A 57,671-nucleotide genomic window follows, 5' to 3' on the forward strand; every position below is an offset into this window, starting at 1 on the left:
ATAAATAGAGTATTTATTATCACCATAAGAAAGGGACTGAATTGATCAGTCCCTTTTATTTTTTTCAAAACAAAAAACTGGCATCACATTTGATTCAATTATTCTGGAAAGAAATATTCATAGATCCAGGGAAGGATGAAATCAACCAGTAATAAAAATAATCCCCAAAAAAGAAAATTGAAGTGGACCATAGCAAGACCTGATCTTGCATTAATTGCCCGAATACTTTTGCTGGTGGGAATCCTATTTTTACTTTTTATCTAACAAATAGACTATTGCATCATAATTCGATTTCCAATAACATAAACGAACGGGCTTTTACATTGATGGATGCCCCTGTTATATCAACCTTATTGCCTGTTATCACATTAACTCCGGTAGTTGCACCACCAATCACCTCATCTTTATAATTGGTAAGATCTACTTTTTTATCCTCTGCATTTTTATTCATAATAAGCATTACAGCTTTTTCATCAGAATATCTAAAAACCGCATAAATACCAGATCCGGAAGCAGGTGCAAAATGCTTTAAACAACCTTTATGCACTTCATTACTACCTTTACGCCAGTTCAAAAGAGTTTTAACAAAATCCTGAGCATCTTTAGCATCAGCTGTTAATCCTTTACCGGTAAAAGCATTCACCTTATCACCAGCCCAACCTCCAGGAAAATCGGAACGTATCTCACCATGAGAATCCGAGTTTGGGTTGGTCATTAAAATTTCGGTCCCGTAATAAATTTGAGGAATACCCCGTGTAACAGCTATGTATGCCATTCCCATTTTAAACAAATCAAAATCTTCATTGATTTGAGTGTAGAAACGACTCATATCATGATTATCAGGAAATGTTACCAATTGGGTAGGATCGGCATACAGAAAATCATTCGCCAACATACCATACAAACGAATTAGACCCTGCCCCCAGTTTCTGTCATCCTCATTCAAAGCTTTGACCAAAGCTTCCTGTAATGGAAAATCAAAAACTCCGGGTAAGAAAGAAGTATAACCATCAGCATTGTGTTTTCCTTTCTGCCAATAAGAAACAATGGCAGGATTAACCGACCATTCTTCACCCACCATATTAAAATGTGGATATTCGGTCATCACTCTTTTGGTCCATTCAGCCATAAAATCTTTATCCGGATAAGGATAGGTATCCATTCTGATACCGTCCAGATCAGCATATTCGATCCACCAGATAGTATTATAAATAAGATAATCGGCCATTAAAGGATTACTCTGATTTAAATCGGGCATAGATTCCACAAACCAACCATCGGCATGCATCTTTTTATCGTAATCCGAAGCATAAGGATCAACATTAGTTTCACGCAGGTGAGTAGTTGGTTTCCAACCATCCTGAAAATGCAACCAGTCAGATGTTGGTAAATCCTTCATCCACCAATGCTCCGAACCACAATGATTCAGAATCATATCAATAATTACCTTGATTCCTTTTTTCTTAGCTTCCTTAACCAACCTCAGATAATCATCATTGGTTCCATATCGGGCATCAGTGTTATAAAAATCGGTAATGGCGTAACCATGATAAGATGTTCTGGTCATGTTATTTTCCATGACAGGATTTAGCCATAACGCAGTAAAACCCATCTCATCTATATAATCCAGATGAGAGATAATTCCTTCCAGATCACCACCATGACGACCATTCAAATCATTTCGGTTTGATTTTTCTGTCATCCCTTCCACATTATCGTTGTCGGGATTACCGTTAACAAAACGATCGGGGGTAATCAGATAAATCACATCCGAAGTATTGTATCCTTCGCGAAGCGCCGATCCTTCTTGTCTCTGCTTCAACTCATATTTATAAGTTAAAACGTTCTTTCCCTTACGGGTAAAGTTGATATCAAATGAACCGGGTTTAGTATGTTTATCAATATTCAAATAAAGAAATTGATAATTAGGTGATTCAACCAAAACAGAACGTTCTAATTGCACGCCTTCATAATTTATTTCGGCACGAAGTTCAGAGATATTCTCTCCATAAACCATAACCTGAAGTTCGGTATTTTTCATTCCTGCCCACCAAAAGGCAGGTTCTATCCGTTCTATTTTATTTTTTGCAACGATGTTAAATCCAAGAAATAACATCATTAAAAGAAGTAAAGGTGATTTTTGCATAATTGAATATTTAGTTAAGTTATTTACTAACAATCTCACACAGCACAACCTTCCAACAAAATTTTAATTTCGCTGACTTTTACTGCAATGTCAAATAAACTGCCTGAAACAGGCATCTGCAATTAATAAGGACAAAAAACAGAATCCGAATTATAAACAACAGGCTTAGTCAGAATGGTCATCCATACCTATCAAGCAGGTTTTCGTCCTGAAAAGGATGGACGTAAGACATTAAGTTTGTAATTTGCTAACCAAATAAACTGGCACATGCAAATAGTAAAAACTAATAAAGGGTTGATGGCCCGTATTTTAAACAACCGGGTTGTTCAACATCTGACTTACTGGGTAGTTTTTACTATCTTTTTTGCTTTTGCATGGGGAACATATGATAACAACTTTACCAAAACCATCTTGGTTGAATTAATCAATCTTCCTGCTAAAATTCTTTTGGTTTATACTGTATTGTACTTTCTGTTTCCTCGATATTTATATAAGGGAAAGATTTGGAAATTTATTATTTCGTTCCTTATAATCGTTTTTATTGCTTCGTTTATTCAGCGTATTACCGACTATTTCATCATTGTAGAGAATTTCTTCCCGATGTGGGAGAATGTGAGCATCCTCAGTATCTCACAATTGGTAAGAGCGGCAGTTAATTTTGGTGCTGTACTGGCAATTCCTATGACGGTGAAACTAATGGAATATCTTGCAAAAGTAAAGCAGAATGAGCAGTCACTTATCAACGATAAACTGGAAGCTGAACTTATATTTCTGAAGAACCAGGTTCATCCACATTTCCTTTTTAATACTTTAAACAGTCTTTACTCATTAATTCTGAAAAAATCAGATCAGTCGCTCGAAGTAGTTTTAAAACTATCCGGATTGTTACGTTATATGTTATACGAAACCAATGCTCCGGAAGTGAGTCTGGAAAAGGAACTGGAGAGCATTAAAAATTACCTGGAACTGGAGCAGATCAGATATGGAAAGAGGGTAGAACTAAGTTTTAATGCCTGGGGTGATTTCAATTCACATCGGATTGCTCCTATGTTATTACTTCCTTTTATTGAGAACAGTTTTAAACACAGCACCAAAGGCTTCTCGGGCATTGCGATGATTGCCATTGAGATAGGCGCAAAAGAGGATGAACTGATCCTGAAGGTTGAAAACAGCAAACCATCTGGCAATGAAAAAAGTTCGCTAGCCAGTGGTATTGGACTGCAAAATGTAAAGCGACGTTTGGATATTCTTTACCCCAATCAGCATCAGCTGAAGATAGAAGACGAAAAAGAATCGTTTTTGGTAATTCTGAAAATAAAACTGAAAAATTAAGCAGATGGATAAAATCAAGTGTTTAATTGTGGACGATGAGGAACTGGCTATTGATGTACTAAAAGAATACGTGAGCCGGATAGATTACCTTGAACTGACAGGATCGTGTCGAAATGCATTGGAGGCAATGACTTTTCTGAATGAGAATAAGGTTGATCTTATCTTTCTGGATATACAAATGCCAGGACTTACGGGTCTGCAATTGTTAAAGAACATAACCAACAGACCGGAGGTAATCATGACAACCGCCTATTCTGAATATGCATTAGAAGGCTTCGAGCTACAGGTTTTAGATTATCTGATAAAACCCATCCCTTTTGATCGCTTTATAAAAGCTATTAATCGCTTTCTTAAACTTCGCCAGCCCAATATGACTTTGACCGAAAAATCCCAGACTGACTCATATAACGATACATTTATCTTTGTAAAGTCTGACAAGATGATGATCAAAGTTTTGTTGCGTGAAATTACTTATGTAGAAAGTCTGAGAAACTATGTTGCCATTCACCTAACCAATGGCAAAATGGTTAAAACCATGAATACAATCAGTAATATAGAAGATAAACTGCCCGAGACACATTTCTTAAGGGTGCATCGATCTTTTATTATTGCCATTGATAAAATAGATAGTTTCATGTCGGGGAGCTTCAAAATAAACTCCGAAATAATCCCCATTGGCCGGCAGTATAAAGAATTGGTTAAACGTATCTTAGATCAAAACAGTATTGATTAAATCCGTTCCTGACTAAAGTAGTTTATCCTCTTTATAAGAATAAAGAATTGAAGAGACATCTATTCATATAACATAGATGCCTCAAACCAAATAGTTTAGCAATTGATTAAATATCTTTAATATCCTTTTTAAAGCGATCAGTCAATTCATGAATAAACCGATCAATCACCTTTTGCTCGTCAGGATTGATGCCATTACTTGAATGAGCAACCTCCTCCATCACATCAACCAGCATCTGATATTCAGGATCCGGACCATTCTCCTGGCAGATATTTAACACTTTCTGGTACAACTCTTCCACATCTGTCTGATGCAGGCGCTCGTAATCAAAAGACCATTCAATGTCCTTTCCTGAAGGGTGCTTTTTTAAGGCACTGTGTAACACCTCAAGTTCTTCGGGTTGAATAATACCATCAGCCATTGCCACAACATACAACATTTCGCCAAAAGCATCATAAAGGCGGGTTTTTACACTCATATTATTTGTTTATTAGTTTTTAAATATTGCAACTCCTTTTTCACCAAACGAATTAGCCCATCCACGGAACATGCCGGTAGAGTTCATCTCTAACACAAAATTACCGTTTTTATCAACAGCAATTACACCTCCATTTCCTGCTTCACTATTTAGTTTTCCATTTACTACTGTATGGGCAGCTTCAGAAAGACTCATACCTTTATATTCCATCAAGGCTGATATATCATGAGCAACTGTATAACGAATAAAGTACTCACCATGACCGGTTGCCGAAACAGCACAAGTTTTGTTATTGGCATAAGTTCCGGCACCGATGATCGGCACATCTCCCACTCGTCCATACCTTTTATTATTCATTCCGCCAGTTGATGTTGCTGCAGCCAGATTACCCTTTTTATCCATCACCACACAGCCAACAGTACCATTCTTTCCTGATTTCTGTAAAGCCTTTTGCAGGCTTTGCCATCTTTTCTCAGTATAAAAGTAACTACTATCAACCATCTCTATTCCGTTTTCAGCAGCAAACTTTGAAGCTCCTTTGCCAACCATCATCACATGAGGCGATTTATCCATAACCATTCTGGCAGCACTGACCGGATTTTTTATATCGCCAACACCCGCAATGGTTCCGGCATTCAAATCAATACCATCCATAATAGCTGCATCCAGTTCGTTACGTCCATCGTTTGTATATACAGCACCTTTACCTGCGTTAAACAGTGGATTGTCTTCCAGAACATTCACTACTTTCTCTACCACATCAACAGCTGAAGCTCCATTTTCAAGCATGCTAATACCCAACTCCAGTGCCACAGACAATCCTGCTTCATATTTTCTTGTTGTTTCTTCATCAAACAAATTCTTATCCAGATTTCCGGCTCCACCATGAATGGCGATCGTCCATTGAGGTTTCTGAGATTGAGTTTGGCACGAAACCATCAAAATAAGAATAAAAAGAAATACAGATAACTTTGACATATAATAAGAATTGTGTTTTTAAGCTTATCTCAAAAGTAGTAAATTACACCTGTATTGAAAGTAATATTGAAACCTGATTATTCCTTTCAAAACGAATATTAACCCATTCATTCAAAAATAATCCATAAAAATCAACCAACACAATTATTTTTACCACATAAACAAATAACCATGAGTATTATCCAGTTTCTTAATCTTATATTGATTGTTTTAGCTGCCTCATTTGGGTTAAGCTATTTCTGGAGTTTTTACACCCATAAGTTGTTTAAACCCTTTATCTGGTTAGATCATCAGAAGAAAGATTTACTCAGTAAGATTATGCTTAAAGAAGAAAAGGCTGATAAAGATAAAATACGTTTCTATAGTCATTGGCTACAGTTGAAACGTATCAAAGACAAGAATATTAAAGGTGATCTTGCAGAACTTGGAGTTTATAAGGGTGAAACAGCCAAACTGATTCATCATATGTTACCTGACCGCAAACTATATTTATTTGATAGTTTTAGTGGTCTTCCTAAGCAAGTCATTCGTGAAGATTGCGATGGAACTGTTCGCCCCCAAACGGTTAAGTTTGACAATACCACACCTACCGAAGTCATTAAACACATTGGAGGCAACGAAAACATTGAAATAAGAGAAGGCGTATTTCCTGAAACTACAAGTGGTTTGGAAAACAAACAATTTGCTTTTGTACATATTGATGCCGATTTATACCAATCGACTATTGATGCACTTACCTTTTTCTACCCACGTTTAATTCCTGAGGGATGTATTATTATTCATGATTATAACCACAACTGGGAAGGCGTAAAAAAAGCTGTTGATGAATTTGAAGCAACCATCCCTGAGTGTTTTATGCCAATTGCCGACATGTATGGTTCAACCGTACTAATCAAAAACAAATAAGACCACCCTATGACCAAACCAATTCTGTTTATATTACTTCTTGTTTTTCCAATTCTTTCAATAGCTCAAGAAAAAGACAGCTGCGTAACACGGCCCAAAATAGGATTGGTCCTTAGTGGTGGTGGAGCTAAAGGGCTGGCGCATATCGGTGTGATAAAAGTATTGGAAGAAGCAGGAATAAGACCCGATTACATTGCCGGAACCAGTATGGGTAGCATAATAGGAGGTTTGTATGCCAGTGGATACACTCCTGACGAAATGGATTCAATTGTTAGAAATATAGATTGGTCGGTTGTTTTGAGCGATATGGTTCCGCTAACGGATGTGGTACCCATAGAAAAAAACGACTACAATCGATTCCAGCTTGAATTTGACATCACTAAGGATGGATTAACCATGCCATCGGGAATGGTTAGGGGACAGCGTATCTCTGAACTTCTCTCACAACTTACATGGCATGTTTCTGACATTGAAAATTTTGATGATTTACCTATACCTTTCAGATGTGTTGCTGCCGATTTAATAAAAGGTAAAACCCATATTTTCGACAGTGGCGATTTAATGACAGCAATGCGGTCAAGCATGGCGATACCAAGTGTTTTCACACCTGTCATATTGGATTCAATGTACCTGGTTGATGGTGGCGTACTGGATAATTTCCCGGTTTCAACAGCAATTAAGATGGGTGCAGACATTATCATTGGTGTTAATGTAGGTAACGAAGATTATCCTACCTTGAAAGATTTAAACAGTATCACAAAAGTATTGCTTAATTCAGCCATGATTGGAAGTAATCAGGAAACATTGAAAGCAATAGATTTATGCAGTTTCATTGTAACACCACATTTGGACCCATACGGGGCATCTAGTTTTTTTGATGCCATTGATATTATCCAAAGAGGAGAAACAGCAGCCCGCTTACAATTTGACACCTTCAAACAATTAGCTGATTCACTTAACAAAATTGGACCAACTCCTCTACCAAAACAGATTCAAAAAGAAGAAAAAATACTGGTAAGTAAAATAAGCATCCTAAACCGAAAGGATATTTCAAAAAGCTATTTTTATAGCAATCTGGGATTCAGAACCGGTGATTCGATAACTGTTGAAGATATCAACAATGGCATGCGTCGTTTGATAGGCACACGATTTTATAGCAACATTAGTTATGAAATTAATAAAACGGATGGGGAATATCATCTAATCTTCAATACAACCGAAGCTCAACCTGCCAAAGCCAAATTCTCATTACGATATGATAACGAATTAAAAGCAGGCATAGTTGCCAATATCACTTTGCGAAATCTGGTATCCAAAAACAGTCGATTTAGTGTAACCGGTGATATCTCGGAAGATCCTCGTTTATCAGCTAATCTCATTACTTATTTAGGAGAAGGACAAAGAGTTGGTTACTTGACTGATTTTTATCTTGAACGAACTCCGCTTCCCCTTTATCGCGAAGACGCAAAAAAATACGGGACTTTTAACTATTTAACAATGAGGGCTTCAATCGGCACATCCTTTACACTCAAACGACGATCAATGCTTGAGTGTAAGTTGAACTGGAAGGAAGTAAAAGTAAGTGAGAGAAGTGGTATACCTGAGTTGTTCGATAATCAGATTGTACGTTTTGGGAATGGTTTTTTCAGAGCACAGGCAGTTTTGGATGTAAATACATTAAATAAACGTTTTTTTGCCACTCATGGAAAACATATTCGAATTGCCATTAATTCAAACCTAAAAAGTTATAAACTCTATAAAGGAATTGAAACTAGTCAGGCGCTTGTCGATCCATTTATTCAAGTTCCAAATGACTATTACTTATCAGGTATAGCAAGTTATAAAAAACACTTTCCGGTTTCCAATTCAATCCATATGTCAACAAGAATTGCAGGAGGAGGGTCCTTTAATAACGCCCCTTTCTTTGAGCATTTTTACATTGGAGGAACAATTTATAATCAGGGACTTGAAACAATTTCGTTTGCCGGATTAAATTATCGGGAAAAGATTGTTGAAAACTTCCTCATGGCACAAACCGAATTCAACTATAAAATTGGCCAAATCCTGTTTGGTCATGTCAGTATCAATGCTATTTATGCCACCGAGTATGGAAATAATCAATTTGATTCAAGTCAATACATGATGAATCCGGGTGAATTTATTCTAGGTGCCAATACAGGTGTGGCAATCAACAGTATAATAGGTCCTATTACTTTTGGTGTAGGAACTAATACTACCGACTTTAAACCAAGATTATATCTAAACATGGGATTCCCATTTCAATAATGAAAGATATTTCAGATTTGGAAAGCAAATAGTTTTTAAGAGGAATACCCAAAGTTCCATTTAAACTCTTTTGAGTTCAAACGGTAACGATGGGAAGGTGCAAAATACTTTAGATCGGTTGAGTTAAACCATATTTTTCAGCTATCTGAACCATGGTCAATGCTGAATTTGGTAATAAATCAGGTGGGCAGACTCCGTAAGCCGCTTTCGTAGCATATCGCTTACATAAAGAGTATTTTTCAACTCCTCCTTCACAATACTGAGTCTGATACGACTTTGTAGTCATCTTACGATATTTAAGTACTCCGTTGAAAATAGGGCATTTTTCAACATTTGGACAATTATTATTCATAAAAGGTATGGTTTGATCCTACTCGTATGGCTTTTCGGTTACGCCCCGTTTAATGGTTTCTGGACTCCATATGCGACTTAATTTACAGAATAAAGAAAGAAATATCCATTTAAACCCTAATTTAGAATCATTCAAATAACAGAATAAAAAAAGCCGCAGACTGATTTGTCTACGGCTCTTATATCTATTCTGATTCTTTTTTTTACTTCTTCAATGCTTCGGCTCCACCAACAATTTCAAGAATTTCAGTTGTAATAGCACCTTGTCGAGCCTTATTATATATTAACTGTAATTCCATTAGCATATCTGTGGCATTGTCAGTTGCCTTATGCATTGATGTCATTCTGGCTCCGTGTTCCGAGGCCAGAGATTCAAGTATAACTCGATAAAACATGGTTTGTAATGCTTCGGGAATTACCTTTTTTATGAAAGATATTTTATCAGGTTCAACAATATAGTCAACACTATTATAAACTCCACTGCCAGCTTCAGTCAATTGTAGTGGGAGAAATTGTTCAGATCTCACTTCCTGAACCGCTGCATTTTTAAACTCATTATATATCAAAACAACATCATCATATTTCTCATTTCTGAATGACTCCATTATTTCAACAGCAATTTCCTTAACCGCTTCGAATGTTGTATTTGTATAAAGTTCATTAAAATCTTTTACAACCGGATATCCATGAGACTTAAGAATCTTTTGGGCCTGCTTTCCAATTGCAAAAATATCCAGATTACCCTGTTTAAATTGATAATTGTACTTTGATTTAATAACCTTTTCTGTCTCTTTAATAACATTACTATTAAAGGCTCCACACAACCCTCGGTTTGATGAAACAACCACCAAAAGCACCTTGTTTGGATCACGTTTTGCTGACCATTCCAACTCAACACCATCATCAAGTGATTGACTCAGATCAAAAATAATACCTGCCAACCGATCCACATATGGACGGATATGCGAGATATCATCCTGCGCTTTTTTAAACTTGGCTGCCGATACCATCTTCATGGCACTGGTTACCTGCCTAGTTGTTTTAACAGAATTAATCCTGATTCGTATATCCTTTAAACTTGGCATATTGAGTTAATATTTAAATCCTATAAAGGTTACTATTCTTTAACAATTTGGGCTACAACATCTGCTGCAACTTCTTCTATCTTTTTTGTTATTTCATCACTGTACGCTCCAGCCTCTATTTCTTCAATCATCTTACTATGACGTACATCCAACGACTCAACAAATTCCTTTTCCCACAATTTCACTTTATCTGCCGGAACTTCTCTTAATAGCCCTTTGGTACCGCAATAAATAATGGCTACCTGATGACCAACTCTTGTTGGATTATATTGAGGTTGCTTCAATAGTTCAACATTTTTTCGTCCCTTATCCAACACCATCATAGTGGCCGGATCAAGATCAGAGCCGAATTTGGCAAATGCTTCCAGTTCGCGATATTGAGCCTGATCAAGCTTTAAAGTACCCGCTACCTTTTTCATTGGTTTAATCTGAGCACTACCTCCTACGCGTGAAACCGATATTCCTACGTTAATCGCTGGTCGAACACCTGAATTAAACAGGTCACTCTCAAGGAAAATCTGACCATCGGTAATTGAAATAACATTCGTTGGGATATATGCTGATACATCACCAGCCTGTGTTTCGATAATTGGAAGAGCAGTTAATGATCCACCTCCCTTAACAATAGGCTTTAGTGACTCAGGCAAGTCGTTCATTTTAGCTGCAATCTCATCTGATTCAATTATTTTAGCTGCACGCTCCAACAATCGACTATGTAAATAGAATACATCGCCCGGATAGGCTTCGCGCCCTGGAGGACGACGTAGTAACAAACTAACTTCGCGATAAGAAACAGCCTGTTTAGATAAATCATCATAAACAATCAATGCTGACCGACCAGTATCACGGAAGAATTCACCGATTGATGTTCCTGCGAAAGGAGCATAAAACTGCATAGCTGACGGATCGGCTGCGGGAGCAGAAACAACAACTGTATATTCCATTGCTCCATGTTTCTCAAGTGTATTTACTATCTGAGCAACAGTACTACCTTTTTGCCCAACAGCAACATATATACAATATACAGGTTCTCCTGCCTCGAAAAATGAACGTTGATTTATAATCGTATCAATCGCAATCGCAGTTTTTCCAGTCTGGCGGTCACCAATAATTAATTCACGCTGTCCACGACCTATAGGTGTCATAGCATCAACAGCTCTTAACCCTGTTTGTAATGGCTGCTTAACTGGTTGTCGGTAAATAACCTGTGGAGCCTTCCGTTCCAGAGGCATTTCGTAAGTATCACCACTAATTGGACCTTTACCATCAATGGGTTCTCCAATGGCATTGATAACACGTCCCAACATACCTTCTCCGGCGCGGATAGAAGCAATTCGACCGGTACGTTTCACCAAATCACCTTCTTTTACAGCCTGCGAAGAGCCAAATAATACTATACCCACATTATCTTGCTCCAGGTTAAGCACAACACCCATACATGAATCTAATTCAACCAGTTCGTTTGACTTAACGTTGGTTAAACCATAAACACGGGCAATTCCATCACCCACTTGTAAAACTGTGCCAACCTCTTCCAGGTCAGTTGCTGTCTGGAAGCCTGCAATCTGTTTTTTTAATAAATCCGATACTTCAGCCGGTTTTATCGTATCCATCTAAAATAAATTTAGTTAACGTTTAACTGAGTAATTGCTTCTTAATATTTTTCAACTTCGAACTCAGGCTGGCGTCTGCCATCTTACCATCAATGGTAAGTTTAAAACCTCCCAAAAGGGCCGGATCAACTTTTAAGATGAGCTCAATAGGTGAATTAAATTGTTTACGAAGGAATTGCATTAATCCGTCTACTTGCTGCTGATCTAATTCAATGGCAGAGTATAGTGTAACCGCTTTAATACCTTTTTCCTTTTTAAATAAACTTATGAATCCCCTAATGATATCTTCCAATAATACTTCACGATTATTGTTGATTAATAAATCAATAAAGCTCATTGTTGAGTTCTGAACCCTCTTTTCTAGAACAGAGTGCAAAGAATCTTTTTTTTGTTGTGGTTTAATAACCGGACTATTTAAAAGCTCAATGAATCCCTCAGCTTCATCGCAATAACTTTTCAGAAGAATAATATCATTATTCACCTGCTCAAGATTACCTTGCTCCGATGCCAGTTTAAACAGTGCACTTGCGTATCTATTGGCTATTAAACTCCTATTCATATTATTCTGCTCTCTGTTTAACCAAGTTCTAGTTAAAATTTACCTCTTGCAGATACCTTTCAATAATAGCTTTCTGCTTATCAGTCGATTCCAATTCCTGTTCCAATAGCTTTCCGGCTATGTTAACAGACAATTCGGCTACTTGCCTTTTCATTTCCTGGATGGCATCACTTTTTTCACGCTCAATTTGCTGACGGGCAGATACAATAATCTTATCTGCCTCTTCCTGAGCCTTGTTACGTGCATCATCCACGATGTTTTGCTTTAATTCCCTGGCTTCCTTTATTAAACTATCACGTTCATCTTTAGCTGCAATAAGAATTTTTTCCTTTTCAACATTTAAATCCTCAATCTCAGCCTTAGCTTTAGCTGCAGCTGCAAGAGAAAATTCAATTGTTTCTTCTCGAGTTCTTAAAGCATGTAATATTGGCTTCCAGGCAAATTTTCTAAGCAGAATAACCAATATACCGAACGTTATCGCCGTCCAAAAGACTAACCCGGGATCAGGTGTCAATAATCCCATAGCAGTCGATTTTTATCCTTTCATCAAGGCAACAACAATTGCAAATAAAGCTACTCCTTCAATAAGAGCTGCTGCAATAATCATAGCAGTTTGAATTTTAGAACTGATTTCAGGTTGACGTGCCATAGATTCCAGAGCACTTCCTGCTAGTCTACTAATACCATAACCGGCTCCGATAATTATCAGGCCTAATCCAATTGCTGTTAATGACATACCTTCCATATTTTAAATGAATATAAATGTATTAATGTTCTTCTTCATGTACGGCCATTCCAATGAATAGCGCCGAAAGTAATGTGAAAATGTATGCTTGCAAAGCTGCTACCAGAAGCTCTAACATAAACATCATTAACGACATTAAAATTGATACGGGTGCAATCGCAACCGATTTCATAACAAAAATGAGTGAAAATAAACTCAATATAATTATGTGCCCTGCGGTAATGTTCGCCATCAAACGAATCATTAAGGCAAATGGCTTTGTCAAAATTCCAATAAACTCAATTCCAGAAAGTAGGATTCTAATGGGTACCGGAACACCCGGCATCCAAAAAATATGACCCCAATAACTCTTCGTACCATTAATATTTGTAATCAAAAATGTGACTATCGCCAGAAACATTGTTACAGAAATATTTCCGGTAAGGTTACTCCCTCCTGGGAAAAAAGGAACTAAACCGATTAAATTATTAATCCATATGAAGAAAAAAACGGTTAAAAGATATGGCATATATCTTTCATATTTTTCTTTACCAATCTGTGCAATTCCTATATCATCCCGAACAAAAAGTATCAAAGGCTCTAAAAATGATTGAAGACCTTTGGGTGCCTTTGGTTCAGATCCATACCTTCGTGCAGCCCCAATAAATAGTAATAAAAGAAGAACAGCACTCAAAAACATCGATCCTACATTCTTTGTAATTGAAAAATCCCAGGGTTTTTCATTTAAAACGTTGTGATCTTCGTCATAGTGAATAGTTCCAGCTTCATCCGTCACATAAATCTTCTCATGGTATAATTTAAAATAATCGTCTCCCTTCTTAACAACCTTCTCTCCATGATGAAAGGCTGAAGACATGAAAATATTCAGATGACCATTATAAAATACTATAACAGGAAGCGGCATAGAAATATGAACTTCTTCACCATTGCTTTTTGTAAATGAAATCACATGCCATTCATGAGAATCAGCTATATGATGATCAATCATTACTAAGGGATCGAACACTTCTTCGCTTTCAGAAGCGTGTTCATCTGATGCATATGTAGTAGATAAGCTAAAAAAAATAGCTATCAGAAGTAAAATCTGTTTTATGTGTCGCATTAAACAGTTTTTGGGTTATTATTTCAATAATTTTACTTTGATGGCAAGGTCAGTTATCATCAATAAGAAATACGTCTTAAAGAACAAAAGTGTTTCCTTTTTGTTTTCTTCGTCCATCGGATTTATAAAAATAAATAGAAAGCCTAGGATAAATATAAATTTAAAAAACATTAAAACCAAAATGAAGATAACAAGCTGTTCCGGGTATTTTCTACGAAGAAAAATAAAAACAAAATAAAAAAGAAGATAAACTCCTCCGGTAAAAAATGAGGAAATTAATATCTTCTTTTTTTCAATCTGTACATGATTGTTTATAAGTAAACTTAACAATATACATAAAGCAACTGCTACAATATAAACAACTGTATACTTTACTATTTTATTAGCCGAGCTATTTTTTCGCATCCGTTTTTACAGAAACTGAAGCTGAAGAATTACCTCCCATATCGCAGGTACCCGTAAAAATTGCTCCCGGTTCAATAGATAACTTCCCTGTTTTTACATCTCCTGTTAGTTTACTGGAGGCTTTTAAGGATAATAATTCAGCTATTTCTATTTTACCGTCAAAGTTACCATAGATATCGCAGTTTGCACACTTAACGTCACCTTTAACAACTCCATTCTGTCCAATCAAAACTCTTCCTTTCGAAACTAAGTTTCCTTCTACAGTGCCATCAATTTTAATATCTCCATTGGTATCAATATCACCTTTTATTTTAGTACCTGATCCAATCTGATTTTGCAGCATACTATCTTGTTCTGGTATCTTAGCCATTTTTTTACTTCTAATAATTAAACGTTAAACAAATATAGATAATTTATGAGTAAAAAAAACGAATTTTACAGTTCGATGAGCTCCTTTAACTTCTGAAGTTGCCTTTCTTTATTGACTTGTCTTAGGTTACGGGCAGTATTAGTATAATAAGTATGAGTCGAAATAAATTCATACTGCTTTTTATTCCACTCATCAAGATCCATCTTGCCGTTATAAACATTCAGTTCACGGTAAAGGCTCTCTGAAACAGGTATAAAGTCAGCTCTGCCAAGGTAGTCCAAATCAGCATCCTTCATAATTTTCTCCATAAAGTTTCTTGGTTTCTTACCAACACGGGTTACATCAATTAATTCAACTACTTGTTGTACCTGGTAATCCTTATAATTATACTTTGGAAGAATCTCTTTTGCAAAGGTTATACTGTTTTCTTCATGATTTTCATATTCAAAAATAAACCCTACATCATGCAATAATGCAGCTGTTTTTAATAATAGCAAGTCTTCATCTGTTACATTCTCACCTCTCGCTATTATTTCTATTTGGGTTAACACATCCTGTGTGTGGGCCTTATTATGATAGTGCAACTCATCCAGTAATTCTGTTTCCAGTTTATTTAAAATGTATTCTTCTAAATCACCAAATCGAATATGCTGAAGTTTAATAAAGAACTTCTTGTTTGCCACAACTCCTTCATCATCATCCGAAAGTTCAGGTTTGATCCTTCTCACATAATACATATCTGTCTCCCCTTTATATTTGATAGGCATTTTGCCCCTATACTCACAAATAAAAAACTCTTTAACTAATTGATAAGTTATACCTGTAATATTAATCATTCCGGCTGTACCAGAGCTCTCCATCCTGGATGCAATATTAACTGTATCTCCCCAGATGTCGAAAGAAACATTTTTACGTCCAATCTCACCAGATATAACAGGTCCGGTGTGAATACCCACCCGTAACTCCCAAAAACCATATTCTCCCGTGTGCTTCTTCTTGCTTTCCTCCATATACCATTGCATCTCCAATCCAGCCAGAACTACTTCAATAGGATTTGTTCGGTTTTTATTTGGTAACCCACCAGCACACATGTAGGCATCACCAATTGTTTTGATTTTTTCGATGTGATATTTTTCTACGACCTCATCAAAATAGATAAAAAACCGATCCAGTTCATCAATCAGTTTTTCAGGATTAATATGCTCAACAATCCTTGTAAACCCCTGTATATCGGCAAATAAAACAGTAACTTTTTGATATTTTCTAGATCGAACTCTTCCTTGTGATTTAACAGCGTTAGCCAATTCTCCACTCTTATCCTCACCGGCTTTAAATTTCATCCGGTATTCCTTCTTTAACTTTAGTTCTACCTGCCTGGTTGCTCGTTGTAGTTTCTGCTTATAAAAAAGAACCATTATTATAAAACCAATTATAGATATAAAACCAATAACTGAGTAACCGATAACGGTTTTAGTCAAGAAGGAATTTTTAATTTTGATATGAAACTCATACTCATCTCCATCTGACGCCTGAATCTGAAATACATACTGACCATCAGGCAGATTAAAATATGCTTGCCCGTGCCTTTCACCCCACTCTGTCCAATCAAGGTCAAATGGCACCAATCTATATCGAATTAAAACCCAATCTTCATAATTCTCTTCCAAATAAAATGAAAACGAGTTGCCTTCAATAGGAATAATGCTATCGCACTCCTGAGTAAAAACAAATTTCTGGGATTCACCCTCTAAATGAATTTTTAATTCATTGTCTTTATTTGCTTGGTTAGAAACTGATGATGAGGCATTAGTTTGAATTAACAGAAACAATCCGAGGAAATAATAAAAATAACACTTATTTATACTTTGCACTCTATTGAACACCATTAACTTAAATAAACAGATTAAGTTCCTCTACTTGCTATTAAAATCAAAAGTACTATATTTATTCCTGAATTGCAGAACATTCATCACACGTTTTTATGGAGACATCAAAAAACACAATTCTTATTCCATTCGACTTTACTGAAGTTGCAGATATTGCCGTGCAACATGCAATTAAAGTAAGTAAGAAGCTGGATGCAGACATCCTTCTGTTACATATTGTAAAGAAAGATACATTAATTGCTGAACAAGAAAAGCAATTGAAGGAAAGTGCAGAAAAAATTAGTTCTAAGTGGGGTACACTACCAAAAACATTGGTAAAAGAAGGAACCATCTTTAAAACCATTAATGAAGTAGTTGAAGATTTAAATTGCATTCTTGTTGTCATGGGAACACATGGAATGAAGGGACTTCAAAAACTTACAGGAAGTTGGGCACTAAAAGTAATTGTTGGTTCTCAGGTGCCATATCTTGTTGTTCAGACTCCTCCTAAGCATGATGAATATGCTAAAGTTGTATTCCCGGTTGATTACAAAACCGAGAACAAAGAAAAGTTGAAATGGGTTGATTTCATCAATAAGATGTTTAACTCTAAGACTTTTATTTATGCAAATGCTTCCAAAGAAGGTATCTTAGACAGCAGAACCAAAGCAAATGTGGTTTTCTCAAAACGTTTTATGGAGGAAAAAGAAATTGATTATGAATTAGTTCTCTCTGAAGGAGAATCATCTTTTTCTCAGGAAACCATTCAATATGCCGAGAAAATTGAAGCTGATATGGTACTAATCATGACCACAAGAGATATCTCTTTCCATGATTACGTACTTGGTGCATACGAACAATATATTATTGCCAACAATGCACAAATTCCAGTGTTGGTTATCAATCCACGTACCGACTTAATGAAATATGGTTATGGAGGTTTTGGCTGATAAGACAAAATATAGGATATTGAACAGGCGGCTAAATATTAGTCGCCTGTTTATTTTTATCCAAAAAATAAAATAGTTTTACCACTTTAACCGTTATTCATCTATAATAAATAATAATGGAATTAGTTTTTGCCACAAATAACGTTAACAAATTAAAGGAAATACAAGCATCTATAGGCTCAGGCATCATTTTAAAAAGTTTAAGTGATATTTTGTGTTTCGATGATATACCGGAAACCAGCGACACCTTAGAGGGAAATGCACGACAAAAAGCCGAATATATTTATTCTAAATACGGTGTAAACTGTTTTGCAGATGATACAGGGCTAGAGATAGAAGCTCTAAATGGAGAACCAGGTGTTTATTCAGCTCGATTTGCAGGTCCTCAAAGAAATGCAGAAGACAACATGGAGAAGGTTCTTGAATTATTAAGTACTGAAACAAACCGAAATGCCAGATTCAGAACTGTCATCTCATTAATAATTGATGGCAAAGAATATCAATTTGATGGAATTGTGGAGGGCATAATCCTTAATGAAAAAAAGGGTGCCGAAGGGTTTGGCTATGACCCAATCTTTCAACCCATCGAACATAACAAGTCATTTGCAGAAATGTCACTTTCGGAGAAAAACAAAATAAGCCATAGAGCAAGAGCTATTCAAAAATTAGTTGAATTTCTTAAGAAGGGATAATGATTACTAAGTTTCTTAGACATCCATATTCAATCCTGTCAATATTCGTAATCCTAACTTATTGGCCTATTAGTTTTCTTTTGGCTACGCCGAAGTGGGATGCTCTAAACATTACCATTCCATGGAGACACTTTATTGGATATTGTCTGCAAAATGGGGAATTACCTTTATGGTATCCTTATCAATTCTTAGGGTTTGGACAATATATTGATAATCAAAGTTGGTATTGGCCTACATGGATTTTAGGGGCATTTGGTTACACTAACCTAACCTTTCATCTTGAATTCATTCTACATTTGATGATTGGTAGCTGGGGTTTTTATACACTATTGCGATATCTAAAGATTACAAGTAATACAGCCATTTTGTACTCTTGTATATATATTGCATCTGGTTTTTACATTGGGAATGCGCAACATTTTGGCTGGATAGTAAGTGGAATTTGGATCCCAATTGTTTTAACTCAATTCTTAAAATATATAAAAACCTTAGAATGGCGTTATTTGATAACCACTTCTTTATCTCTTTATCTCTTAATATCAGGAGGCTACTGGGGATTTACAATAACCACATATTATATTCTAATAATTATTTGGACAATAAACTTTATTAAACATAAAGATAAGAAGAAATTATTTAGTCGATCACTGATACTAATTGTGCTAAATATAATTTCAAGCGGTGTGGTCTTGATTTCGATATATGATTCAATCAATCTTATTCATAGATCTAATACAAATCTTATATCAACTACAGTTGGATCATTTTATCCTATAGATTTATTAACTTTACTTAATCCGATATCAACATATAATACATCAGATAATTTCTGGAAAGGAGATATTGCTCTAATAAATATTTACATTGGTTATATCAACGTTGTCTTACTGATAATATCTTTCTGGAAGCCTGTACGTTCAATTAATAAATATAAGTATTTATTGGGTATATCATTATTCTTCCTTATTCTTTCAATGGGAGAGACATTTCCTCTTAGGAAGTTTTTCACTGAATATATACCTCTTTTCGATTACTTTAGGTTTCCTTCTCTTTTTAGATATTTTGCAATAAGTACATTGTTAATCTACCTTGCAGTTATATATAACAATTTCGAGTGTTATGTACATCTTTTTAAGAAAGCAATTATAATGTCATCTATAACATTCACTCTCGCAATTTTTGTATTAGTGGCTTTTAATTGGGGTACAATAATAAAAATTGAAGTTATAAAACCTAGTCAAATATCAAGATCGATTTTAACAATAATACAATTATCCATTTTCATTATAGCCAACTTATCAATCATCATTCTATTAAAATATTATAAACCAAATTCGTTCGTTCATTATATTTTTATTGCTGAAATTTTTATTACCTCCCAACTAATGCTACCGCATACTGTTGTTGATAGAGGAATCTCACCACTATCTATTTATGATTCAATAAAATTATGCGATTCAGTAAATAACACAAACGATAAAACTTTAAAAGAATTAAACAAGATTAGTCACGACTTATTTAAATTTGGCAGGAACTTCTCCACCTATTCAAAATCCGTCTCTTATGATGGATATACACCATATCAATATAACGAATGGTTAAAATTAGAAGAAAGTCCAATGCTTGATTCGATTATTAATAGGCCATTATCTTATTTAGAAATTTCTGATTCGGAAGTTAATTTAATTCAATCCTCTCCAAACTTTTATAAGTTTGAAGTTTATACAGATACAGTTAATGTTGTACACTTTTCACAGAATTATCATCCAGGTTGGACTTGTAAAATTAATAATAAGCTATCTAAAATAAAGAAAGACAACATAAGCCTAATGTCTGTTGAAATTGAACCTGGCAGAAACACAATCACATTTCAGTTTACTAGAAAAATTATCTCATATTCTTTTATTATATCCTTAATTTCATTTTTAATTCAAGGTATCTTATGGATTACATTAATAAACCGATGCGAAAAATAATTATCACATATTTTTTCATCTTCATAGTGACTAACATTAAAGCACAATCATGGACTAACCATCAGCCAATGATTGAAGCAAATAGTATAACTACAGACTATGAAAAAATATATGTTGGAACTAAATTTGGAATGTTTTCATATGATTTAAACACTGAACAGATTCAAACCTATAATAAAGGATTGCCTTTATCAGATAGCGAAATCTCGATAGTTAAATACTCCGCAAATAACGATCTTATATTTATAGGATATAATAATGCCAATATTGATATAATATCTAACAATAACATTACCAATATAAACGACATATTAACTAGTAATATACAAGGGGAAAAAATTATTTACAATGTTGAATTTTTGGATCAGTTTGCTTATGTATCTACAAATATAGGTATTGTGAAAATTAATGTTGAGCGGTTAGAAGTTGCAGAAACCTATCCTCTTTCAAATAATAATAATATTATAAAAGTTTTCGATGTAGCCTTTCTAAACAACTATATTTATGCAGCGACATCAAATGGGATTTATTGCGCTAATATGGATGAATCTAATTTAATCAACGGTGACAAATGGAAACTCATCCTACCAACTTCATCATCGAATAACTATTTCAATAATATAGAATGTGTAAATGATGATTTTGTAATAACAAATGAATATTCATCTGTTTATTCAGACAAAAGTTTTACAATAAGTTCCACATTAGAGATCAACTCTTTCAAACATGACTTCAATTACATTTCTAATATATTGTTTACAGACCATCTATATATATTCTCCGACCTAGGAATAGCAACATATAACGAGAATTATGCTTTAGATAATCTAAAAAATAGTTATTTGGGAGTTAACATTTCTAGCAATAACATTTCACCAACATCTTTAATTAGGCATAATCAAATAAATTACATAGCGGATTCTAAACACGGACTAATAATCGATGATCAAACCGATTATAAAGTACACCTTAACAGACCTATAAATGAAAATGCATCTAAACTAACTTTTAACAATGAATTACAAGTAGTAACCGGCTCATTTGAAGGAAATACCCTTAATCCCCCAATTGTACATAAATACATCACTTCTACATGGGAATCAATTAATTACTCTAAAATACTTAATCAATCTTTTTACAATATCATAAAAGGTAATGAATCAAATGAAAAATCTTATTACGCTACTTGGGGATGGGGTATAATTGAAACTTCAAATTCTGATACCATACTATTTAATAATAAAAATAGTCCTTTGACAAAATACCAAAATTATAGGATTTGGACTACAGGTATTAGTACAGATAATTACGGCAACTTATGGATTGCAAATTCAATGGCGGATCAACCAATTTTGATCAAGTCAATAGATAATAATTGGTTTTTGGCTGACTACCCTGGAATAATAAATACGAGCACATCTGGATCAAATGAATTTATCACTGATTTATTTATTGATAGTAATCAGATAGTTTGGGTTGTTATATCCCACAATGGACTTTTTGTTGTTAATACAAATAGCACACCCACAGACTTTTCTGATGACAAATACAGAGGACCTAAATCATTAAGCGCTGACAAAAACACTCGAAATGCAGGCCAACTAAAGATATGGGATGAATCACTAAATGTGATAACAAATAATGTCTATTGTATAACAGAAGATAAAAATGGATACATCTGGCTTGGAACAGACAATGGTGTTGTAGTATATTATCGACCTTGGGCAATATTTACTGATGATTATCCTATTGCCAGTAGAATAAAAATCCCCAGAAATGATGGAAGTAATTTAGCTGACTACCTTTTAGAGAATGAAAATATTACGTGCATAACCGTTGATGGAGCCAACCGCAAATGGATAGGAACTCAAAATTCAGGTCTTTTTCTGGTTTCCGATGATGGGATAACCTCTTATGAGACATTTAATATTGACAATTCACCACTCCCATCAAACTATATTAATGATGTTGCCATTGACCCAAACTCAGGAGAAGTTTTCATCGCAACCAGCAAAGGAATTGTTTCATATAAAGGAAAAGCAACTGAAGGACACGAAGATTTAAATACAATTTATGCTTATCCTAATCCTGTAAGAGAAGATTTTTCTGGTGAGATTACTATAACCGGATTAGTAAAAGATAGTAATGTAAAAATAACAACTGCCAGTGGCAAGCTCGTATTCGAAACACGATCCTTAGGTGGTAAAGCATACTGGAATGGAAGAAATTTAAGTGGAGAAAAAGTTAAATCTGGTGTTTATATAGCTTATATATCTTCAGAAGATGGCTCTGAAGTGCAGACGACAAAAATATTGATAGTTCGGTAATTTTAGTTTTTACGTATTTGTTTGGCTATATTCCGCAGCTCTTATAGATTTGTAAGAAATCAACAGAGGTCGGATTATTGATTATTATAGCTAAATGAAGAAACACCATTTAATCATTGTATTCACAGTTGCACTTAGCATCTTAATATATGTACTGATACAGCTTACCAGATTCAAAGACTTTGATCACAATGAAAGTTCAATAAAATATATACCTACAAATGCCGGCATCATAATAAAGGCACGAAGCTTAAGCTACCTAAAACAACAGCTTAACGAACAAATAGATTTTGCTGATGAATTAAATTCATCAGAACTCATTAAAAGCGCTCTATCTCCTTTCTCCTTAATTGATTCATTAAATCAGATTGAAGGATTTTCGTTAAATGATTTAAGTAAACATCCAGTATATATCTCAATTCACGGACAAGGAAAAAACAGTGTTAAAACTCAATATATTATTGAATTACAAAACAAAAAGGAGTCTGCTGCAATTATAGATTTCATTGAAAACACTTTATCAAAAAGGTACACAATCACTCAAAGAAAATACAACTCTGCCAATATTTTTGAAGTTAAAGATAATATCAAAAACTCTGCTTTTGTATGTGTAAAAGAAGGATTAACAATAATTAGTGAATCAGCGCTTTTGATTGAGGCAACACTCAGACAAATGGATGCGGATGAAGATTGGACTACCTCTGATTCCTTTCAGAAGGTTAAAAAAACTGCAGGAGCCGGATCTAACATTAATATTTACATTAATTTTTCATCCTTCGCAGAGATTCTTTCTCCTATTACCAACCCCAAAGCAAACTCTCAGATTGAGAAAATTAAAAAACAGTCAGAATGGGGTGAACTGGATCTTGAAGTAAAAAACAACAGCCTATTATTTAATGGCTTTTTAACTGAGGGATCCGATGGCATCTTTTCAACCATCATAAGTAATTCGAAAACCACCAGACGAAATATTTTGCAATTTATTCCCAGTAATACGAATGCCTATATAACACTGTCACTTAATAAAGGAGAAGACTTCAACAAGAAGCTATCTACCTATTATCAAGAAAACAATCAAACGAATCCAATCACAACTTTTGAAAAAAAGAATAAGATTGAATTTAGAAATATATTTTTTGAATTACTATCCGATGAATTAGCAATAGCTTATGATGGTAATAACCAATCCAAGAACGGATTACTAGTTATTTCACTAAAAAGCCAATCAGACGCAGAAAAATCCATCAAAGAATTATTAGTTAAAACAGGTAATTCATCAACACCATTACTTTATAAACCAGACGATGGATTAAGTTATAATATTTATAAAAGTTTTCAAGAGCCGGTTTTTGAGATGTTGTTTGGTTCATTCTTAAGTGACATCCCAAATAACTATTTCACCTTTTATAAAAATAATCTGGTAATTGCAGACAACCCAAAGCAATTAGAACAATTCCTTTATAACAACATACTCAACAAAACCCTTAAATACAATAAAATACACCAAGAGTTTTTAGATAATTTCTCATCTAAAGATAACCTCTTTGTATTTGCTAAAGCAGGAGCACTACCTCAAACAACTGAACACTTCTTAAAACCTCTTTGGACTGATATTAATCGAACACAATCAGAATATTTATCGAACTTTTACGCTATTGGAGGGCAATTCAGCGAAACTGGAAATATGATCTATTCGACAGTTTTCCTGCAATATCTTCCAGATAAAATTTCAGAGCCAGAAACCATATGGCAAAGTTTACTCGACACCCTGGCAATTACCAAACCAACTCTTGTTCTTAATCATTATTCAAATGAAAAAGAAGTTATTATTCAGGATGCAAATTACAACTTGTATCTAATGAACAACAATGGACGAATGCTCTGGAAAAAGCCATTGGAAGAGCCAATCTTGGGCGAAATCACTCAAATTGACTACTATAGAAATAATAAACTACAATATATTTTTAACACTCCGTCTAAAATATATGTTCTTGACAGGAATGGTAATCATGTAGATAACTTTCCTATAAAGCTACCATCAAAGGCAACTAATGGCATTGCAGTAGTTGACTATGACAACAACATGAACTATCGTTTTTTTATTTCGTGTGAAAACAAAAAAGTATACCTGTATAACAAAAAAGGGAATATTATACCAGGTTGGAAATTTAACGGAAGCGAAGGCCTCGTACAATTACCAATTCAGCATTTCAGGAGTAACAACAAAGACTATATCGTTTTTGCTGATAATCGCAGAAATTACATACTTGACAGGAAAGGAAACATTCGAGTGCCAATTAAAAATGATTTTATTTCCAATTCTCAAAGCCCATTCTATCTTATCAATAAAAATCAATCCAACGATGCCATTGTAACATCTTCAAAGGATGGACAGATTAAAACCATAAGTCTCAAAACCGGAGAGGTTAAAAGTACTGATATAGGTCAGATTGATTCCAATCATAAGCTATCTGTATTCCATCAGGGTAATCGGGAAAACTATCTGATTTCAGAATCACAGAAAATTACGATTCTAAATAATCGATTTAATGAAGTATTTGAAAAGAAATTTGATCATGAAATTAATACAAGTGTTGACCTCTACCAATTCTCATCTCAAATAACTAAATTTGGTGTATCTGAGTTAAATGGCAACAAGATATTCTTAATCAATGGTGATGGATCCGTTTATAAGGGATTCCCGTTAATCGGTAAATCAAGGTTTAGCATTGGTTTCCTTAAATCATCATCGGTTAAATTCAATTTGATTGTAGCTGGAGTGAATAACTACCTTTATAACTATAGAGTTGAATAAGATGCAGAAAGTTAGAATAGGCGTATTAAGTACATCTAATCATTTTATAAAAAGAATTATACTTCCCGTTCAGCAATTGGATAATATTGAATTATATGCAATTGCATCCAGATCTGAAATAAAAGCTCAGGAGGTTTCTAATGAATTTGGCATTCCGGTCCATTATGGTAATTATGAAGATTTACTAGCAGATGAAAATATTGATGCCATTTATATTCCCTTACCTAATCATATGCATGCCGAATGGATAAAGAAGGCAGCAGATGCCGGCAAACACATTCTTTGTGAAAAACCACTCTGTATGAACACAACTGAGGCCGAAGAAGCTTTGGAGCATACTCAACGTAAAGGTGTATTATTACTTGAGGCGTTCATGTATAAATTTCATCCACAGTGGCAATTGGTTCGCGACATAATCAGAACTAACAACATTGGAAAAATAACTTATATACATACATCATTTTCATATAACAATCCTTCAGCAAATAACATTAGAAATATAGCCGAATATGGAGGAGGCGGGATACGTGATATCGGTTGTTATGCTATCTCAGTCCCAAGATTTATCCTGGATAAGGAACCTTTACAAGTAGTTAGTAACATTATTGAGCATGCTGACTTTAAAACAGACATGCTTTCATCCTCAATACTAGATTTCGGAGGAACCGTTGCTTCTTTTCATGTTGGCACTACCTCAGACTCATTTCAAAAAGTTGATATTATTGGTACGGCCGGTCATATCAACATTCATCTTCCATTTAATACCTATTCTGATGTGCCGGCCAAAGTTACTGTATCCACATCAATTGGATCACGTGATGTCATTTTTGATCCTGTTGATCAATATGGACTTATGTTTCAGAATTTTGCTGATGCTATTCTAAACAAAACACCACTCCCATTTAGCTCTGATGATGCCATTTTAAATCAGAAGGTAATGGATGCTGTTTTCAGGTCGGCACAAAATAAAGGTTGGGAACTTGTTGACTAGTACATGAACTTTTACGAATATAAATTGAGGTGTTTATTATTGCAGAGGACTTTCGAAACAGGCCCAATGGCGGTATTTAATCAATTGGTGCAATATAAACATACTATAATCAGAAAGTTTTTATGGTAATGTAATTACTTCTCAGAATGGATAATTTGGCAAAAAGAATCAAATCCATTCCTAATCATACTCTCCTCATTAACAACACTTAACATCACTTTAACTTAATTTGAAGGAAATTACGAATTCTAACTCACATACTATTTTCATGAATACTTTGAATGTTTTTACCTTCTAAAGCTCTTAAATAGCCCAAAAATGTCGAACAAATCTTTTTTTTTCCCGTAAGAGCAAGTCGATATGAATTCAAATCTTTAAGTATCTAGTCGCAAAAGGTTGATTTTTTGGCTGTAAAAAGAAAAATTAAGACCTTTAAACGAAAAATTATTAGCATATTTAAATGCTAATATTATTTTGAAAGATTGGCTATATATATGGTTCTTGCTATTTTTGTTTCCCGTGTTTGAGAATAAATGGTAAGAAACCAATAAAGAAAGAATAACACACTTGTAGACATGGATAAAAAAAATGAAAATCAAGGTTTTCTGGATTTTGCCTACCAGATGTACAAAAGCATGAAAACCAATGAGATTAATTTAGTTTACGAAGGTGAGGTAACACAGGAAATCACAAAGACCTTTACATCACTGACGGAAAAAAGTCTTGCCAAAACTGAAGAATCCAATACGGTTCAGAGAAAAGTATTCAATGTAATGGTTGAGTGCCTTCAGAACATAAGCAAACATGCCGATTCTTTAACTGACGAAGAAGACGACAGAAGAGGTATTGTAATGGTAAGTCATGGAGAAGAAAGTTATAACATTATTACAGGTAATGTTATCAAAAATGAGAAAGTTGAAGACCTGAAAAAAAATCTCGAGCAAGTTAACAGCCTTGATAAAAAAGGACTATCAGACCTTTACAAGCAACAAATGCGAGATGGTAAAATTTCAGAAAAAGGAGGTGCCGGTCTGGGATTTATCGATATCGCTAAAAAAACAGGAAGTAAACTTGGATATCAGTTTAAAGAACTGAATAATGAGGTTAGCTTTTTTATCTTAACATCAACAATTAAACGAACTTAAATCATAAATATATGGAACTTATAAACATTAAGGGAACTGACGATACCCCCAATGTAATACTTGATAAAGACAGTGCTAAATTTGAGATTTCAGGCCGATCTCTTCCGGAAGATGTAAATATGTTCTATGAACCTATTCTTAACTGGATTGACGAATACGCCGAATCACCATGTGAAAAAACTGAATTTAATTTCAAGCTGGAATACTTTAATACAGCATCATCTAAAATAATTCTTGACATCCTTTTAAAGTTCGAAGAAATTGTTGAGAATGGACATGATGTAGTAATCAACTGGCATTATCACGAAGATGAAGAAGATATGTTGGAAGCCGGTGAAGAGTATGCTGACATTGTAGAAATTCCATTTGAATACGTTGCTTATACCGACTAATTAAAAGACACAAAAACACCCCCTACATTTAAACAATGAGTGAAGAAATTCTAAAAGCCCTGATGCAGCTGTTTGGTCTTATTGCCAAACAAGATGGTGGAGTTGAGGCAAATGAAACTGAATATGTTAAGACTTTCCTTAAACAACAGTTAAGTTCTGATGCTGTAGAGGAATATTTCTCACTGTTTTTAAAATTTTCAAAGGATTCAAAATTAGGCAAGGACGAACCTGAAGGTACAGTCAAGCTTACATCCATGAAGGATTCGGTGAAGATTCTGGGGATTTGTAAAAAAATAAATAAGCAACTTAATAAAGAACAAAAAGTAGTTGTTCTTTTGCGTTTGTACGAATTGGTTAATGCCGACCGTAAATTTACAGAACAACGGATGGCAATTATCAATACTGTTGCTGACGTATTTAAATTGCCTAAGGAAGAGATTGACGCAATCGAATCCTATACTGTTAATGATGACATAACAAAATTGGATCTGACTGATGCAATGGTCATCAACGACAGTAACCAGACATTTAACAATGCAAAACACATACAATGTGGTACCTTACACGGACATGTTTTAATTCTTCGTGTTAAAAGTGCCGGATTGTACTTCCTCAGATACACGGGGCAGCAAGAATTATTTTTGAATAGCTTGTTGATTAACAATCGTCGTATCTACTTATTTTCGAAGGGCAGCTTCATTAAATTACCCAAAGGACCTCCTGTATACTATACTGACGTAGTATCTCATTTTTTGGCCGATTCTACTGCATCTAAAATTTCGTATGAAGTAAAAGATGTGATGTATCAGTTTAAATCCGGAGGCATTGGTCTTCGTGAAATAAACATTTCTGAAGGACAGGGGAAGCTAATTGGTATAATGGGAGCGAGTGGTGCTGGTAAAACAACGCTACTGAATGTATTATCGGGTATTGAATCTCCAACACAAGGGGAGGTTTTAATCAATGGATACAATCTTCATAAGGAAAGAGACAAGGTTGAAGGTGTTATTGGTTACATTCCACAGGATGATCTTCTGATAGAAGAACTGACTGTATTTGATAACCTTTATTATAACGCTAAACTTTGTTTTAAAGACAAAAAAGAAGACGAAATAAAAGAACTGGTTGATAACACTTTAAATAATCTGGGCTTATATGAACGTCGTCATTTAAAAGTTGGTTCGCCATTAAACAAAATGATTAGTGGAGGGCAACGTAAAAGGTTGAATATTGCGTTGGAGTTGATTCGCGAACCCGGTATTTTATTTGTTGATGAACCAACATCAGGTTTATCATCACGCGACTCTGAAAATGTAATGAACCTTCTTCGTGAGTTAGCACTTAAGGGCAAACTTATTTTTGTTGTCATTCACCAACCATCATCGGATATCTATAAGATGTTCGATAAAATGTATATTCTTGACACAGGTGGATATCCGGTTTTCTATGGAAACCCAAGCGAGTCGCTTATTTATTTCAAACAACTTGATGCACAAATCAACAGTGATCAGGGAGAATGTCCGGCCTGTGGTAATCTGAATCCAGAACAGATTTTTAACATCATCGATGCGAATGTTATTGATGAATATGGAAACTATACTAATAAACGGAAAACAAAACCTGAGGAGTGGCATGTTCATTACAAGGAAAATATTGAAATTCCGATCACTGACAGAGTAAATAGCGAACCTCCGAAATCACTTAATATTCCTTCCTGGTTTAATCAGTTCAAGATTTACACCATAAGGGATTTCTTTGCTAAAATAAGTAACAAGCAATATATTCTGCTTAACTTATTGGAAGCACCTCTGCTTGGTTTTATTCTGGCTTATCTGATTCATTACATTGTTGATCCGGAATCAAACGTTTACATCTTCCGTGAGAACGATAATATCCCTCCATATTTCTTTATGGGTATTATTGTTGCACTCTTTTTCGGGCTTATTGTAAGTGCTGAAGAAATTTTTAAAGATGCAAAAATACTAAAGCGGGAATCTTTTCTGAATTTGAGTCGATCAAGTTACCTGGTTTCGAAGATTTTGATTTTGTTTACCATATCGGCAATACAAATGGTTCTGTTTGTGCTGGTCGGTAATTTTATTCTTGGTATCAAAGGTATGACGCTGGAGTTTTGGTTGGCTTTGTTTTCAATCTCAGCTTTTGCAAATATTTTAGGCTTAATTCTTTCGGCATCCTTTAACTCCATTGTTACCATTTATATTTTAATACCATTGGTTATGATTCCTCAAATGGTATTGGGTGGAGCAATGTTTACCTTTGACAAGCTAAATAAAGACTTTACAAGTATTGATAAGGTACCTATTGTTGCAGAGGTAATGCCATCAAGATATATCTATGAAGGCTTGATGGTACATCAGTACAAACACAATAATTATCGTAAAAATATTTTCGATACAGAATTAATCAACAGTCAATCTGACTTCAAACAGGTATACTACATTCCTGAATTAGAAGAGATTTTAAATGATTGTAGAAAATATTTTCTGGATTCAACAGATCAATCTGAAGAATCATTCATTGCTGATTTAGATTTATTGCATAACGAAATTTCCAAAGAACTTAAAAGAGTTCCTACAATTGGTTTTGACAAATTAGAGCAGATAAATAAGGAGAGTTTTAACCCTGAACTGGCATCAGAAATAGAAGCGTATCTAAAAACACTTAAAAGTCATTACAGCAATTTGTTTTTTGAAGCCAATAATAAAATTGACTTATTTATTTCACAGAATTTAAAGCACAACAAAGAAAAATTCAATCGAATCAAAGATGATTTCATGAATGAAAGTATCTCAGACATTGTGCGAAAGACCTTCGATAAAAACAAAATTCTGAGAGATGGTAATAAGTTGGTACAGGTGGTTGACCCTATTTATCAAATTCCTGAACCAGAAAACTTTATCGACTTTAGAACTCATTTCTTTGCTCCACAAAAGTACTTTGCAGGTACATATTTTGACACTTTGTGGTTTAATATTACCATTGTTTGGTTATTAACCATTGTTATGTATCTTGCATTATACTTTGATTGGTTAAAGAAATCATTGGATTATCTTGGAGAATTAAAGCTATTCAAAAAGTAACCTTTTCCAGGTATACCGTGTATAACAAAGCTAAAATGAAATTTAAATTTACAAATATGTTAAAAAAGTTCACTTACTTAACCCTTACACTAGCAGGTGTATTTTTAATGACTGCTTGTGGAGGATCATCGAACAAGGGCGGATCGTCATCTGACGAACTAACTTTTAATGATTCATTGGCTAATACAGCACCACTTGAGCTTTCACAGGAGGTAATGAGTGATGTAATTCAAAATATCTCTTCACCTGTTGAAATGGCAGCATTAATTAAATCAACCGGAGTGGAGTTCTCACAAAGGATTTTAAATAGCACTAACCAAACCGATCAATATAACACAAGCTTTAAAAGAGCTTTGAATCTTGGTGTTTATAGTGCTGATTTGGGTTACATTAATACATTTGACAAAAACACGATTGTAATTGATTATCTGGTTGCAGTAAAATCATTGGCAGAAGGAATTAAAGTTGGACAGTTTTTTGATTTTAATTCATTAAAAAGACTTGCGACCAATAGTAATAATCTTGATTCATTGATGCAGATCTCTATTTCCAGCTTCAATAAGATGGATTCTTACCTACGTAGTCAAAATCGTAGCAATGTTTCTTCACTTATTATCACAGGAGCCTGGATTGAAGGTTTATACATCACAGGAAAAGTTATTGAACAAACGAATGATGAAAATTTAATCAAGCGTATTGGTGAGCAGAAAGATATCATTAATATTCTTGAAATTATTTTGAAGAACTATAGCAGTCAACCAAATTTTTCAGAGTTAGCTGATCAGCTTGGTAATTTGAAAGAGGCTTATAAAGATGTTAAGATAACAACTGAAGTTGGTGAACCAACTACTGTTGAGAAAGATGGTAAACTGGTAATCATTCAGGATGAGATCAGCCATATTGAAATTACACCTGAGCAAGTAACTGCCATCATCGCTGAGATCAATGCTTTACGTGAATTCATTGTGTCATAAATTTGAATAATCTTTAAAAAGTTTATTTTTGTCACATTAATTTTACTGATCCACATAAAATTACGAACATGAAGAAGTCATTATATACACTACTATTTCTATTAACAGCTTTTGCATTTGCAGGTCACGCACAATGTGGCGATGACTTATTAAAGGAAGCTTTGAAAGAAATGGGAAGCAGTCAATACATCAAAGATTTTACAATCGAACTTATTAAAGAAAAGAAAGATGTAAAAACTGGATATATTAAGTTTTCTATTTTCTTAAATAGCAACACACAATATAAATTCAACGTTGCCAATGGAATATCCAATGTTGATAAGGTTGTGATGCAATTAAAAGATAAAGAAGACACAAAGGTTCTTGCCAGCAATTTATATAATGGCAAAACATTCGACGAGTTTAGTTTTGTTTGTCGAAAAGCAGGGGTTTATAACCTATTATTCTCTTTCAAAGGAGGCCAGGAAGGTTGCGCTAAAGCAGTGATGTCGCTGGTAAAACAAATGCAGTAAGAAATTACACAAGATATTAAAAAGGTCATTGATTATTCAATGACCTTTTTTGTTGCCCTTTGTTTTATCCACTTATAAAGTTGAATATTCAAGGCGATTAATAAAAAACCATAAATACTATCCTCAACAGGTATTGTTCCTATCCTGATTCCAAGATTTTCCTGATTGTTATACCAAACAATTGGTTCAGCTATCCATGAGCCGGTTAAAATTCCATTACTTGCCATAAAAAAGGGTATAATTAACAAATAAGAAAGATATATCCAGGCTAAACTGGTACGACTAAAATAAATGGTCAACAGAAATATTCCTGCAGATAAAAAGGTTATAAAAGTGTACAACCGATTAAAACTTATAATTGCCAAACCAATTAAGAAAATAGCCATAATCAGACTTAACGATCTTTCAATATGTCTCAGAAAGTTTTGACGAAGCAAATATTTTAATGCATACCAGGTAAAAACACAAGCATACGGAATAAATATAAAAAACAAGATTTCTTCGATCGGGAGGTTTAATATATAGAGTCCGGTAAGATAATCCGCATTAAATCCCCAAATACCAGCTTCAGTAAAAAAATAGTCCCAGATGATGAATAATAAACCTACTAACAGATTAGCTGGTAAAAAATACTTCCATTCTTTATAAAAAGGATGTTTAGGATAAAAGCTGGCAATGAGCGGTATTAGAATACAACTCAAATCAACAAACAGGTATGTCAAATTTTGCCAATTCAAATCAGTCCGCTTTTAATCTCCTGAACTGACAAATGTTTGGCCTCTTCCATAAATCTTTTGGGTACATAAAGCATCCCAAAACATTTACCTCCTTTATGGTGACTCTTATGTGCTAACCATAGTCCTTTGAAGTAAGTATGCTCAACATTCTTCATCCAATTAAATCGTTGATGTATATATACGTCATGAATGAGAAAATAAGCCATCCCATAAAAGAAAATACCCAAGCCAATAAAGAACATATAGTTTAAAACAGGATTAAACCCAAAATAGAATAGCAGAATACTAGGTGTGGCAAAAATGATAAAAAACGAATCATTCTTCTCAAAGGTTGTTTCATGCACTAAATCATGATGATCCTCATGCAATACCCATAAAAACCCATGCATAATGTATTTGTGAGTAAACCATGTTATCCCTTCCATCAATAAGAAAGTAAGAATGACAATTAGAATATATAAAAACAACATAAGCAACATTTTATTGATTAATATTCTTGTTCATCAAATCCTTCACTTCATCTCCAATTAATGACTTATCTAATTTATTCGTAATAAATTCCTTATCCTCTACTTTGTTAGATGAATATCCAAGAAAAAAAGGGGCATTTGTCTGAACTAAAAAACGAACATATCTTCCATCAATGCAATTTGGGTATTTCTCAATATAATTTTCAAGCAGCTTTTTCCCCTTATTGAAAAACTGTAGTTTACGATAAGGAGAAACAATGTATTGCGCTTTTTGCATATATGCCGATGCCAGGTAAGCATCTCTAATATCAAGTTCACATTCATTCAATATAGATATAAACTTATTTAGTTTATCGTCACTATCTATATTATGATAGGCCAACCTAATCGAATCAGTCTCTATTCCAGAGAAAAGCAGTACACTTATTAAAGCAAGAGCAGGCATTTACAAAATATTTAACTTATAGCGCACATATGCTTTTAAAAGAATCTCCATCTTCAGAAAATTATTAACCCGTACCCTTTCTTTCATTATTTTCTTGCTATCCGTTACTTTTAATTCTCTTAGCAAACGCATGTAATATCTGTAAGCCAGATAAACCCCTAATCGGCCTTCCATCGGTAGCCGTACAATTCCCTTGTAGGCTTCTTTAAAATCAGATTCTATATCTTTTATTATATCTTGTTTGGTATTTTCATTTAAAGTATAATTCTGAAGATTTGGAAAATATGATCTTCCTAGATTCAATGTATCATCTTTCAAGTCACGCAAAAAATTGACCTTCTGAAAAGCTGAACCTAATCTTCTGGCGAATGGCTCCAACTCAGCATAACGCTTTTCGTCACCTTTAACAAAAACCTTCAGGCACATTAAACCAACCACATCCGCCGAACCATAAATATATTCGGCATATTCTTCAACTGTTTTATAGTTGGTTTTATACAAATCCATTCTCATACTTCTCATAAAATCATCCACTAGATTGTATAATTTGTATTGATGAACTATCTCCTGAAAAGCATTCAAAATTGGATTCATACTAATTTTTCGATCAAGTGCTTTTTGGTAATTCTCCTCAAATTCGTTGAATAACTCATCCTGATTGTATGAATCGAAAGTGTCTACTATTTCGTCAGCATACCTGACAAAACCATAAATGGCATAGATAGCCGGCCTTACCGAAGGAGCAAGTAGAGTGATTGCTTTTGAGAATGAAGTACTGTAGGTTTTGGTTACCAATCTACTACAGCTATAGCTCGATTTATCAAACAACTGTTTCATGGTTTTCTGGTTTTAGTGATTAATGAACTAACAACTTTACCGGAAATCAATGAGGGCGGAACTCCCGGTCCTGGAACGGTCAACTGTCCGGTGAAATAAAGATTTTTCACCTTAGCACTTTTTAATTTGGGTCTCAAAACATGTGTTTGTAACAAAGTATTTGCTAAACCATATGCATTTCCTTTATATGAATTATAGTCAGATACAAAGTCGCTTACACCATATGTCTCTTTAAATAAAACATGATCTTGAAGTTTTTGTTTAGTTAACTTTTCCAGTCTTGAAATAATAATATTAAAATATTTTTCTCTTATCTGATCAGAATCATCCAAACCGGCTGCAATAGGAATCAGAAATATTCCTGCCTCTTTTCCATCCGGCGCAACGCTAGAATCTGTAATACTTGGAAAGCTTGCATAAAAGAGTGGATCTTCGGGCCAACATTTATTATCATAAATAGCTGCGGCATGTTTTTCAAAGTCTACATCAAAAAACAATGTATGATGAGATAGATTTATCAGTTTTTTATCAAACCCTACATAAAACAATAAAGCAGATGGAGCAAAAGTTTTATTTCCCCAATAACCTTCGGAATATTGCCGATACTTCTGAGGTAACAATTGTTCGGTAAAATGATAATCAGCACCACTTAAAATAATGTCAGCTGTATATTTTTTATCATTAACAATAACTCCACGGGCATTACCATTCTCAACAATTATCTCATTAACCGGGCTATCCAACACAATTTCAACACCTAATTTCTCTGCTAATTTCTGCATTGCTTTTGCCACTTCAAACATACCACCTTGAGGATGCCAGGTTCCAAGTTTAAAATCAGCATAATTCATAAAGCTGTAAAACGAAGGTGTCGTAGACGGTTTTGCACCTAAAAACAAAACCGGGAATTCAAGAATCTTTCTCAATTCCGGACTCTTAACAACACTTTTTACTCTTTTTTGAATGGTACTGATGAATGAGCCCAGTTTTAAAGCTGTTTGTGGTGTTACAATCTCCATAATATTCTGACCCGGCTTATATACTAAATCTTTTATGGCTATTTCATAGTTTGATTCGGCCTCAGAAATAAACTTTTGTAGTTTATAAGAACTACCTGATTCAATATTTTCGAAGGTTCGTTTAATATCTTCAAAGTCAGCTGAGATTTTTACGGAATGGTCTTCATCAAAAAAAACTTCATAAGCGGGATCAAGTTTCTTTAAACTGTAGAAGTCTTCAGGTTTTTGATTAAAATCAGCAAAAAAAGATTCAAACACATCTGGCATCCAATAAAAAGTTGGACCCATATCAAAAGTAAATCCATCCTTCTTAAGCTGTCTGGCTCTTCCACCTGCATAGCTATTCTTTTCAAAAACAGTAACAGAATAACCAGACTGAGCTAAATAACAGGCAGCTGATAAAGATGAAAATCCGGCACCTACAATAATCACTTTTTTATGGCTCACTTTGTTTAATTATTTTTTATATTTATTAAACACTCAAATAAAAGATAAGTTCATCCGAAATAGAAAATATTTTATAACTCATCTTTAAAACAATCTTCATTTGGATTTAAGTAGGTCATTTAGTTAATTGCTTATGAAAAATAAATCTATGGACTTAAAGATTCTTTCAGCTAACTATAAAATTGAAGAGCAAATATCAAATGGATTATTTATCGGATCGAGAAAGACGGATAACCGAAAGGTAATGATCAAAAAAGCCAAACATAAAAACCATGGATATCTCGAATCTTTTGAAAGATTTTCACAAATACATCATCATTCAATAGCTAATACACTGGAATTAATAAATGATTCAGGCGATCTATATGTTGTTCGTGAATATCATCAGGGAACAAGCCTTAAAACTATTCTTGATACAAGATCGATTTACCATAAAGTAAGTGAGCGCTTTTTTATTCAACTAACCATAGAGTTATTAAAAACCGTTGATCTTCTTCACCAGTCGAATGTTCTTCATCTTGATCTTAAACCGGCTAATATCATCATTAAGCATAAAGAAAGTGAAACTCCATCTGAATGGAAGCCGGAAAATATCCTGCTTATCGATTTTGAGCAGTCATTATGCTTTCCGGTAGAGAAAGGTCTGCGAAACCGTTTTACTTTAATTTATAGCCCTCCTGAGCAACTATTAAATAGATTGCATTTATTAAAACCATCGAGTGATATCTCGGCAATAGGTATTCTGTTATACGAGATGATTGCAGGTAGTGCCCCTTATTGCGACTGTAATCCTGAAATGTTATTACATCTCCAGTTAACTTATCCAATTAAGAAAAGGCCAACTATGAGAGATGAATTTTTTGAAATAATTCATAAAGCTTCATATAAATCACCCTTCCCAAAACCACCAAGAATGCTTGATTACGATACCATTGATGATATTTTATCCAAAGGAATTAACGAAAGATATCAATCGTGTGGTGAGATGATTACGGCACTTAACAATTACCTTGAATTAATAAAGGATTATGATCCTTCGTGGTGGCATAAGATGTTAAGACGTCTTGGTTTCTAATTATATCTACATCAATATTCCCCAGAATACCATCAAAAAACCGAGAAAAAATCCGGTATGAACCTGAGCCGGGGTATGTGCATTTAGGTATAATCTTGCACCTCCAACAAATCCTGAAATGAGCACAACGGCAGAGAATACAATCCATATATCCAGACCAAAACGCATGGATAATGCCAACATGGCTCCTGCCAGACCACCAATCCCAATCATATGCATACTAATCTTCCAAAAGAATGTCACTGCCATTGCAACAATAATGGTTACCAGGGTAGCCAGCATAAAACCTTTTATAAAATAGGGTACAACCGGAAATCGAACAAGAAAATAATAACCTAGTAAATAAAACAAACCTGTGAAGGCAACAGGTAATAAACGCTCTTTCCGTTCTTCCATATAAACCGATTTGATCACACCTAAAAGTAAAAAGAGTGGAATTAAGCTTAATGGAAGAATGCAGGTGCTTAAAAACACAATTAAATAGACAATTCGTTGATGCTCAATTGGCATGTATGAAAAATGTCCACCTACATTAAAAATGAGAAATAACCCAATAGTTGGGATTAACAAAGGGTGAAATATAGTTGAGATTACTCTGGAAAAAACTTTCATTTCAGACAGCTATAGCTCTTTTCTTAATCGTGCCACCGGAATACCTAACTGTTCACGGTATTTTGCAACGGTACGACGTGCAATATTATATGATTTTTCTTTCAAGATACTGGCCAATTTATCATCTGTCAACGGCTTTCGCTTATCTTCATTCTCGATACATTCTTCGAGAATCTTTTTGATTTCACGAGTACTTACTTCCTCTCCGGTATCAGTTTGCATACCTTCGGAGAAGAAATACTTAAGCGGGAAGATTCCAAAATGCGTTTGTATATATTTACTGTTCGAAACTCTTGATATAGTAGAGATATCCAGATTAGTAACATCTGCAATATCCTTTAAAATCATTGGCTTCATCTTGGTTTCATCACCTTCAACAAAATACTCTTTCTGATATTCAAGAATTGCTTCCATCACAGTTAATAAGGTATTTTGCCTTTGCTTAATAGCATCAATAAACCATTTGGCCGAATCAAGTTTCTGCTTCACAAACATCACAGCATTCTTCTTATCTTCGGTTTGATTTTTCTTATTGGCACTATAATCTTCAAGCATGTCAGCATACGTATTACTGATACGCAATTCTGGCACATTTCTGTTATTCAGACTAAGCTCAAATTTCTCATCCTCAACATCCAGAATAAAATCAGGAATGATGTGCTGAACCGTTTTGGTCATGGTATTGCTATATGAGCTGCCCGGTTTAGGATTTAACTTTAGTACTTCTGCCAAAGCATCCTTCAACTCATCTTCATCAATATGAAGACGTTTTGTTATTTTATCGTAATGTTTACGAGTAAATTCTTCGAAATGATATTTTAATACCTGAAAAGCATTCTCTACATCCGGAATGGTTCTGTCTTTTCTGCTGATTTGCAGCAACAGACATTCCTGTAGATCCCTCGCACCAACTCCTGCCGGATCGAAGTCCTGAACAATCTCCAAAACATCAAGAGCTTCTCGTTCATCAACCTCAATATTTTGAGCAAAAGCAAGGTCATCAATAATCTCATCCACTTCACGACGAAGGTATCCATCCTCATCGATGTTACCAATAATATATTCGGCAATCTCATGCTGACGTTCAGTAAGCCTGCGAAGCCCTAACTGGGCAATCAGATGTTCATGAAAAGTGGTTCCATTTGAGAACGGAATATCTTCATGCTTATCATCCTTCGAGAAGTTTCTTTGTTGCAGTTTATAAGCAGGAATATCCTCATCAGTGATGTAATCATCAATCGACATTTCATCACGTTCATTTTCTGGCTCCTTATAATCCTGATCATCACTATCAGGATCTGCAGGTTGTTCACGCTCCAACTCTAATACAGGATTCTCTTCAATTTCCTTTTTAATACGTTGCTCAAGCTGAGCTGTAGGTATCTCAAGAAGTTTTATCACCTGTATTTGAAGCGGTGATAACTTTTGAAGAAGCTTTTGTTGTAAATTCTGTTTTAACATCCCCTTAATCTTTATTCAACTCAGTTGGCACGAAATTTACTTTCCGTTTTACAGAAGATAGAACAATCCCTGAACAACTATCAACAAAATTAAAATTTATTCCTCAAAACAGACAGTCGGCCTGTTATTTTTAACGATTAATTACATAATAAAAAAGCCGGCTATTCATAACCGGCTTCTATATCATCTCATAATATCTTAAAATTCTGCTGTTTTAGGTGTACGTGGGAACGGAATTACATCTCTGATATTACCCATTCCTGTCACAAATAACATCAAACGCTCAAAACCTAATCCAAATCCACTGTGAACTACCGAACCAAAACGACGGGTATCAAGATACCACCACATTTCTTCTGCCGGAATTTCCATTTCAGTCATTCTGTTATAAAGCTTATCATAGTTTTCTTCACGCTGTGAACCACCAATAATTTCACCAATCTGAGGGAATAAAACATCCATTGCCCGAACAGTTTTACCATCCTCATTTTGCTTCATATAGAACGCTTTGATATCTTTAGGATAATCTGTCAGGATAACCGGTTTTTTGAAATGCTTTTCAACCAGGTAACGTTCATGCTCAGACTGTAGATCACTACCAAATCCATCAATAGGATATTTAAATTTACCTTTCTTATTCGGTTTTGAATTTTTAAGTATATCAATCGCTTCGGTATAAGGTAAACGGATAAAATCATTAGACAATACAAATTCAAGCTTCTCGATTAACTCCATGGTTTTATCTTCAGCTTTTTTACCTTTTTCCTCTTCCTGTAATCGATTACTTAAGAATTTGAGATCATCCAAACAGTTATCTAATGCATATTTGATCAGAAACTTAAGGAATTCCTCAGCAAGATCCATATTATCGTTCAAATCATAGAAAGCCATTTCCGGTTCAATCATCCAGAACTCGGCAAGGTGACGGGAAGTATTTGAGTTTTCGGCTCGGAAAGTAGGCCCAAAAGTATAAATTTCGCCCATCGCCAAAGCAGCCAACTCTCCTTCTAACTGTCCTGAAACAGTTAGGTTAGTGGCTTTTCCAAAGAAATCTTCTTTAAAATTAATATCTCCTTCTTCCGTTCTTGGCAGATTATCTAAATCAAGGGTAGTTACTTTAAACATCTCACCTGCACCTTCAGCATCTGAAGCTGTAATAATCGGAGTATGGATATTAAGAAAACCTTTCTGTGTAAAAAACTGATGAACGGCAAAGATCATAGCATGACGTACACGAGCGATAGCACCAAAAGTGTTTGTACGGAAACGCAAGTGAGCAATCTCACGTAAGAATTCAAGGCTATGCTTTTTAGGTTGAAGCGGATATTTATCCACATCACAATCACCCATTACCTCAATTTCTTTAGCTAAAACCTCAACAGCCTGTCCACTACCTGTTGATGCACATACCTCTCCATTAATAGATACAGCAGCTCCTGTTGTGATTCTTTTCAATTGAGACTCATCAAAATTAGGTACATCAACAACTATTTGCAAATTATGGATACATGTACCGTCATTCAATGCAACAAAATTAACTTGCTTATTTCCTCGCTTGGTTCTAACCCAACCTTTCACATTAACTATTTGACCTGTTTCTGTAGTTTTTAGCAGGTCGGTAATTTTAGTACGACGTATCTGTTCCATATTGTATTCTTAAATTATTTCAGGAAATGCAAAATTAATGATTTGTTTTTATTGTATGTAAACTTGATGGGTAAATGCAAGAATAAACATCAAATATCTTTCAAATTAGTAATAAAAAAAGGTGACCATTAGAAAATGACCACCTCTATTTATTATCTAAGGTCTTTTATTTCTTTGTAAACTGTTCCATTTTATTGTCGTAATTGATATAGTATTTACCTTTTTCAAGTGAAGCCACATTAACTTCTCCTGAATAACCCTTAAATACAATACCTCCATACTCATCATAAATTTCGTAAAGTGTTGGAGCAGTAAAAGTCAATACATCGTCTACCTTATTTGATGATAAAGTAACTTCAGCTTTAGTTGAGATAAATGTAACCTCATCAGAATAACGAGGCTTTTTACGATAATCAACTTGCTTTATTCTAAACTTATTCTCACCGGCATGCTGACGCACTTCTGCTTCATACTTGCTTTCAGTCGCAGTTCCCTTACCATTAATCTCACCTACTTTCACCCATTTGTTCCAACGGTACTGTTCGATAACATATGGTAATGATCCGGCTTCATTCTTAGAAGTCCAGCTGATCTTACCATCGGTTACATTGATATTGGTAACATCAAAAGTAGCCCTTGCATTTAATACTTCAGGATTTAATACCTTAGGTGCACAATCTTCTTTGTACTTAATGCCAACACTGATAGGCTGGCCAATACTAAACTCGTATACCGTTAAATCAACCTCAAATGCACTTGAGTTAATTTCATCTGTTGTTGTTTGCCCGTTTACTGTTACTTCGTAAACACAAAAACCAACACCGGAAGCTGCAAAAGGATTCTTTACATATAAGTTTTCGCCCTGAAAGGTACCATTCAATACCATTTCACCGGCAAAAAGGCTACTTAAAGAAACAACAGTCGCAAAACAAGCAAAAAGTATTTTTTTCATGCTAGGCTTGATCTAGATTTATTTTGGGAAAGCAATTTAAAAAACATAATTACCATTGCAAAATTTTCATTCTCAGATAAGGCAAAAAATCCACTATTTATATTCTTTTTTTGACAAAAAGAGATTTTAGCCCTCCGGATCAACCCAATCTCCGTTCTGTTTTATCAATTCAATCAGTTCATCAACGGCTTGTTCGCCAGGTAAATTTCTTTTAACCAGTTCTCTGTTTTTAAATAAACTTACCGTTCCCGGACCAGAGCCAATGTAACCATAATCAGCATCAGCCATTTCACCAACACCATTTACGATACACCCCATCACACCAATCTTTAAACCCTTGAGATGAGAAGTTTTACTCTTAATCTTCCGGGTAGTTTCCTGTAACGAGAATAATGTACGTCCACAACCGGGACATGAAATGAATTCTGTTTTGGTAAATCTAACCCTTGAAGCCTGAAGGATACCAAATGAAATATTTGTTAATTCGCTTTTAGAAACAGCTCCCGTATTACTTAGCATTATCCCATCCACAAAACCATCCAGTAACAACAATCCAGCATCAGCGGCAGATTTAATCTGTAAATCTTCAAGGTTATCCTCGCTGTAATCATTCATTAATACCACCGGATGAGTTAATCCAAGTTCATCCATCTTAAATATCAAAGCTCGTTGTTCAACAGGCCTGTTTATATGGTTCGAATAGGCTAATACAATAATGTTTTGATTGCTCTTTAATTTTTCAATAATTTGTTGATCCAATTCGGACAATGAAAGCTTCACAAAAACCGGTTTCACAGATTCAATTGACTCTTTCAACTCAAATGCAGTCACTAACGGGTAGACATTATCTCCCAATTCCGGCTTCCAGTTTTTGTAGGGAATAACATATGCCCTGCTGCTATCAGGTTTATCAATCTCATCAACCAACAGATAGTCTGCCTTTTGCTTTTCATTATCGGCTTCACCAACAACAACTGCTACATTCTCACCACCAATATTCAAAACTGCATGAGACTTTCTTTTATTATACTCATAAGGAGTAAAGGATGTCACCATACCAACGGGAATTGAATCATGATCTTTTCGTTGGATGATATAGTTAACCAATTTCTGAGCTACCGGAACTTCTTTCTCAGGATCTTCAGTTAACGAAACACGAATGGTATCACCCAAACCATCGGCCAATAAAGTACCTGACCCAACAGCAGATTTAATGCGTCCCTCATCTTCACTGCCTGCCTCAGTAACTCCCAGATGTAAAGGATAATTCATTTTTTCCTTTTTCATACTGGCAACCAGTAATCGTACAGTATGAACCATAATTCGTGTATTGCTTGCTTTTATACTCAATACAATATCATTAAAATCAAGCTCGCGACACATGCGCAAATATTCCATACACGATTCCACCATTCCTTGTGGCGTATCACCATATCTGCTCATAATACGATCGGACAGTGAGCCATGATTGGTTCCGATACGAATAGCTGTATTATTCTCTTTACAAATTCTGATAAAAGGCTTTAGTTTAGATTTAGCTGATTCCAGCTCTTCGTCGTAAGCCTCGTTGGTATAATCAATCAGATTGAATTTTTTGGCACCACCTGCGAAATTACCCGGATTGATACGAACCTTCTCTACTTTTTCTGCAGCAATCTCAGCAGCATTAGGATTAAAATGAATATCGGCAACAATAGGAGCATTATATCCCTTATCCAGCAAAACCTTTTTAATATTCTCAAGATTATATGCTTCCCGTCTACCCTGAGTGGTAATACGAACAATATCAGCTCCTTCATCCAGAATACTTATCACCTGACTGGCTGTACCTTCAGTATCAAGTGTATTGGTAGTTGTCATTGACTGAATTCGGATGGGAGCCTCACCTCCGATTGTCGTATTTCCAACCTTTACTTCTATAGTTGGATTTCGATGATAATTAAAAAGGTCTTCGCAATAGATTGGTTCTTCCAACATGATTGAAAATTTATCTCATTTACTTAACAGCAACACAAAAGTAATACAATGCATCAAGGATTGCTTTAACTTGCTTATTACTTTTTTATAACTTTATTGCCAATAAATAACAAAGTATGTCGATAGTAGTTAAAGGTATTGCGAAAAATTTTGGCCAGCAAAAGGCACTTGATCAGGTTTCGTTCAATATTAAAAGCGGTGAAATCGTTGGCTTTCTGGGACCTAACGGAGCCGGTAAATCAACCATGATGAAGATCATTACCGGATTACTTACTCAATCAGTAGGTAGTGTTGAAGTATGTGGCCTGAATAATAGCAATATCAATAAAGACTATCGACGCAAAATTGGTTATCTGCCGGAGCATAATCCACTATACCAGGATATGTATGTGAAAGAATATCTGCAAATGGTTGGCGGTGTTTATAAACTCCCAAACCTCAAAGAGAGAGTTAATGAGATGATTGACCTCACCGGCCTGGAAAGAGAACAACACAAAGTGATTGGCAGCCTCTCTAAAGGATACCGGCAAAGGGTTGGTCTGGCTCAGGCTTTGATTCATAACCCGGAGGTTTTAATACTTGACGAACCTACAACAGGTCTGGATCCAAATCAGATACTTGAAATCAGAAACCTCATTACCAACATAGGCAAAGAAAAAACTGTAATGCTAAGTACGCACATCATGCAGGAAGTTGAGGCCATATGTGAACGGGTGATTATTCTTAACAGGGGCAAAATAGTGGCTGATTCGCCGGCTTCGCAACTTGATACTCTAAAAGGAGAATCAGAAGTAATTGTTGATGTAGAATTCAATAAAGAGTGTGACCTCAACAAGCTTCTTCAATTAGAAGGAGTACAGTCTGTTGAAAAAGCATCTTCTACGCATTACAAAATCAAATCCAATCCTAAAGCAGATATTCGCCCGACTGTTTTCCAGTTTGCTGTTGATAACCAATTGATCATTCTGGGTATGTCAAGAAAGGAAATGGGTCTGGAAGAGTTATTTCATCAGCTTACTCAATAAAAAAGATGCTTGCTTAAACTTTCCCTATCCTCAGATTGTAGTAATGGGAAACTTTAACGATGGATTTAGGAATTAAAAACCAAACATTCCTGGTTGGTGGTTGTACTGCCGGTTTTGGCAAGGCAACAACTGAGGCTTTACTGAATGAAGGAGCAAAAGTTATAGGTGTTGCCCGTAAAGAGGAAGGTTTAATTCAGTTACATACCAAGTATAAAAAGTCTTTTATCCCATTAGCCGGAAATATTACAACTTCCGACACGATAAATACAGCTGTTAACTTGGCGAAACAAGAAAATATATCAGGCGTTTTGATAAATGCAGGTGGCCCTCCGGCTATGTCATTCGAAGAAACCCGTCTTTCGGATTGGGATGAAGCATACCGTAATTTGCTTCGCTGGAAAGTAGAATTAACCCATAAACTACTACCTCATTTTAAAGAAAAGCAATACGGCCGGATAGTTTTTATCGAAAGTTCATCAGTTAAACAACCCTACGAAAACCTGGTACTCAGTACTTCATTGCGATTGGCGGTGGTGGGCATGATGAAAACAGTTTCGCAGGAAGTCAGTGGTCAGAATATTAACTTTAACATGATTGCTCCGGGCTCTCATAACACCTCAGCCATCAATCGTTTAATTGAAAAGAAAAGTCAGGTAACAGGTGATGACTTTGACAAGGTGAAGCAACAATTTATTGATGCCATCCCAGCCAAACAATTTGGTAATCCTGAATACTTGGGTAGTTTGGCAACCTGGTTACTGTCGCCTTTAGCTGAGTTCGTTACCGGTCAGGTTTATGCCATTGAAGGAGGGGCTGTACGATCAACCTTATAACAAAGGGCTAAATAATCGGGCAAAGGATTCCTTTGTCTTTTGCCATAAAGGTCGTTTAATCCATTGGCTTAGAATAATTTTATTCGACTCCATCAAATCATCCATAAAATATCCTTTCACCTCTTTGGCTGTATCTTCATTATAGATAAAAGCATTCACCTCAAAGTTCTGCTCAAAACTTCTGAAATCCATGTTAGCTGTCCCAATCACACATAATTGGTCGTCAACCACCATCATTTTACTATGAAGGAAACCCGGTTGATAATAATAAAATTTCACCTCCGATTCCAACATCTCTTTGATGTATGACTTGGTGCATAAAGCTGTAAAATAGGCATCACTCTTTTCAGGAATCAAAATTCGCACATCCACACCACCTAAAGCAGCCGCTTTGAGAGCCAGTAATACACTTTCGGAAGGCATGAAATAAGGCGTTGTGATATAAACATATTTCTGAGCCATTGAAATGGCCTGATACAATCCCATCATAATGCCCGGCCAATCAGTATCGGGGCCGCTGGCAACAATTTGCATTACTTTATCGCCAATGGGTTCCTTTGGTGGAAAATAAAACCGTTCAGCAATATCTTTCTGGCTAACAAAATACCAATCAGTCAGAAATACAGTTTGAAGGGCATTAACAGCATCACCCATCACCTGCAAATGCATATCACGCCATATGCCATAATTTGGATGACCTTCGATGTATCGGTTAGCAACATTTAAACCGCCAACAAAACCGATCTCTCCATCCACCACCACAATCTTTCGATGGTTACGATAATTTACTTTTGCTGTAAAGGTTGGGAAACGAACCTGTAAAAAGCTATATGCTTCAATCCCGTCTTTCTGAAGACCTTTAAAAAAATCTTTTTTCAGCTCCCAGCTCCCAACATCGTCTACTAAAAAGCGAACTTCAACACCTTCCCTGGCTTTTTCTTTAAGCATCTCAAGAATCTGATTACCAATAGCATCAAGATCAAAAATATAAAACTCAAGATGAATAAATTTCTTAGCTTTTTTTAGCGCCTCGATGATCGCATCGAATGTAGCCCTCCCGTTATTCAGCACTTTAACACGGTTACCAATGGTAACAATAGAAGATGAATTATTCAGAAGTAACTGCACCAACTTCATGTTTCTTCCCAGCTCTGGATGATCATTCATCTCACCTTCGGCCAGCTTATGGCTCTGAGAATGGGCAATGGAAGTAAGTAAATCGTGATTTTTTAGACCTTTTCGGGCTATGATCTTTTCTTTCCTTAAGTTCTGCCCGAAGAAAATATAAAAAATAATGCCCAAACCCGGCAGAAGCAGTAAAACCAAAATCCAGGAAATCGCTTTTAGAGGGCTTCGGTTTTCGTGCATAATCAACACAATAATCACCAGCATTGTGAAAAAATAAGCCGCTTTCACAATGGTAATTAAGGTTGGTGATATGGTATCGACAAAATCCATCTTTACCTTTTAATTTAGGATAAAACCCTTACGGTTACTGCTAAAATACAATATTATTACGATACACAAACAACCGACTATCACCAAATTCTTTTTGATCTATACAATCTGCATTTATTACAGGAGCTTTTATTCCAGTTCCAAAAAAAGTATTACCAATGTATTTATAGGCCTCATCCCAAAGATTATGCATGATAAAAGAATCTAGAGTAGCCCTTCCACCTTCAATAATTATTGATTGAATTCCTTTCTCCCAAAGGATTTGAAGAATCTGTTCGGGTAAACGGTTATCAAAATCAGCCTGAATGTATTCTATATTATTCTCCATTTCATTTTTAAGAGAATTAATTACAATTGTTGGAGCGGAACCATCCAATAAATGATAATCTGAAGTGAGCTGACATCTTCTGTCAATCACAACTCTCAAAGGCTGTGGACCATCCCAGTCTCTGACAGTTAGTGATGGATTATCTTTTAAAGCAGTATTGGTCCCCACCAATATTGCCTGCTCTGTACTTCGCTGCTTATGAACAGCTTTACGGGCCCACTCATTGGTAATCCATGTTGGTTGACCAAACAGATTACTTTCACGATCGATATCAATAAAACCATCCAGAGTCTGGGCCCATTTTAGAATTACGTATGGCTTTTTTTTGTTGTGATAAGTGAAAAAACGACGATTTAAATCGCGACTTTCTTTTTCAAGTATTCCATACTCCACCTTAACTCCGGCCTTTTCCATCATTTCAACTCCTTTTCCTGCTACTTCCGAAAAATCATCGATACAACCAATGACCACATGAGGTATTTTTTCATCAATGATAAGTTTAGAACAGGGAGGTGTTTTTCCGTAATGCGCACAAGGTTCAAGATTCACATACAAAGTAGATTCTTTCAAAAGAGTCTTATCTTTAACAGAATTAACTGCATTTACTTCAGCATGAGGTTCACCTGCCTTTCGATGATAACCTTCACCTATTATTCGACCATTATAAACAATTACACTTCCAACCATTGGATTTGAGTAGGTATGGCCTTCGGCCAATTGGGCAAGCTGCAAGCAACGCTGCATATATTTCTCGTGTTGTGAAAGTGTATTCATTGCGGTTTTGTAAATTTGCGTCACAAGATACAAAAAATGGCTCTCAAAGGAATTCAAGAATTTAAAGCTTTACTGTCTGATAAACTTCGTAATCTCTACCCTAAAACCGAGATAATGCAACTTAGTAAGCTAATATTACAGGATGTATTAAAAGTTAATTCAACTCAGTTACTTCTCATTCAGGATGAATGTTTTAATAAAGAACAGACAGATCTACTAGAGCAAATAGCTGACAGATTAGCTGATTCAGAACCATTACAATACATTCTGGGCCATACTGAGTTTTACGATTTAGATTTAAAAGTTGCTAAAGGAGTTTTAATACCACGCCCTGAAACGGAAGAGCTGGTTCATTGGATTTTAAACGATCCCCAAGCTGACAAATCAAGAATTTTGGATATCGGAACCGGAAGTGGCTGTATTCCGCTTGCCTTAAAGAATAATCTGAATCATGCGCAAGTTGAAGCATGGGACATTTCAGATGATGCATTGAGTATTGCAAAAGACAATGCAACCAGACATGGCTTAGAAGTTACTTTTAAAAAAGTTGATGTGTTGCAAGCAATATCTGTCAGCACTCCTTTTACATGCATTGTAAGTAATCCACCCTATGTGCGAAATCTTGAAAAAGAAATGATGGAAGCCAACGTTCTTCAGCATGAACCACACCTGGCCCTATTTGTTGAAGATGATGATCCTTTAGTGTTTTATCGAGCCATTGCGAAGCTCAGTTTGAAAGCATTGACTAAAAATGGCTCACTATTTTTTGAGATTAACGAATATCTTGAAAAAGAAATGAAAGAACTTTTAGAATCGCTGGGATATACAAATATTGAATGCCGAAAGGATTTGCAGGGAAAAGCCAGAATGATGAAGGCTACATTAGCTTAACCAACTCTTCGTGTGCCATCATTTTAACTTCCTGAAAAAACTTTAGAAACTCATCATTAAACTCATTGTCAAACAGCCTCATCTGCTCCACTGCCCAATCTGCATGTGCTGGTAAAGATGAATAATTTGACATGATCTGCAGACTGCGATGGATACCGTCAACAGTGGCGTAGGTTTCCAATCTTCGGCTCTTCACCATAAAAGGAAGAAAACTTTTGACTTCTTTCGGTAATTTAAAATAATTGCTCAACAAATTTTTATGCACTTTCGATACAAATTTAGTCAACGAAACATCTGAAAATGTGGTCCAGTTTTTTCCCAAATAATGATCGTAAAACACATCAATTACAATACCTGAATACCGTCCGTACTTTTCTGTCAGCCGTCGAGCACTTTGTTTTACAATTGGGTGAGTATCGGTAAAAGAATCAATTTTTCTATGAAGTAAAATACCTTTCTGTATGGCCGGAGCATACCTCAGGTAATTTCGGCCTTTAACATGATCACCAATAAAATTACCAATCTGCACCAACGGATCATTTCCTGAAAGATATAAATGAGCTAAAAAATTCATACAAAACTAATAAAGGTAATAAATCGGCCCTTTTTATTCAAAACCAAAAAGCTGTTTCTTAACATATTGCCAGCCTTTACTATTTGCTCAGGAAGACTTAAATTTATGATAAGCAATGAATAATCAGAACGTTTGAACACCGATCTGAAATATAACAAACCAATTAACAAATTGTATGGGGCTGTTTACAAATATACCCATATAAATGTTGAGGATAGCCCCACATCCTAAAACAACGCGTATGAAACGAGTCATCATTATTGGAGCTGCCGGAAGAGACTTCCACAACTTCAACACTTATTTCAGGCATAACAACGAATACACTGTTGTAGCCTTTACAGCGGCTCAAATACCAGACATCGAAGGTAGAAAATATCCGGCCGAATTAGCTGGCCGAAAATACCCTGATGGAATCCCTATTTACGCTGAGAAAGATTTAGAAAAGTTGATTGTTGAATATGAGGTAAATATTTGTGTGTTCTCATACAGCGATGTTCCTTACAAAAGAGTAATGGAAGTATCTGCAAGGGTTAATTCAGCAGGAGCATCATTCATGCTATTGGGACCGAATGATACAATGATTAAAAGTAGCAAACCAGTGATTTCGGTTTGTGCTACCAGAACGGGTTGCGGTAAAAGTCAGACTTCGCGCAAGATCATTGAAATACTGATGAACGAAGGATTAAAGGTCGTAGCCATCCGCCATCCGATGCCATATGGCGATTTAGTTAAGCAGAAAGTTCAACGTTTTGCAACCATCGAAGATTTAAAGTTTCATAAATGTACGATTGAAGAAATGGAGGAGTATGAGCCTCACATTGTTCGCGGAAATGTAATTTATGCGGGAGTCGATTACGAAGCGATACTTAGGGCAGCAGAAAATGATCCGGATGGCTGTGATATAATTTTGTGGGATGGAGGCAACAATGACTTTTCATTCTATCAACCGGATTTAAGCATAACAGTTGTTGATCCATATAGAGTTAATCACGAACTAAGTTACTATCCGGGAGAAGTTAATCTACGGATGGCTGACATTATTATCATTAATAAAATTGACAGTGCTTCTCCCGAAGATGTTAATCAATTAAGAAGTAATATTGAAAAAACTAATCCCAAAGCGATTGTTATAGATGGAGCATCACCTATCAGAGTGGATGATATTACTGCCATTAAGGGCAAAAAAGTTTTGGTTGTAGAAGATGGCCCGACTCTTACTCATGGTGAAATGAAATTAGGAGCCGGAATTGTTGCTGCAAAAAAATACGGAGCAGCAGAAATAGTCGATCCACGACCATTTGTAGTTGGAAAACTAGCCGAGACTTATAAGATCTATCCTAATATCGGACCACTTCTACCTGCCATGGGCTATGGCGATGAACAGGTAAAAGATCTTCAGGCTACAATTGATGCTGTTCCTTGTGATTCAGTGATCATCGGAACACCCATTGATTTGAACAGAGTAGTAAAAATAAATAAACCTAACACCCGGGTACATTATGATTTGCAGGAAATAGGATTCCCTACATTAAAAGATCAATTGAAAGAATTTATTAAAAACCATCATCTTACTGGAGTGAAGTTGTAATTATTTGGATTTTTGATTGGCTCCTCACTCCGTCCGGATTGGGGAGTTTTTAAAAAAAGTGGCTCCTATCAGTTGCGAAGGAGCCATTTTTTTGATGGGATTCAATCAGGTTATTTTGTTGCATGAAATTCAAAATTAATACCTATAAATTTAAATATCAAGCATTTATAAATCATATTTCCTTTTAACTACAAATCATTGCTAAATACATGTTGTTTTCTTTCAATTTCAAATTTCAAAGACTTTAAAACTGTCAATTAATTTTCTTAACATTTACAAAACCAACACTTTCAAGCATTTTAACCGGTTTATCCGATGTATTTTGCAAATCAATACTAAAAGCTTTAAACTCTCTTCGTATTGGATAATTACCTCTTTGCTTTTCAAATTCATCGGTTCTCATACGTAACCTAATATCATCCTCTTTAATGGTATAAGTCTGATTAAAAGCATTGGCTACAACTTGTTCAGTATTCAAATATTTACAATCAATTGTAAGTTTATCGTTTTTGGGCAAAGGTATATCATTAGGCTCCCAATTATCCAGACCCAGATTAAACTCCTTACTAATTGCCTGAACACTCATCATGGTTCCATTTGCCTTTCCATCCAATGAATAACCAGCAATATGAGGGGTAACCAACCAAACCAAATTCATCAATTCCTTATCAATTGCAGGTTCATTTTCCCAAACATCTAAAACTGCGGCTCCTATTTGCTCCTCAGCCAACGCTTTTTTTAATGCTTCACCATCAACAACTTCACCCCTTGATGAATTTATTACCAAGGCGGTATCTTTCATTTTAGATAAAAGCAACGAATCGCAAAGGTGATAAGTTTTGTCTTCTCCTTCTCTGTTAAGTGGAGTATGAAATGTAATAATATCCATTTCGCCAATAATATCATTAAGTCGATAGAACTTTTCTTGATCTTCCTTTCTCTCACGAGGTGGATCAACCTTAAAAACGATCATTCCCAATGCCTCTGCCAGCTTAACAATTCTTCCTCCTACATTACCAACACCTACAACAGCAAGCTTTTTACCTTTTAAAATCCATCCTTTCTCAATCACCAACATTCCAAAAACAGAAGCTATATATTGCTTTACTGATTCAGCATTACAACCTGGCGAATTAGTCCACTTAATTCCGTTCGCTTCACACCATTGAGTATCAATGTGATCATACCCGATGGTTGCAGAAGCAATCATTTTTACACTTGTGCCTTTCAGACTTTCTTCATTACACTTTGTTCGTGTGCGTGTTATCAATGCATCGGCATCCTTTAAAATATCATTGGATATTTGCGCACCTGGTAAATATTCTATCTCACAAACATTTTCAAATACCCCTTTCAGAAATGGGATTTTATCATCAGCTACTATTTTCATCTTTTCAATTTATAAATACAAAGTTAATCTTTTGCTTCTCAGAATTATCAAAACCATAAGTAGAAGTTTTACAATTACATAATGAAATAAAAACAGCTCTCATAAAATTTACGTTCGTGTGAAAAATGTGTACTTTTGCAAACGGTTTGAAGACTGATCTACTGTTGTGAGATTATACAACTTTAGAAACAAGCTGTTAAAGTGCTTCTACTATTAGTCAGAAGCATTTTACAGCAAGTTCCATCTGCCGAAAGTCAGGTGAAATCATTAATTTAAAACTGTAATGGACAAAAACATTTCAAAAAAAGCAGCTGACAACATCAGGGTATTATCAGCAGCGATGGTTGAGAAAGCCAATTCAGGACACCCTGGAGGTGCCATGGGAGGAGCCGATTTTATTCATGTGTTGTTTTCTGAGTATTTAAATTATGATCCAAGCGACCGTAAATGGTTTAACCGCGATCGTTTTTTCTTAGATCCAGGCCACATGTCGCCGATGTTATACGCTGCCTTAGCTATGACAGGCACATATTCGATGGAAGAGTTGTCTAACTTCAGACAATGGGGTAGTCCAACACCTGGTCACCCTGAAGTTGATGTTGAACGAGGAGTTGAAAACACATCAGGCCCACTAGGTCAAGGACATACAATGGCTTTAGGTGCAGCTATTGCAGAACGATTCTTAACAGCTCGTTTTGGCGAATGGATGAGCCACAAAACCTATGCTTTTATTTCTGATGGTGGTGTGCAGGAAGAAATCTCTCAAGGTACGGGGCGTATTGCCGGATACCTTGGCTTGAGTAATCTGGTTATGTTTTATGATTCAAACGATATCCAGTTATCTACCACAACCAATGATGTAACCATCGAAGATACAGCAGCAAAATATCAAGCCTGGGGATGGGCAACCATGACCATTGATGGAAATGACCATGACCAGATTCGTAAAGCTTTGAATGCTGCCAATGCTGAAACAGAAAAACCATTCCTGATCATTGGTAAAACCATTATGGGTAAAGGCGCCGTTAAAGAAGACGGTTCTTCATTTGAAAAAATGGTTTCAACTCATGGACAACCTTTGAGTGCTGCAGGAGCCTCTTTTGCTGATTCAATGAAAAACCTGGGTGCTGATCCAGAAAACCCATTCCAGATATTCCCTGAAGTTGCAGATGCTTATACAAAGGTAAATGAAGAAAAAGCTAAAAAAGCAGCTGCTAAAAAAGCAGAACAGGCAGAATGGGAAAAAGCAAATCCTGAATTGGCTGCTAAACTAGCTCAATTCATTTCGGGCGATGCTCCGGCAGTTGACTATGCAGGTATTGTGCAAAAAGCCAATTCAGCTACTCGTGCGGCTTCTGCTACTGTGTTAGCAGCATTTGCCGATCAGGTTGAAAATATGATTGTTATGTCTGCTGACCTTGCAAATTCAGATAAGACAGATGGATTCTTAAAGAAAACAACCATCTTCAAAAAAGGTGATTTCTCTGGCTCTTTCTTACAGGTTGGAGTTGCTGAGTTAACCATGGGTGCAATTGCCAATGGTATGGCACTTCATGGAGGAGTTATTCCGGTTTGCGGTACTTTCTTTGTATTCTCTGACTACATGAAACCAGCTGCCCGAATGGCTGCCTTGATGCAACTGCCTGTTAAGTACGTTTGGACACATGATGCTTTCCGCGTGGGAGAAGATGGTCCAACACATCAACCTATTGAGCAGGAAGCTCAGATTCGTCTGATGGAGAAATTACAAAACCACCACGGACAAAACAGTATGTTGGTTGTTCGCCCGGCTGATGCTGATGAAACAACAGTAGCATGGAAAATGGCAATGGAAAACACAAACACTCCTACAGCCTTAATCCTTTCGCGTCAGAATATAACTCAACTACCAAACGGTTCATATCAAACAGCATTGCAAGCTGAAAAAGGAGCCTATATTGTTGAGAAAGATGCTGACCAGCCAGACATTGTACTTTTAGCTTCAGGTTCGGAAGTTAGTACATTAGTGGAAGGTGCTAAATTGTTACGTGCTCAGAAGGGATTAAAAGTTAACGTAGTTTCTGTTATCTCAGAAGGTCTTTTCCGAAATCAGGATGCAACTTACCAGGAAGCAGTATTACCTGTTAATGTAAAACGTTTTGGTATGACAGCAGGTTTAGCTGTAACATTAGAAGGTTTGGTTGGTGCCAATGGTAAAGTTTGGGGATTAAATCATTTTGGATATTCTGCCCCTTACACTGTGCTTGATAAAGAATTTGGATTTACAGGCGAGAATGTTCTTAAACAAGTAACTGAGCTTTTAAGCTAGTTGATAAAATAATTGCAAAAAAAGGAGTTGACTTCGTTAAGTCAACTCCTTTTTTCTTCAGATCAATCCCGATATTAAATTGTAAAAAGCAAAGCGGCTTTAACCATCAACCTGTCAAAAGCCTCGTTGACCTGATGTACCAATTTATTAGTAAGTAGCGGGAATGGTGTTACGTGGGAATATTTAAATTCAAAATCCCACTCTTCAACCATTGTCCCGGCTAAAGATTCCTTTACATTTTCCGGTCTCATAACCGTATCTTTCTTCAATACAACTGTTGCAAAACGATCTTTTAGCGTAGAAAAATACTTTTCCTTTCTCTTCTTTAATCCTTCCATCGACAGCATGCTTCTGAAAGATTCACCTAACAAAGTATTATTTAAAACTTCGTACAGATATGAATTGTTCTTTGCATCGCTTGAAATTTCTTCATTATAATAATGCTGAAGTTTCTCAAAAGCGACACTATCTAAAATATACCTGGAAGTTCCCCGCATATCTGCAAAAGTGCTTCCTCCACAGAAGTTAAATATTTTCGACTCAGCAAAATACTCATCTCCATGAGCCATCATGACAATTTGTGTCAGGAAAGTTCCAATGGAATAGGTGAATAAATTAACATTGGCATCTTTATTAAACAAAGGATGATGTCCGGATTTGATCACTGAAGTTAACTCCAACAAATCGTTTGCTGCCTGAAAACCCGACAACAAAAATCGTTCAGGTCGGTTGGTTAGTCTCGAACTTAAGGCCACATTAGCTACACTCGAGGCACTTACACCCGGATCATTGGCAAATCTTTCTCTTACAAAAGGATTCATCATCCGTGGATCCTGCCAATCCTTTGGTGAACGATTCATATGGTATGCAATTGGAAATAATATCACTGGCTTGTTAGTATACATCGCCAATGTATAAGCCCAGGGTAAGTATTTGTCCCAACTGCGCTCGTTTAAGCCATGAAGCATTATAATACAATCATCTGCTTTCTTATTTCCTGTCGGATTAATAACCGGATATGAAAAATCATTATTCGGATTATTATCCTTGTTTTCTATATCAAATGTTGAATTCGAATTTAAATCTGGTAAGTATGCCTTGGTATGCGAATGAAACTCTTCGAAAGAAATTCCAAGGGCACTTCCATCAGGAGAGTGTGTGGCAGCTCCTGATGAAAATTGTGCCTTTAGAGTCTGATATAGATAAGAGTAGTTCATTCGGCAATTAAGGTTAATTTCTGTGATGCTTAAGTGGTATTTATACATCAACAATGCAAACAAAATCAACAATTCATAACTATGCAATTTTATGTGATTTACATAGCTCGATTGGGCTTAAAATGGGTATTTAGGGGTGAAATTCATTATATAGGGATGAAAATTTCATTCATATTTATACAGATGAATTCAATCCTAAAGAATAAATATTTACTATTTTTAGGCATCATTATAAAACAACATGGATTTCAGCAGACCCATACCAGGATATTTAGTAAAAAAACAAAACATTGTGCGCCTGATTTTATTTACGGCTGCCTTTGCTTTGGTCTTTATAAATATTTATTCCCCATTTGGAGTTTCATCCTGGTTTAATATCTCCAAACTTGAACTTTTGTTTTATTCCAGTCTTGTAATACTAACAGGTGTTTTGGTTGTTGTAATCAGTCGTATTATAATGTATCAGCTGGCTAAGCGAGATGTAAAAATTTCATTGGGTAAATACCTTATTTGGATTGCTATTGAAATTGTCAGCATGTCTCTATTCTATACCTTCTATGAATTATTAATTTTAAAGGATCCAAGATCATTTGAAGGTGCTATAAAAGCATCCATTCAGAATACTTCTCTGGTTCTATTACTACCTTATTCAACTCTCTGGCTTTACTTTTCGTGGAAAGACAACAAAGAAAAGCTGGAAGAGCTAAAATCTGAAACAGATATTTCTATAGAAAAAAAGGGGATGGTTATCTTCAATGATGATAAAGGAACCATGCG

General features: G+C 35.4%; 50 protein-coding genes (2 of these 50 cut by a window edge). 23 read left to right on the forward strand and 27 right to left on the reverse strand.

Features of this window, described 5'->3' with window-relative positions; translation table 11 throughout:
* Nucleotides 1-8: the end of a carbamoyl-phosphate synthase (glutamine-hydrolyzing) large subunit gene (carB, locus tag ACRD62_RS03865; RefSeq protein ID WP_430818805.1), read on the forward strand. The gene continues 3,214 nt to the left of window position 1, outside the view; 8 of the gene's 3,222 nt are visible here — the last part of the coding sequence; the start codon falls outside the window, past its left edge; the stop codon is at nt 6-8.
* A gap of 272 nt (nt 9-280) precedes the next feature.
* On the opposite strand, the gene ACRD62_RS03870 is transcribed toward carB, so the two are convergent.
* Nucleotides 281-2,146: a glycoside hydrolase family 13 protein gene (locus ACRD62_RS03870; protein WP_430818806.1), complete on the reverse strand. Its 1,866-nt coding sequence runs from the start codon at nt 2,144-2,146 to the stop codon at nt 281-283.
* Nucleotides 2,147-2,413: 267 nt separating this feature from the next.
* Here ACRD62_RS03870 and ACRD62_RS03875 point away from each other — a divergent pair, with 267 nt between their 5' ends.
* Complete coding sequence (locus tag ACRD62_RS03875) at nt 2,414-3,478, forward strand: sensor histidine kinase (RefSeq protein WP_430818807.1); 1,065 nt, start codon at nt 2,414-2,416, stop codon at nt 3,476-3,478.
* Nucleotides 3,479-3,482: 4 nt separating this feature from the next.
* The gene (locus tag ACRD62_RS03880) at nt 3,483-4,211 is read left to right on the forward strand and encodes a LytR/AlgR family response regulator transcription factor (protein ID WP_430818808.1); all 729 of its coding nucleotides are present in this window, start codon (nt 3,483-3,485) and stop codon (nt 4,209-4,211) included.
* A 106-nt stretch (nt 4,212-4,317) separates the two neighbouring features.
* On the opposite strand, the gene ACRD62_RS03885 is transcribed toward ACRD62_RS03880, so the two are convergent.
* Both ACRD62_RS03885 and ACRD62_RS03890 read right to left on the reverse strand, forming a co-directional pair.
* Complete coding sequence (locus ACRD62_RS03885; RefSeq protein ID WP_430818809.1) at nt 4,318-4,689, reverse strand: tellurite resistance TerB family protein; 372 nt, start codon at nt 4,687-4,689, stop codon at nt 4,318-4,320.
* Between the two features lie 12 nt (nt 4,690-4,701).
* Complete coding sequence (locus ACRD62_RS03890; RefSeq protein WP_430818810.1) at nt 4,702-5,667, reverse strand: isoaspartyl peptidase/L-asparaginase family protein; 966 nt, start codon at nt 5,665-5,667, stop codon at nt 4,702-4,704.
* 171 nt (nt 5,668-5,838) lie between these two features.
* Between ACRD62_RS03890 and ACRD62_RS03895 the strand changes: the two genes are divergently transcribed.
* Entirely contained in the window at nt 5,839-6,573 is a 735-nt protein-coding gene (locus tag ACRD62_RS03895) for a TylF/MycF/NovP-related O-methyltransferase (RefSeq protein ID WP_430818811.1), read from the forward strand.
* A gap of 9 nt (nt 6,574-6,582) precedes the next feature.
* Nucleotides 6,583-8,859 (forward strand): patatin-like phospholipase family protein, encoded by a 2,277-nt coding sequence (locus ACRD62_RS03900; protein WP_430818812.1) that lies wholly within the window; start codon nt 6,583-6,585, stop codon nt 8,857-8,859.
* A 109-nt stretch (nt 8,860-8,968) separates the two neighbouring features.
* On the opposite strand, the gene ACRD62_RS03905 is transcribed toward ACRD62_RS03900, so the two are convergent.
* From ACRD62_RS03905 to ACRD62_RS03945, 9 genes are all read right to left on the reverse strand, one after another.
* On the reverse strand, nt 8,969-9,211 hold the full coding sequence (locus tag ACRD62_RS03905) for a hypothetical protein (protein WP_430818813.1): 243 nt from the start codon (nt 9,209-9,211) through the stop codon (nt 8,969-8,971).
* Between the two features lie 202 nt (nt 9,212-9,413).
* On the reverse strand, nt 9,414-10,295 hold the full coding sequence (gene atpG, locus ACRD62_RS03910) for an ATP synthase F1 subunit gamma (RefSeq protein WP_430818814.1): 882 nt from the start codon (nt 10,293-10,295) through the stop codon (nt 9,414-9,416).
* 32 nt (nt 10,296-10,327) lie between these two features.
* Nucleotides 10,328-11,908, reverse strand: coding sequence for a F0F1 ATP synthase subunit alpha (gene atpA / locus ACRD62_RS03915; protein ID WP_430818815.1), 1,581 nt, complete (start codon nt 11,906-11,908; stop codon nt 10,328-10,330).
* 22 nt (nt 11,909-11,930) lie between these two features.
* Nucleotides 11,931-12,467 (reverse strand): ATP synthase F1 subunit delta, encoded by a 537-nt coding sequence (gene atpH, locus ACRD62_RS03920; RefSeq protein WP_430818816.1) that lies wholly within the window; start codon nt 12,465-12,467, stop codon nt 11,931-11,933.
* Between the two features lie 28 nt (nt 12,468-12,495).
* Entirely contained in the window at nt 12,496-12,990 is a 495-nt protein-coding gene (gene atpF / locus ACRD62_RS03925; protein ID WP_430818817.1) for a F0F1 ATP synthase subunit B, read from the reverse strand.
* A 12-nt stretch (nt 12,991-13,002) separates the two neighbouring features.
* Nucleotides 13,003-13,203 (reverse strand): ATP synthase F0 subunit C, encoded by a 201-nt coding sequence (gene atpE / locus ACRD62_RS03930; RefSeq protein WP_430818818.1) that lies wholly within the window; start codon nt 13,201-13,203, stop codon nt 13,003-13,005.
* Nucleotides 13,204-13,234: 31 nt separating this feature from the next.
* A complete protein-coding gene (gene atpB, locus ACRD62_RS03935) occupies nt 13,235-14,314 on the reverse strand; it encodes a F0F1 ATP synthase subunit A (RefSeq protein WP_430818819.1) in 1,080 nt (359 codons plus the stop codon).
* Between the two features lie 391 nt (nt 14,315-14,705).
* The gene (locus ACRD62_RS03940; protein ID WP_430818820.1) at nt 14,706-15,089 is read right to left on the reverse strand and encodes a bactofilin family protein; all 384 of its coding nucleotides are present in this window, start codon (nt 15,087-15,089) and stop codon (nt 14,706-14,708) included.
* A gap of 65 nt (nt 15,090-15,154) precedes the next feature.
* The gene (locus ACRD62_RS03945) at nt 15,155-16,918 is read right to left on the reverse strand and encodes an adenylate/guanylate cyclase domain-containing protein (protein WP_430818821.1); all 1,764 of its coding nucleotides are present in this window, start codon (nt 16,916-16,918) and stop codon (nt 15,155-15,157) included.
* Nucleotides 16,919-17,070: 152 nt separating this feature from the next.
* Between ACRD62_RS03945 and ACRD62_RS03950 the strand changes: the two genes are divergently transcribed.
* The 11 genes from ACRD62_RS03950 (at nt 17,071) to ACRD62_RS04000 (ending at nt 32,829) form a co-directional block, all read left to right on the forward strand.
* Nucleotides 17,071-17,904, forward strand: coding sequence for a universal stress protein (locus ACRD62_RS03950; protein ID WP_430818822.1), 834 nt, complete (start codon nt 17,071-17,073; stop codon nt 17,902-17,904).
* 116 nt (nt 17,905-18,020) lie between these two features.
* A complete protein-coding gene (locus ACRD62_RS03955) occupies nt 18,021-18,596 on the forward strand; it encodes a non-canonical purine NTP diphosphatase (protein ID WP_430818823.1) in 576 nt (191 codons plus the stop codon).
* An 80-nt stretch (nt 18,597-18,676) separates the two neighbouring features.
* A complete protein-coding gene (locus ACRD62_RS03960) occupies nt 18,677-20,572 on the forward strand; it encodes a YfhO family protein (RefSeq protein ID WP_430818824.1) in 1,896 nt (631 codons plus the stop codon).
* Nucleotides 20,560-22,899, forward strand: a complete 2,340-nt coding sequence (porZ, locus tag ACRD62_RS03965) for a type IX secretion system anionic LPS delivery protein PorZ (protein WP_438589513.1) — start codon at nt 20,560-20,562, stop codon at nt 22,897-22,899. The genes ACRD62_RS03960 and porZ overlap by 13 nt, the downstream gene beginning before the upstream one ends.
* A gap of 94 nt (nt 22,900-22,993) precedes the next feature.
* On the forward strand, nt 22,994-25,714 hold the full coding sequence (locus ACRD62_RS03970) for a hypothetical protein (protein WP_430818826.1): 2,721 nt from the start codon (nt 22,994-22,996) through the stop codon (nt 25,712-25,714).
* 1 nt (nt 25,715) lies between these two features.
* Nucleotides 25,716-26,705 (forward strand): Gfo/Idh/MocA family protein, encoded by a 990-nt coding sequence (locus tag ACRD62_RS03975; RefSeq protein WP_430818827.1) that lies wholly within the window; start codon nt 25,716-25,718, stop codon nt 26,703-26,705.
* Between the two features lie 575 nt (nt 26,706-27,280).
* Entirely contained in the window at nt 27,281-27,850 is a 570-nt protein-coding gene (locus ACRD62_RS03980) for a SiaB family protein kinase (protein WP_430818828.1), read from the forward strand.
* A gap of 11 nt (nt 27,851-27,861) precedes the next feature.
* Entirely contained in the window at nt 27,862-28,242 is a 381-nt protein-coding gene (locus tag ACRD62_RS03985) for a DUF1987 domain-containing protein (protein ID WP_430818829.1), read from the forward strand.
* Nucleotides 28,243-28,277: 35 nt separating this feature from the next.
* A complete protein-coding gene (locus ACRD62_RS03990; RefSeq protein ID WP_430818830.1) occupies nt 28,278-31,343 on the forward strand; it encodes an ATP-binding cassette domain-containing protein in 3,066 nt (1,021 codons plus the stop codon).
* Nucleotides 31,344-31,399: 56 nt separating this feature from the next.
* On the forward strand, nt 31,400-32,317 hold the full coding sequence (locus ACRD62_RS03995) for a hypothetical protein (RefSeq protein WP_430818831.1): 918 nt from the start codon (nt 31,400-31,402) through the stop codon (nt 32,315-32,317).
* 68 nt (nt 32,318-32,385) lie between these two features.
* Nucleotides 32,386-32,829 (forward strand): hypothetical protein, encoded by a 444-nt coding sequence (locus ACRD62_RS04000; RefSeq protein ID WP_321407365.1) that lies wholly within the window; start codon nt 32,386-32,388, stop codon nt 32,827-32,829.
* Nucleotides 32,830-32,861: 32 nt separating this feature from the next.
* Here the strand turns inward: ACRD62_RS04000 and ACRD62_RS04005 are convergent, their stop codons facing one another.
* Genes ACRD62_RS04005 through ACRD62_RS04025 form a run of 5 tightly spaced genes read right to left on the reverse strand, consistent with a single transcriptional unit; the run spans nt 32,862 to nt 36,784 of the window.
* Nucleotides 32,862-33,566 (reverse strand): lycopene cyclase domain-containing protein, encoded by a 705-nt coding sequence (locus ACRD62_RS04005; protein WP_430818832.1) that lies wholly within the window; start codon nt 33,564-33,566, stop codon nt 32,862-32,864.
* Nucleotides 33,563-34,036, reverse strand: a complete 474-nt coding sequence (locus ACRD62_RS04010; RefSeq protein WP_430818833.1) for a sterol desaturase family protein — start codon at nt 34,034-34,036, stop codon at nt 33,563-33,565. The genes ACRD62_RS04005 and ACRD62_RS04010 overlap by 4 nt, the downstream gene beginning before the upstream one ends.
* A gap of 10 nt (nt 34,037-34,046) precedes the next feature.
* Nucleotides 34,047-34,481 (reverse strand): hypothetical protein, encoded by a 435-nt coding sequence (locus tag ACRD62_RS04015; protein ID WP_430818834.1) that lies wholly within the window; start codon nt 34,479-34,481, stop codon nt 34,047-34,049.
* Nucleotides 34,482-35,318 carry a phytoene/squalene synthase family protein gene (locus ACRD62_RS04020; protein WP_430818835.1) on the reverse strand — a complete coding sequence of 279 codons (837 nt, stop codon included), beginning with the start codon at nt 35,316-35,318 and terminating at the stop codon, nt 34,482-34,484.
* Nucleotides 35,315-36,784: a phytoene desaturase family protein gene (locus ACRD62_RS04025; protein ID WP_430818836.1), complete on the reverse strand. Its 1,470-nt coding sequence runs from the start codon at nt 36,782-36,784 to the stop codon at nt 35,315-35,317. The genes ACRD62_RS04020 and ACRD62_RS04025 overlap by 4 nt, the downstream gene beginning before the upstream one ends.
* Before the next feature lie 133 nt (nt 36,785-36,917).
* On the opposite strand from ACRD62_RS04025, the gene ACRD62_RS04030 reads away from it, so the two are divergent.
* Entirely contained in the window at nt 36,918-37,859 is a 942-nt protein-coding gene (locus ACRD62_RS04030; protein ID WP_430818837.1) for a serine/threonine protein kinase, read from the forward strand.
* A gap of 6 nt (nt 37,860-37,865) precedes the next feature.
* Here ACRD62_RS04030 and ACRD62_RS04035 read toward each other — a convergent pair whose 3' ends face one another.
* The 5 genes from ACRD62_RS04035 to ispG all read right to left on the reverse strand — a co-directional run bounded on the left by ACRD62_RS04035 (nt 37,866) and on the right by ispG (nt 44,508).
* Complete coding sequence (locus tag ACRD62_RS04035) at nt 37,866-38,471, reverse strand: PAP2 family protein (RefSeq protein ID WP_430818838.1); 606 nt, start codon at nt 38,469-38,471, stop codon at nt 37,866-37,868.
* Nucleotides 38,472-38,480: 9 nt separating this feature from the next.
* Nucleotides 38,481-39,932: an RNA polymerase factor sigma-54 gene (rpoN, locus tag ACRD62_RS04040; RefSeq protein ID WP_430818839.1), complete on the reverse strand. Its 1,452-nt coding sequence runs from the start codon at nt 39,930-39,932 to the stop codon at nt 38,481-38,483.
* A 198-nt stretch (nt 39,933-40,130) separates the two neighbouring features.
* Complete coding sequence (asnS, locus tag ACRD62_RS04045) at nt 40,131-41,579, reverse strand: asparagine--tRNA ligase (RefSeq protein WP_430818840.1); 1,449 nt, start codon at nt 41,577-41,579, stop codon at nt 40,131-40,133.
* A 166-nt stretch (nt 41,580-41,745) separates the two neighbouring features.
* Nucleotides 41,746-42,531 (reverse strand): hypothetical protein, encoded by a 786-nt coding sequence (locus ACRD62_RS04050; RefSeq protein WP_430818841.1) that lies wholly within the window; start codon nt 42,529-42,531, stop codon nt 41,746-41,748.
* A gap of 126 nt (nt 42,532-42,657) precedes the next feature.
* Nucleotides 42,658-44,508, reverse strand: a complete 1,851-nt coding sequence (ispG, locus tag ACRD62_RS04055) for a (E)-4-hydroxy-3-methylbut-2-enyl-diphosphate synthase (protein WP_430818843.1) — start codon at nt 44,506-44,508, stop codon at nt 42,658-42,660.
* 116 nt (nt 44,509-44,624) lie between these two features.
* Between ispG and gldA the strand changes: the two genes are divergently transcribed.
* Both gldA and ACRD62_RS04065 read left to right on the forward strand, forming a co-directional pair.
* A complete protein-coding gene (gene gldA / locus ACRD62_RS04060; RefSeq protein ID WP_430818844.1) occupies nt 44,625-45,533 on the forward strand; it encodes a gliding motility-associated ABC transporter ATP-binding subunit GldA in 909 nt (302 codons plus the stop codon).
* Nucleotides 45,534-45,592: 59 nt separating this feature from the next.
* Nucleotides 45,593-46,366 (forward strand): SDR family oxidoreductase, encoded by a 774-nt coding sequence (locus ACRD62_RS04065; protein ID WP_430818845.1) that lies wholly within the window; start codon nt 45,593-45,595, stop codon nt 46,364-46,366.
* On the opposite strand, the gene cls is transcribed toward ACRD62_RS04065, so the two are convergent.
* Together cls and ribD are read right to left on the reverse strand one after the other, a co-directional pair.
* Nucleotides 46,361-47,824 (reverse strand): cardiolipin synthase, encoded by a 1,464-nt coding sequence (gene cls, locus ACRD62_RS04070; RefSeq protein ID WP_430818846.1) that lies wholly within the window; start codon nt 47,822-47,824, stop codon nt 46,361-46,363. The genes ACRD62_RS04065 and cls overlap by 6 nt on opposite strands.
* 40 nt (nt 47,825-47,864) lie before the next feature.
* Nucleotides 47,865-48,926 carry a bifunctional diaminohydroxyphosphoribosylaminopyrimidine deaminase/5-amino-6-(5-phosphoribosylamino)uracil reductase RibD gene (ribD, locus tag ACRD62_RS04075; RefSeq protein ID WP_430818847.1) on the reverse strand — a complete coding sequence of 354 codons (1,062 nt, stop codon included), beginning with the start codon at nt 48,924-48,926 and terminating at the stop codon, nt 47,865-47,867.
* Nucleotides 48,927-48,962: 36 nt separating this feature from the next.
* On the opposite strand from ribD, the gene prmC reads away from it, so the two are divergent.
* Nucleotides 48,963-49,817, forward strand: coding sequence for a peptide chain release factor N(5)-glutamine methyltransferase (gene prmC, locus ACRD62_RS04080; RefSeq protein ID WP_430818848.1), 855 nt, complete (start codon nt 48,963-48,965; stop codon nt 49,815-49,817).
* Here prmC and ACRD62_RS04085 read toward each other — a convergent pair.
* Nucleotides 49,804-50,391: an acyl carrier protein phosphodiesterase gene (locus tag ACRD62_RS04085; RefSeq protein ID WP_430818849.1), complete on the reverse strand. Its 588-nt coding sequence runs from the start codon at nt 50,389-50,391 to the stop codon at nt 49,804-49,806. The genes prmC and ACRD62_RS04085 overlap by 14 nt on opposite strands.
* Nucleotides 50,392-50,632: 241 nt before the next feature.
* Between ACRD62_RS04085 and ACRD62_RS04090 the strand changes: the two genes are divergently transcribed.
* Complete coding sequence (locus tag ACRD62_RS04090) at nt 50,633-51,979, forward strand: cyclic 2,3-diphosphoglycerate synthase (RefSeq protein WP_430818850.1); 1,347 nt, start codon at nt 50,633-50,635, stop codon at nt 51,977-51,979.
* Nucleotides 51,980-52,232: 253 nt separating this feature from the next.
* On the opposite strand, the gene ACRD62_RS04095 is transcribed toward ACRD62_RS04090, so the two are convergent.
* Nucleotides 52,233-53,369: a 4-phosphoerythronate dehydrogenase gene (locus ACRD62_RS04095; RefSeq protein ID WP_430818851.1), complete on the reverse strand. Its 1,137-nt coding sequence runs from the start codon at nt 53,367-53,369 to the stop codon at nt 52,233-52,235.
* A 283-nt stretch (nt 53,370-53,652) separates the two neighbouring features.
* Here ACRD62_RS04095 and ACRD62_RS04100 point away from each other — a divergent pair, with 283 nt between their 5' ends.
* Nucleotides 53,653-55,677 carry a transketolase family protein gene (locus tag ACRD62_RS04100; RefSeq protein ID WP_430818852.1) on the forward strand — a complete coding sequence of 675 codons (2,025 nt, stop codon included), beginning with the start codon at nt 53,653-53,655 and terminating at the stop codon, nt 55,675-55,677.
* A gap of 74 nt (nt 55,678-55,751) precedes the next feature.
* Here the strand turns inward: ACRD62_RS04100 and ACRD62_RS04105 are convergent, their stop codons facing one another.
* Nucleotides 55,752-56,894 carry a DUF6051 family protein gene (locus ACRD62_RS04105; protein ID WP_430818853.1) on the reverse strand — a complete coding sequence of 381 codons (1,143 nt, stop codon included), beginning with the start codon at nt 56,892-56,894 and terminating at the stop codon, nt 55,752-55,754.
* A 241-nt stretch (nt 56,895-57,135) separates the two neighbouring features.
* On the opposite strand from ACRD62_RS04105, the gene ACRD62_RS04110 reads away from it, so the two are divergent.
* A protein-coding gene (locus tag ACRD62_RS04110) for a LytR/AlgR family response regulator transcription factor (RefSeq protein ID WP_430818854.1) crosses the window boundary here: on the forward strand, nt 57,136-57,671 show its 5' portion. It continues 313 nt past the right edge of the window; only the first 536 of its 849 coding nucleotides appear in the window; its start codon is at nt 57,136-57,138; its stop codon lies off the right edge, out of view.

The organism is Carboxylicivirga caseinilyticus, assembly GCF_050589785.1.
Taxonomy (GTDB): domain Bacteria; phylum Bacteroidota; class Bacteroidia; order Bacteroidales; family Marinilabiliaceae; genus Carboxylicivirga; species Carboxylicivirga caseinilyticus.

Coding starts and splice junctions, on each gene's coding strand:
- ispG (WP_430818843.1), bottom strand. CDS start 44,508: ATGTTGGAAGAACCAATCTATTGCGAAGACCTTTTTAATTATCATCGA.
- ACRD62_RS03985 (WP_430818829.1), top strand. CDS start 27,862: ATGGAACTTATAAACATTAAGGGAACTGACGATACCCCCAATGTAATA.
- ACRD62_RS03880 (WP_430818808.1), top strand. CDS start 3,483: ATGGATAAAATCAAGTGTTTAATTGTGGACGATGAGGAACTGGCTATT.
- ACRD62_RS04095 (WP_430818851.1), bottom strand. CDS start 53,369: ATGAAAATAGTAGCTGATGATAAAATCCCATTTCTGAAAGGGGTATTT.
- ACRD62_RS04100 (WP_430818852.1), top strand. CDS start 53,653: ATGGACAAAAACATTTCAAAAAAAGCAGCTGACAACATCAGGGTATTA.
- prmC (WP_430818848.1), top strand. CDS start 48,963: ATGGCTCTCAAAGGAATTCAAGAATTTAAAGCTTTACTGTCTGATAAA.
- ACRD62_RS04090 (WP_430818850.1), top strand. CDS start 50,633: ATGAAACGAGTCATCATTATTGGAGCTGCCGGAAGAGACTTCCACAAC.
- ACRD62_RS03870 (WP_430818806.1), bottom strand. CDS start 2,146: ATGCAAAAATCACCTTTACTTCTTTTAATGATGTTATTTCTTGGATTT.
- gldA (WP_430818844.1), top strand. CDS start 44,625: ATGTCGATAGTAGTTAAAGGTATTGCGAAAAATTTTGGCCAGCAAAAG.
- atpE (WP_430818818.1), bottom strand. CDS start 13,203: ATGTCATTAACAGCAATTGGATTAGGCCTGATAATTATCGGAGCCGGT.
- rpoN (WP_430818839.1), bottom strand. CDS start 39,932: ATGTTAAAACAGAATTTACAACAAAAGCTTCTTCAAAAGTTATCACCG.
- ACRD62_RS04015 (WP_430818834.1), bottom strand. CDS start 34,481: ATGCCTGCTCTTGCTTTAATAAGTGTACTGCTTTTCTCTGGAATAGAG.
- cls (WP_430818846.1), bottom strand. CDS start 47,824: ATGGATTTTGTCGATACCATATCACCAACCTTAATTACCATTGTGAAA.
- ACRD62_RS04010 (WP_430818833.1), bottom strand. CDS start 34,036: ATGTTGTTTTTATATATTCTAATTGTCATTCTTACTTTCTTATTGATG.
- ACRD62_RS03895 (WP_430818811.1), top strand. CDS start 5,839: ATGAGTATTATCCAGTTTCTTAATCTTATATTGATTGTTTTAGCTGCC.
- ACRD62_RS03940 (WP_430818820.1), bottom strand. CDS start 15,089: ATGGCTAAGATACCAGAACAAGATAGTATGCTGCAAAATCAGATTGGA.
- ACRD62_RS04020 (WP_430818835.1), bottom strand. CDS start 35,318: ATGAAACAGTTGTTTGATAAATCGAGCTATAGCTGTAGTAGATTGGTA.
- ACRD62_RS03950 (WP_430818822.1), top strand. CDS start 17,071: ATGGAGACATCAAAAAACACAATTCTTATTCCATTCGACTTTACTGAA.
- ACRD62_RS04050 (WP_430818841.1), bottom strand. CDS start 42,531: ATGAAAAAAATACTTTTTGCTTGTTTTGCGACTGTTGTTTCTTTAAGT.
- ACRD62_RS03905 (WP_430818813.1), bottom strand. CDS start 9,211: ATGAATAATAATTGTCCAAATGTTGAAAAATGCCCTATTTTCAACGGA.
- ACRD62_RS04035 (WP_430818838.1), bottom strand. CDS start 38,471: ATGAAAGTTTTTTCCAGAGTAATCTCAACTATATTTCACCCTTTGTTA.
- ACRD62_RS04000 (WP_321407365.1), top strand. CDS start 32,386: ATGAAGAAGTCATTATATACACTACTATTTCTATTAACAGCTTTTGCA.
- porZ (WP_438589513.1), top strand. CDS start 20,560: ATGCGAAAAATAATTATCACATATTTTTTCATCTTCATAGTGACTAAC.
- ACRD62_RS03875 (WP_430818807.1), top strand. CDS start 2,414: ATGCAAATAGTAAAAACTAATAAAGGGTTGATGGCCCGTATTTTAAAC.
- atpH (WP_430818816.1), bottom strand. CDS start 12,467: ATGAATAGGAGTTTAATAGCCAATAGATACGCAAGTGCACTGTTTAAA.
- ACRD62_RS03890 (WP_430818810.1), bottom strand. CDS start 5,667: ATGTCAAAGTTATCTGTATTTCTTTTTATTCTTATTTTGATGGTTTCG.
- atpB (WP_430818819.1), bottom strand. CDS start 14,314: ATGCGACACATAAAACAGATTTTACTTCTGATAGCTATTTTTTTTAGC.
- ACRD62_RS03970 (WP_430818826.1), top strand. CDS start 22,994: ATGAAGAAACACCATTTAATCATTGTATTCACAGTTGCACTTAGCATC.
- atpG (WP_430818814.1), bottom strand. CDS start 10,295: ATGCCAAGTTTAAAGGATATACGAATCAGGATTAATTCTGTTAAAACA.
- ACRD62_RS04085 (WP_430818849.1), bottom strand. CDS start 50,391: ATGAATTTTTTAGCTCATTTATATCTTTCAGGAAATGATCCGTTGGTG.
- ACRD62_RS03955 (WP_430818823.1), top strand. CDS start 18,021: ATGGAATTAGTTTTTGCCACAAATAACGTTAACAAATTAAAGGAAATA.
- ACRD62_RS04105 (WP_430818853.1), bottom strand. CDS start 56,894: ATGAACTACTCTTATCTATATCAGACTCTAAAGGCACAATTTTCATCA.
- ACRD62_RS03990 (WP_430818830.1), top strand. CDS start 28,278: ATGAGTGAAGAAATTCTAAAAGCCCTGATGCAGCTGTTTGGTCTTATT.
- ACRD62_RS03885 (WP_430818809.1), bottom strand. CDS start 4,689: ATGAGTGTAAAAACCCGCCTTTATGATGCTTTTGGCGAAATGTTGTAT.
- ACRD62_RS03975 (WP_430818827.1), top strand. CDS start 25,716: ATGCAGAAAGTTAGAATAGGCGTATTAAGTACATCTAATCATTTTATA.
- ACRD62_RS04030 (WP_430818837.1), top strand. CDS start 36,918: ATGAAAAATAAATCTATGGACTTAAAGATTCTTTCAGCTAACTATAAA.
- ribD (WP_430818847.1), bottom strand. CDS start 48,926: ATGAATACACTTTCACAACACGAGAAATATATGCAGCGTTGCTTGCAG.
- atpA (WP_430818815.1), bottom strand. CDS start 11,908: ATGGATACGATAAAACCGGCTGAAGTATCGGATTTATTAAAAAAACAG.
- asnS (WP_430818840.1), bottom strand. CDS start 41,579: ATGGAACAGATACGTCGTACTAAAATTACCGACCTGCTAAAAACTACA.
- ACRD62_RS03900 (WP_430818812.1), top strand. CDS start 6,583: ATGACCAAACCAATTCTGTTTATATTACTTCTTGTTTTTCCAATTCTT.
- ACRD62_RS03980 (WP_430818828.1), top strand. CDS start 27,281: ATGGATAAAAAAAATGAAAATCAAGGTTTTCTGGATTTTGCCTACCAG.
- ACRD62_RS04065 (WP_430818845.1), top strand. CDS start 45,593: ATGGATTTAGGAATTAAAAACCAAACATTCCTGGTTGGTGGTTGTACT.
- atpF (WP_430818817.1), bottom strand. CDS start 12,990: ATGGGATTATTGACACCTGATCCCGGGTTAGTCTTTTGGACGGCGATA.
- ACRD62_RS03995 (WP_430818831.1), top strand. CDS start 31,400: ATGTTAAAAAAGTTCACTTACTTAACCCTTACACTAGCAGGTGTATTT.